The 57671-nt window shown below is 67.5% G+C and carries 47 protein-coding genes (1 of these 47 running past the window's edge); 21 read left to right on the forward strand and 26 right to left on the reverse strand.

From position 1 onward, the window contains the following. The coding region (locus tag CV1CTNOD_RS05020; protein WP_207386193.1) for a hypothetical protein at positions 1–619 on the forward strand (619 nt) is incomplete at its 5' end. A gap of 3 nt (positions 620–622) precedes the next feature. On the opposite strand, the gene deoC is transcribed toward CV1CTNOD_RS05020, so the two are convergent. Further along, positions 623–1417, reverse strand: a complete 795-nt coding sequence (deoC, locus tag CV1CTNOD_RS05025) for a deoxyribose-phosphate aldolase (protein ID WP_131784978.1) — start codon at positions 1415–1417, stop codon at positions 623–625. Positions 1418–1487: 70 nt separating this feature from the next. Between deoC and upp the strand changes: the two genes are divergently transcribed. Next, positions 1488–2111 (forward strand): uracil phosphoribosyltransferase, encoded by a 624-nt coding sequence (gene upp / locus CV1CTNOD_RS05030; RefSeq protein ID WP_131784979.1) that lies wholly within the window; start codon positions 1488–1490, stop codon positions 2109–2111. A 134-nt stretch (positions 2112–2245) separates the two neighbouring features. Here the strand turns inward: upp and CV1CTNOD_RS05035 are convergent, their stop codons facing one another. Genes CV1CTNOD_RS05035 through CV1CTNOD_RS05045 form a run of 3 tightly spaced genes read right to left on the reverse strand, consistent with a single transcriptional unit; the run spans position 2246 to position 6295 of the window. After that, positions 2246–4249: a phospho-sugar mutase gene (locus tag CV1CTNOD_RS05035; RefSeq protein WP_131784980.1), complete on the reverse strand. Its 2004-nt coding sequence runs from the start codon at positions 4247–4249 to the stop codon at positions 2246–2248. Between the two features lie 9 nt (positions 4250–4258). After that, positions 4259–5083, reverse strand: a complete 825-nt coding sequence (locus CV1CTNOD_RS05040) for a purine-nucleoside phosphorylase (RefSeq protein WP_131784981.1) — start codon at positions 5081–5083, stop codon at positions 4259–4261. Between the two features lie 9 nt (positions 5084–5092). Beyond that, complete coding sequence (locus CV1CTNOD_RS05045; RefSeq protein WP_131784982.1) at positions 5093–6295, reverse strand: hypothetical protein; 1203 nt, start codon at positions 6293–6295, stop codon at positions 5093–5095. 432 nt (positions 6296–6727) lie between these two features. Between CV1CTNOD_RS05045 and CV1CTNOD_RS05050 the strand changes: the two genes are divergently transcribed. From CV1CTNOD_RS05050 to CV1CTNOD_RS05070, 5 genes are all read left to right on the forward strand, one after another. Further along, positions 6728–8308 (forward strand): acyl-CoA mutase large subunit family protein, encoded by a 1581-nt coding sequence (locus CV1CTNOD_RS05050; protein WP_131784983.1) that lies wholly within the window; start codon positions 6728–6730, stop codon positions 8306–8308. A 294-nt stretch (positions 8309–8602) separates the two neighbouring features. Further along, positions 8603–8998: a hypothetical protein gene (locus CV1CTNOD_RS05055; RefSeq protein ID WP_242606371.1), complete on the forward strand. Its 396-nt coding sequence runs from the start codon at positions 8603–8605 to the stop codon at positions 8996–8998. Positions 8999–9213: 215 nt separating this feature from the next. Then, positions 9214–10953 (forward strand): aspartate--tRNA ligase, encoded by a 1740-nt coding sequence (gene aspS, locus CV1CTNOD_RS05060; protein ID WP_131784985.1) that lies wholly within the window; start codon positions 9214–9216, stop codon positions 10951–10953. A gap of 238 nt (positions 10954–11191) precedes the next feature. Further along, positions 11192–12331, forward strand: coding sequence for a glutamate--cysteine ligase (locus CV1CTNOD_RS05065; RefSeq protein WP_131784986.1), 1140 nt, complete (start codon positions 11192–11194; stop codon positions 12329–12331). Positions 12332–12989: 658 nt separating this feature from the next. Continuing rightward, positions 12990–14195, forward strand: coding sequence for an amidohydrolase (locus CV1CTNOD_RS05070; protein WP_131784987.1), 1206 nt, complete (start codon positions 12990–12992; stop codon positions 14193–14195). 109 nt (positions 14196–14304) lie between these two features. Here CV1CTNOD_RS05070 and CV1CTNOD_RS05075 read toward each other — a convergent pair whose 3' ends face one another. Next, positions 14305–16467 (reverse strand): MMPL family transporter, encoded by a 2163-nt coding sequence (locus CV1CTNOD_RS05075; RefSeq protein WP_131784988.1) that lies wholly within the window; start codon positions 16465–16467, stop codon positions 14305–14307. Between the two features lie 213 nt (positions 16468–16680). Between CV1CTNOD_RS05075 and CV1CTNOD_RS05080 the strand changes: the two genes are divergently transcribed. Next, a complete protein-coding gene (locus CV1CTNOD_RS05080) occupies positions 16681–17091 on the forward strand; it encodes a MarR family winged helix-turn-helix transcriptional regulator (protein WP_165485316.1) in 411 nt (136 codons plus the stop codon). A gap of 167 nt (positions 17092–17258) precedes the next feature. On the opposite strand, the gene CV1CTNOD_RS05085 is transcribed toward CV1CTNOD_RS05080, so the two are convergent. Further along, on the reverse strand, positions 17259–17702 hold the full coding sequence (locus CV1CTNOD_RS05085) for a gamma-glutamylcyclotransferase (RefSeq protein ID WP_131784990.1): 444 nt from the start codon (positions 17700–17702) through the stop codon (positions 17259–17261). 519 nt (positions 17703–18221) lie between these two features. Between CV1CTNOD_RS05085 and CV1CTNOD_RS05090 the strand changes: the two genes are divergently transcribed. Next, positions 18222–19664, forward strand: coding sequence for an NAD(P)H-quinone dehydrogenase (locus tag CV1CTNOD_RS05090; RefSeq protein ID WP_131784991.1), 1443 nt, complete (start codon positions 18222–18224; stop codon positions 19662–19664). Between the two features lie 64 nt (positions 19665–19728). On the opposite strand, the gene CV1CTNOD_RS05095 is transcribed toward CV1CTNOD_RS05090, so the two are convergent. From CV1CTNOD_RS05095 to CV1CTNOD_RS05110, 4 genes are all read right to left on the reverse strand, one after another. Next, complete coding sequence (locus CV1CTNOD_RS05095; protein ID WP_165485317.1) at positions 19729–20214, reverse strand: DUF5313 family protein; 486 nt, start codon at positions 20212–20214, stop codon at positions 19729–19731. Between the two features lie 50 nt (positions 20215–20264). Further along, positions 20265–22031: an acetyl/propionyl/methylcrotonyl-CoA carboxylase subunit alpha gene (locus CV1CTNOD_RS05100; protein WP_131784992.1), complete on the reverse strand. Its 1767-nt coding sequence runs from the start codon at positions 22029–22031 to the stop codon at positions 20265–20267. Between the two features lie 350 nt (positions 22032–22381). After that, positions 22382–22627, reverse strand: coding sequence for an acyl-CoA carboxylase subunit epsilon (locus tag CV1CTNOD_RS05105; protein ID WP_131784993.1), 246 nt, complete (start codon positions 22625–22627; stop codon positions 22382–22384). 111 nt (positions 22628–22738) lie between these two features. Beyond that, positions 22739–24346 carry an acyl-CoA carboxylase subunit beta gene (locus CV1CTNOD_RS05110; protein WP_131784994.1) on the reverse strand — a complete coding sequence of 536 codons (1608 nt, stop codon included), beginning with the start codon at positions 24344–24346 and terminating at the stop codon, positions 22739–22741. Positions 24347–24631: 285 nt separating this feature from the next. Between CV1CTNOD_RS05110 and CV1CTNOD_RS05115 the strand changes: the two genes are divergently transcribed. Further along, complete coding sequence (locus CV1CTNOD_RS05115) at positions 24632–25417, forward strand: biotin--[acetyl-CoA-carboxylase] ligase (RefSeq protein WP_131784995.1); 786 nt, start codon at positions 24632–24634, stop codon at positions 25415–25417. Positions 25418–25558: 141 nt separating this feature from the next. Next, positions 25559–26089: a PH domain-containing protein gene (locus CV1CTNOD_RS05120; protein ID WP_131784996.1), complete on the forward strand. Its 531-nt coding sequence runs from the start codon at positions 25559–25561 to the stop codon at positions 26087–26089. A 126-nt stretch (positions 26090–26215) separates the two neighbouring features. Here the strand turns inward: CV1CTNOD_RS05120 and CV1CTNOD_RS05125 are convergent, their stop codons facing one another. Beyond that, a complete protein-coding gene (locus CV1CTNOD_RS05125) occupies positions 26216–28357 on the reverse strand; it encodes an Hsp70 family protein (RefSeq protein WP_165485318.1) in 2142 nt (713 codons plus the stop codon). A gap of 448 nt (positions 28358–28805) precedes the next feature. Continuing rightward, positions 28806–29315 carry a GtrA family protein gene (locus tag CV1CTNOD_RS05130; protein WP_131785032.1) on the reverse strand — a complete coding sequence of 170 codons (510 nt, stop codon included), beginning with the start codon at positions 29313–29315 and terminating at the stop codon, positions 28806–28808. Between the two features lie 550 nt (positions 29316–29865). On the opposite strand from CV1CTNOD_RS05130, the gene CV1CTNOD_RS05135 reads away from it, so the two are divergent. Then, complete coding sequence (locus CV1CTNOD_RS05135; RefSeq protein WP_131784998.1) at positions 29866–30423, forward strand: beta-class carbonic anhydrase; 558 nt, start codon at positions 29866–29868, stop codon at positions 30421–30423. Between the two features lie 9 nt (positions 30424–30432). Here the strand turns inward: CV1CTNOD_RS05135 and CV1CTNOD_RS05140 are convergent, their stop codons facing one another. The 3 genes from CV1CTNOD_RS05140 to CV1CTNOD_RS05150 all read right to left on the reverse strand — a co-directional run bounded on the left by CV1CTNOD_RS05140 (position 30433) and on the right by CV1CTNOD_RS05150 (position 35397). Next, positions 30433–31443 carry a TIGR03089 family protein gene (locus CV1CTNOD_RS05140; RefSeq protein WP_131784999.1) on the reverse strand — a complete coding sequence of 337 codons (1011 nt, stop codon included), beginning with the start codon at positions 31441–31443 and terminating at the stop codon, positions 30433–30435. Between the two features lie 124 nt (positions 31444–31567). Continuing rightward, a complete protein-coding gene (locus CV1CTNOD_RS05145; RefSeq protein ID WP_242606372.1) occupies positions 31568–33178 on the reverse strand; it encodes an LCP family protein in 1611 nt (536 codons plus the stop codon). 437 nt (positions 33179–33615) lie between these two features. Next, on the reverse strand, positions 33616–35397 hold the full coding sequence (locus CV1CTNOD_RS05150) for an LCP family protein (RefSeq protein WP_131785000.1): 1782 nt from the start codon (positions 35395–35397) through the stop codon (positions 33616–33618). 549 nt (positions 35398–35946) lie between these two features. On the opposite strand from CV1CTNOD_RS05150, the gene CV1CTNOD_RS05155 reads away from it, so the two are divergent. Further along, positions 35947–37020 (forward strand): glucose-1-phosphate thymidylyltransferase, encoded by a 1074-nt coding sequence (locus CV1CTNOD_RS05155; protein ID WP_131785001.1) that lies wholly within the window; start codon positions 35947–35949, stop codon positions 37018–37020. Here CV1CTNOD_RS05155 and CV1CTNOD_RS05160 read toward each other — a convergent pair. Continuing rightward, positions 36913–38931 (reverse strand): glycosyltransferase family 39 protein, encoded by a 2019-nt coding sequence (locus tag CV1CTNOD_RS05160; protein WP_131785002.1) that lies wholly within the window; start codon positions 38929–38931, stop codon positions 36913–36915. The two genes, CV1CTNOD_RS05155 and CV1CTNOD_RS05160, sit on opposite strands and share 108 nt — an antisense overlap. A gap of 179 nt (positions 38932–39110) precedes the next feature. Between CV1CTNOD_RS05160 and rfbD the strand changes: the two genes are divergently transcribed. The 4 genes from rfbD to CV1CTNOD_RS05175 all read left to right on the forward strand — a co-directional run bounded on the left by rfbD (position 39111) and on the right by CV1CTNOD_RS05175 (position 43841). Continuing rightward, the gene (gene rfbD / locus CV1CTNOD_RS05165; RefSeq protein ID WP_207386194.1) at positions 39111–39992 is read left to right on the forward strand and encodes a dTDP-4-dehydrorhamnose reductase; all 882 of its coding nucleotides are present in this window, start codon (positions 39111–39113) and stop codon (positions 39990–39992) included. Positions 39993–40222: 230 nt separating this feature from the next. After that, positions 40223–41830, forward strand: coding sequence for a methionine--tRNA ligase (gene metG, locus CV1CTNOD_RS05170; protein ID WP_242606384.1), 1608 nt, complete (start codon positions 40223–40225; stop codon positions 41828–41830). Next, the gene (locus CV1CTNOD_RS25420; protein WP_207386195.1) at positions 41830–42033 is read left to right on the forward strand and encodes a hypothetical protein; all 204 of its coding nucleotides are present in this window, start codon (positions 41830–41832) and stop codon (positions 42031–42033) included. Before metG ends, CV1CTNOD_RS25420 begins: the two co-directional genes overlap by 1 nt. Next, complete coding sequence (locus tag CV1CTNOD_RS05175; RefSeq protein ID WP_347402894.1) at positions 42033–43841, forward strand: hypothetical protein; 1809 nt, start codon at positions 42033–42035, stop codon at positions 43839–43841. Before CV1CTNOD_RS25420 ends, CV1CTNOD_RS05175 begins: the two co-directional genes overlap by 1 nt. 2103 nt (positions 43842–45944) lie before the next feature. Here the strand turns inward: CV1CTNOD_RS05175 and CV1CTNOD_RS05185 are convergent. From CV1CTNOD_RS05185 to CV1CTNOD_RS05195, 3 genes are all read right to left on the reverse strand, one after another. Next, positions 45945–46154: a hypothetical protein gene (locus tag CV1CTNOD_RS05185; RefSeq protein WP_131785005.1), complete on the reverse strand. Its 210-nt coding sequence runs from the start codon at positions 46152–46154 to the stop codon at positions 45945–45947. Between the two features lie 114 nt (positions 46155–46268). Next, positions 46269–46970, reverse strand: a complete 702-nt coding sequence (locus tag CV1CTNOD_RS05190) for a hypothetical protein (protein ID WP_131785006.1) — start codon at positions 46968–46970, stop codon at positions 46269–46271. Further along, positions 46967–47392, reverse strand: a complete 426-nt coding sequence (locus tag CV1CTNOD_RS05195) for a hypothetical protein (RefSeq protein WP_131785007.1) — start codon at positions 47390–47392, stop codon at positions 46967–46969. The genes CV1CTNOD_RS05190 and CV1CTNOD_RS05195 overlap by 4 nt, the downstream gene beginning before the upstream one ends. A 310-nt stretch (positions 47393–47702) precedes the next feature. On the opposite strand from CV1CTNOD_RS05195, the gene CV1CTNOD_RS05200 reads away from it, so the two are divergent. The 3 genes from CV1CTNOD_RS05200 to CV1CTNOD_RS05210 all read left to right on the forward strand — a co-directional run bounded on the left by CV1CTNOD_RS05200 (position 47703) and on the right by CV1CTNOD_RS05210 (position 49782). Beyond that, positions 47703–48590, forward strand: coding sequence for a helix-turn-helix domain-containing protein (locus CV1CTNOD_RS05200; protein ID WP_131785008.1), 888 nt, complete (start codon positions 47703–47705; stop codon positions 48588–48590). Beyond that, entirely contained in the window at positions 48587–48796 is a 210-nt protein-coding gene (locus CV1CTNOD_RS05205) for a DUF397 domain-containing protein (RefSeq protein ID WP_131785009.1), read from the forward strand. Before CV1CTNOD_RS05200 ends, CV1CTNOD_RS05205 begins: the two co-directional genes overlap by 4 nt. A gap of 191 nt (positions 48797–48987) precedes the next feature. Next, a complete protein-coding gene (locus CV1CTNOD_RS05210) occupies positions 48988–49782 on the forward strand; it encodes a hypothetical protein (protein ID WP_242606374.1) in 795 nt (264 codons plus the stop codon). A 325-nt stretch (positions 49783–50107) separates the two neighbouring features. Here the strand turns inward: CV1CTNOD_RS05210 and CV1CTNOD_RS28110 are convergent, their stop codons facing one another. Together CV1CTNOD_RS28110 and CV1CTNOD_RS05220 are read right to left on the reverse strand one after the other, a co-directional pair. Continuing rightward, positions 50108–50641 carry an aldo/keto reductase gene (locus tag CV1CTNOD_RS28110; protein WP_131785011.1) on the reverse strand — a complete coding sequence of 178 codons (534 nt, stop codon included), beginning with the start codon at positions 50639–50641 and terminating at the stop codon, positions 50108–50110. Continuing rightward, entirely contained in the window at positions 50575–51786 is a 1212-nt protein-coding gene (locus CV1CTNOD_RS05220; protein WP_131785012.1) for a JmjC domain-containing protein, read from the reverse strand. The genes CV1CTNOD_RS28110 and CV1CTNOD_RS05220 overlap by 67 nt, the downstream gene beginning before the upstream one ends. A gap of 616 nt (positions 51787–52402) precedes the next feature. Between CV1CTNOD_RS05220 and CV1CTNOD_RS05230 the strand changes: the two genes are divergently transcribed. After that, the gene (locus tag CV1CTNOD_RS05230) at positions 52403–52639 is read left to right on the forward strand and encodes a hypothetical protein (RefSeq protein ID WP_131785014.1); all 237 of its coding nucleotides are present in this window, start codon (positions 52403–52405) and stop codon (positions 52637–52639) included. Positions 52640–54150: 1511 nt separating this feature from the next. On the opposite strand, the gene CV1CTNOD_RS05235 is transcribed toward CV1CTNOD_RS05230, so the two are convergent. From CV1CTNOD_RS05235 to CV1CTNOD_RS05250, 5 genes are all read right to left on the reverse strand, one after another. After that, positions 54151–54366: a hypothetical protein gene (locus CV1CTNOD_RS05235; RefSeq protein ID WP_131785015.1), complete on the reverse strand. Its 216-nt coding sequence runs from the start codon at positions 54364–54366 to the stop codon at positions 54151–54153. A gap of 207 nt (positions 54367–54573) precedes the next feature. Continuing rightward, complete coding sequence (locus CV1CTNOD_RS24425) at positions 54574–54735, reverse strand: hypothetical protein (RefSeq protein WP_165485319.1); 162 nt, start codon at positions 54733–54735, stop codon at positions 54574–54576. 206 nt (positions 54736–54941) lie between these two features. Further along, positions 54942–56165, reverse strand: coding sequence for a helix-turn-helix domain-containing protein (locus CV1CTNOD_RS05240; protein WP_131785016.1), 1224 nt, complete (start codon positions 56163–56165; stop codon positions 54942–54944). Continuing rightward, a complete protein-coding gene (locus tag CV1CTNOD_RS05245; protein WP_131785017.1) occupies positions 56162–56479 on the reverse strand; it encodes a putative quinol monooxygenase in 318 nt (105 codons plus the stop codon). Before CV1CTNOD_RS05245 ends, CV1CTNOD_RS05240 begins: the two co-directional genes overlap by 4 nt. Before the next feature lie 346 nt (positions 56480–56825). After that, positions 56826–57671, reverse strand: the 3' portion of a protein-coding gene (locus tag CV1CTNOD_RS05250; RefSeq protein ID WP_131785018.1) for an MFS transporter. The gene runs 426 nt beyond the window's last position; the window shows 846 of its 1272 coding nt (coding positions 427–1272); its start codon lies off the right edge, out of view — the gene reads right to left on this strand; the stop codon is at positions 56826–56828.

A 57671-nucleotide genomic window follows, 5' to 3' on the forward strand; every position in this document is an offset into this window, starting at 1 on the left:
GGGCGGGAGCGCCGCCCGTGTCAATGGTGCCGGCGACGCCGCCGACCGCCCGGCCGCGCCTCGCGCGAGGCGGACGGAGCAGGCCGGTCCGCTACCATGGTTGATCATGTCGGACGTGATGGTACTTGCGATTGTCAGCGTTGTCGTCACCGGCATCGGCGCGCCGGGAATCACCGCGTTTTCCGGCCGTATGGAAGCACGACGATCACATCGTCTCGCCATCCAGAAGGAATGTCGTGACGCGCTGGACTTCGCCGCCGAGCATCTGGCGCGATCCCAACGGGCCACGGCCTACTGCATGTCATTGTGGTCCCGAGGGATCATGGACGGCGACGACGAGGCAAAAGAATATCTGAAGCGCCGGAACCAGGCGAACGAATCGGCCCGGACCGCCTATGGACGGCTGTGCGTCAGGTTCGGCCCGGCCGCACCGGTCGCGCGTCACTACGACGACACCATCGAGTGCATGCGCCGGCTGACGGACGTACTACGGGGCTATCGTGCCGGCGACACCTATGACGCCTGGGAACACCAGGCCGGCGCCGAGTCCGCGGAACTGACCGCCGCCGGCGACAGATTCCTCAACGCCGCGAAGAAGGCCGTGTCGGCCCAGGGATAGGTTTCACTCCGGGACGGCAGTGAGGACGTCCCGGGTGGCGGACATTCCCAGTCTGGTCGCACCGGCACTGACGAAGGCAAAGGCCTGCTCGGCGGTACGGATACCCCCGCTGGCCTTGATGCCGAGCCGACCGCCGATCGTCGCCGCCATCGCCCGTACCGCCCGCAGGCTCGCCCCGCCCGCGGGGTGGAAGCCCGTCGACGTCTTCACGAACTCGGCGCCGCCCGCCTCCGCGGCCCGGCAGGCCGCCGCGATGCCGGCGTCCGGCAGCAGCGCGCTTTCGATGATCACTTTGAGGATCACGTGCGGTGGGACGGCCAGCCGCACTTCGGCTATCTCGGCCTCGATCGACCGCCAGTTCTCCTCCATCGCGCAGGCCAGGTCGATCACCAGATCGATCTCGTCCGCCCCGTCGGCCACGGCCCGGCGGGCCTCCTGCGCCTTGACCACGGTCAGATGGGTGCCGTGGGGGAATCCGATCACCGAGGCCACCGCGAACGCCGGATCGTCCGGCTGGTCTTGCGTGTCCTTCGGACGCTCCCGGCGGGCCGCGGCGGCCGCCAGGTAGACGTGGGTGGGCGCGACGCACACCGTGCCGACGCCCAGTTCCGTGGCTTCGGTGCACAGCGCGAGGATCTCCTCCACGGTGGCTTCGGGACGCAGTAGGGTGTGGTCGATCATTCGGGCGAGTTCGGACCGGCGTGGCGGAGCAGGGAGACCCGGCACCGCTCCACCCGCTCCACCCGCTCCGGCGGGACGGTCCGCTCCGGCGGGGACGCTCGTCATAGCCTCCATCATTGCGGGCCATCATGGCGGGTGGGAGCAGCGGTCGGAGTTCCACCGGGCAGGGCCCTGGCAGGAGGCAGTCGTGCGGGTCGACGTCGTCGAACATCCTCTGGCGGCCGCACGGCTGACCGTGCTGCGCGACAAGGCGACGCAACCGCCGGTGTTCCGCGCGGCGCTGCGTGAACTGTCGACGATGCTGATCTACGAGGCCACCCGGGAGCTGCCGACGGTCCGGTACCCGGTCACCACCCCGCTCACCCCGACCGCAGGCAGCAGGCTGGCCACGGCACCGATCGTCGTGCCGGTGTTGCGGGCGGGTCTGGGGATGCTGGAAGCGGCTTTGAGCCTGCTGCCCGAGGCCCGGACCGGCTTCGTCGGCCTGGCCCGGGACGAGCGGACCTTCCAGCCCCATGTCTACCTGGAGTCGCTGCCGGCAAGCCTTGCCGGCTATCCCGTGCTGCTCCTCGACCCGATGCTCGCCACCGGCGGATCAGCGGCACACTGTCTGAACCTGCTGGCCGAGCATGGGGCCACGGGCATGGTCCTGGTCTGCGTGCTCGCCGCGCCCGAAGGGATCGCCGCGCTGGACGCGGGCGGCTTCGACATACGGGTCGTGACCGCCGGCATCGACGAGCGGCTCGACGACAACGCCTTCATCGTTCCCGGTCTCGGGGACGCCGGCGACCGGCAGTTCGGCGCGGTCTGAGGCGCGTTCTGAAGGGCCAAGGGCGACAGGATCATGTTCCTTTCGCTGCCGGGGCCCCAAGCCCCCGGTTCACAGCGGGTTGTGCTCCTGAGGACTGCCGCGGCATACGGCATGCGCGGGTACCTCCCGCGGCTTCAGAGATCGAGGAGGAGCCGGCGGACGGCGTCGCGGAGGGTGGCCATGCGGCTGTCCGCCTGCTGGCGGGCAGCCGCGAGAGCCTCCGCGTCGGCTCCGGGGCCGACCGGGGCGATCACTTCCAGATATGACTTGATCTTTGGTTCGGTGCCGCTGGGGCGGACGACCACCCGTCCGCCGTCCGTGAGAAGAAAAACGACCACGTCGGCCGGTGGCACGCTGCCAGCCGTCCGACCGTGCGCGGATAGTGCGGCGAGGTCGTGGACGCCGACGACCGCCGTGTCCCCGAACCGGCTGGGAGGATCGGCCCGCAGCGCGGTCATGATGGCGGAGATCCGCTCGGTACCCGTGGGGCCTCCGAGGGTCCCCATGCAGCTTCCGACGGAATCCCGGGAGCGAACAGGGTCATGATTGTTTCGTTTCTGGCCGGTTGAGCCGGCTGAGGCGGCCGACTCAACCGAGGCAGCCGATCCGGTCAGCCGGATCGACACCTGGGCGGTGACGTACAGCCCATACCGGCGGGCGAGGTCGTCCAGCCGGTCGAGCAGGGTCCGCCCGCGGCGCTTGTCCGCCGCGGCGATCCCGGCGACGGCCAGGGCCGCGGTGATCCCGTCCTTGTCGCGGACGAGATCGGGGGCGACCGCGTAGCCGAGCGCCTCCTCGTAACCGAACGCCAGGTCGGGATGCGCCCGCATGATCCACTTGAAGCCGGTGAGGGTTTCGAAGAACCGTATGTTGTGCGCGGTCGCGAGCGTGGCCAGCGCGCGGGAGCTGACGATCGTCGTCGCAACCGGCCCGGGCCGGGTGCGCAGTGTCTCCTCGGCGAGGAGCATGCCCACCTCGTCTCCGGTGAGGATCCGGTCATTTACCGCGACCGCGCAGCGGTCCGCGTCCGGATCGTTGGCAATGACGACATCGGCACCCACCGCACGGCCGAGCGCGAGCACCCGGTCCATCACGCCGGGTTCCTCGGGGTTCGGGAACGGGACCGTCGGGAAGTCCGGGTCGGGACGGACCTGCTCGGCAACCATGAACGGCGCGGCGAGGCCCGCGCGGGTGAACACGGCTTCGAAGGTGTCCGCGCCCACACCGTGCAATGGGGTGTACGCCACCCGGACGTCGGCGAGGTCGCCTGCGCCGTCCGTCCGCAGCGTGTCCGCGGCCGCCGCCACATAGCTGGAACGGATCTCCTCACCAAGGCGCGTCCAGCCGTCGCCGAGAGGGAGGGACGCCGCCGGCCCGACAGCGTCGATTGCGGCTTCGATCTCGCTGTCGACGGGAGCGACGATCTGCGCTCCGTTCGCCGGATCGCCGGACGGTGCGCCCAGGTACACCTTGTAACCGTTGTCGGTCGCCGGATTATGACTTGCGGTGACCATGATGCCGGCGTCCGCACCGAGATGGCGGACGGCGAACGCCAGCACCGGCGTGGGCACCGGGACCGGTAGCAGGGCCGCCCGCAACCCCGCGCCGGCCAGCACACGAACACTGTCGAAGGCGAACCGTTCACTGCCATGCCGGGCGTCCGCGCCCACGACGACCAGCGGGGGCGGACGATCGTCACGCGGCGGCAGCCCCGAAGCGGTCGGCGTGGCTGACGTGGCTGACGTGGCTGACATGGTGGGTGTGGTGGGTGTGGTTGACGGTGACGCCGTTGGAGCTGGGGTCACCGGAGCTGATCCGGTTGGAGCTGACGTGGTTGAAGCGGCCGTACCGGCCTGCCGGGCGAGCAGCCAGACGGCCAGACCCGCCGCCGTCCGCCGGACGACCGCGGTGTTCATCCCGGTCGGGCCGGCGCGAAGCGGTCCGCGAAGCCCGGCCGTGCCGAAGCGCAGACCGCCGGAGAACCGCTCCCGTAGGGCTTCGAGGTCACCGGTGTCGAACGCGGCGTCGAACACGGCGGTGAGTTCGGCCCGGTCGGCCGGCTCCGGGTCGTCGGCGATCCACTGCCGGGCCCGGGCGAGCAGGTCCAGGTCCGGGTCATCCCCGACGGACGCGTCCACCCCGACCGCTCACAGTCTGGTGACGACCGAGGCGAGCAGTGCGCCCATGCGTTCGGCCGCGCCGGCACCGGCGGCCAGCACCTCGGTGTGGTCGATCGGCTCGCCGGTCATGCCGGCGGCGAGGTTGGTCACCAGGGACAGCGCCAGCACCTCGGCGCCCTCCGCCCGCGCCGCGATCGTCTCGTGCACGGTCGACATGCCGACCAGGTCCGCACCGAGCGTCCGCAGCATCCGGATCTCGGCCGGGGTCTCGAAGTGCGGTCCGGGCAGTGCCGCGTAGACCCCTTCGGTGAGGGTCGGGTCGGCAGTACGCGCCAGTGCGCGCAGGCGCGGAGCATAGGCGTCGGTGAGGTCGACGAACCGCGGTCCGACCAGGGGACTGCGACCGGTGAGATTCAGATGATCGGAGATGAGCACGGCCTGGCCGACCGTATGGTCCTCGCGCAGCCCGCCCGCGGCGTTGGTGAGTACCACGGTGGACACGCCCGCGGCGCAGGCCGTGCGGACACCGTGGGCGACGACGCGGGGGTGATGGCCCTCGTAGGCATGGACCCGGCCGAGAAACAGCAGGAGATGACGGCCACCGAGGAAGATCGAGCGCACCGTCCCGGCGTGACCGGGGGCGCTCGACGGCGGGAAGCCACCGAGTTCGGTGACGGCCACCTCACCCGTCACGGTTCCGGCCATGGCCAGCACGTCCGCGGCGGGCAGCCATCCGGTGCCGAGCACGATGGCGATGTCGTGACCTCCGACACCGGTGATCTCGGCCAGGCGGGCCGCGGAGGCCGTCGTGTCCGGGACAGCCGTCGTGTCCGGGACAATGGTGTGCCGCATGCAGTGACTTTAGGCGCCTGGGCCTCCGAGCGCGCAGAAAGATCCATGATCGCGCGCTCTTTGGCCGGCTGGTGCGGCCCGGCAGAAGCTCTGCGGGGCCGCACCAAGAGCGTCAACGTCTCGGGGGCCCGCGGCGGCGCGAAAATCATGGTCCGGCCGTCCCTGGGCGGCTGGTCCGAGCGAGTCCTGGGGCCAGTCCCACGCCACCCCGTAGTGAAGCCTGCGGGAAAGCTCGACGAAGTCCTTGCGGACGTATCCGAGGCTGCTCGGCTCAAGCCAGTGGTCCTCGTTGTCCGGATGCAGGCGCGTCTCCGGGCCGAGCACCCCGTTGAAATACCACACGCGCACCGGCGGTGCTGTCGGGTCGAACTGGAGCTGAAATATGTACCGGCTGTTCTGCTGTGCTTTCGGCGAGTAGTTCAGGACCGGTGTCATCTCGCGGTCGGTGTGTATCAGCAGCCGGTATGCGAAGGAAATACGGTGGCCGGGCTGAAGCGCTGTGGAAAATCCGAGTTCGGTCATCTCGTACCCGTTTGGGGTGAATGCGGAACGCCGGACCGCGCAGTTTGCCAGCGGTTCGACGGAGACCACCCCGGGGCGCGGGTCGCTGTGATATCGGGCAGTAGCGACGTAACGGTCGATCCCGTCGTCGAGCGCGACCAGGGAGCGGAATATCAGCACCTCCGCCGGGATCCGGCCGGAAAGCCGCACCAGCAGTTCGGTCCGGTCGAGGAGGAACCGTGGCCGATCGGCGTCGAGGAGGTCCGGCGGACTGTTCCCCGGCAGGTAGTCCTGCCAGCCGGCACGACCGTTCAGCTCCGTCACCCGCTGCCTGAGCAGGAGCGCCGCCTCGACGGTCCCCCGGTAGAACCATTCTCGTACCGTCCGCTCGTGCCGGCCTCGCCGGTGCGCGAGCGCATCGATCCGGGCCGTCAGGGATGACTCGTCCGGATTCTCTCCGTCGATATTGAAACCGATCTGCGCGCCGGTCCGCAGCTTTTCCTGAGTAATTGCATGACAGCACTCGACTATGATCTTCTGTAATGCCGCGGCGCGTTGGTTGTCCGACCATTCCTCAGGTGTTTCCGGCAGCAGTTTCACCAGCGACGATCTCTCGAGTTTCTCGACGTTCACACCCGATCCGGCCGAGAGCGCGACGAGCTCCGTCCTGATCGTCTCGACGGTCAACTGGGTTATGGTGTCGCCGGTCATGGGCAGCCCCGTTCCCGTCCTGGAGATAACCGACCGGACTCCCGGCGGGCCACGTCGGCCGGGCAGTATGAACCCACGCGACCGCACGTCGGTTCTGTCGGTGGCGTGCGCCGTGGAGCCTTTCCGTCAACGGTAGACGTAACGGCAGTCACATGTGCGCTTTTCCAACGGAAGCCGACGAGAATAACCGCTTTTGCCTGCTTTGTGGTCGGATCCGGGCAAGGGCTCCGGCCACCGGCTCGGCTCGGCTCGGCTTGGTGCCGGGACGGACGGTGCTGGCTGGTGGGGCCGGTAGGCCTGCGGGCCGGCGCATGGCGGCACCGGGCACCGACTCGCTTGCCCCCGCCACCGATCTGCGGCGCCGCTGTACGTGACGGTGAACCCGGCGCGGGAATCGCGCATGAGTAGGCAGGGTTTCCCTACGATCTGGCCATGAGCGAGCGTCTGTCGGAGTCCGGCCAGCCGATCAAGCCAGTTTACAGTGCGTCCGATCTTCCTGAGGGTTCGGCGGAGCGCCTGGGTTCGCCCGGTGAGTACCCGTTCACCCGGGGCGTCTACCCGACCATGTACACCGGCAAGCCGTGGACAATGCGGCAGTACGCCGGCTTCGGCACCGCCAGGGAGTCCAACGAGCGATACCACTCGCTCGTTGCCGCGGGCACCGGAGGGCTTTCGGTCGCGTTCGACCTGCCCACCCAGATGGGCTACGACTCCGACGAACCGATCGCTCACGGCGAGATCGGGAAGGTCGGGGTGGCGATCGACTCGATCGAGGACATGCGGGTGCTCTTCGCCGGTATCCCGCTGGACAAGGTCTCCACGTCGATGACCATCAACGCGCCGGCGTCGGTCCTGCTGCTGCTGTACCAACTGGTTGCCGAGGAACAGAGCGTCCCCGGCGCGAAGATCACTGGAACCATCCAGAACGACGTTCTCAAGGAATACATCGCCCGCGGTACCTACATCTATCCGCCCGCACCGTCCCTGCGGCTGGTTTCGGACACGTTTGCATACTGCCGCAACGAGATCCCCCGATGGAACACGATCTCGATTTCCGGCTACCACATGGCAGAGGCCGGGGCCACACCCGCGCAGGAGATCGCCTTCACCCTCGCGAACGGCATCGCCTACGTCCGGGCCGCCGTCGAAGCGGGACTCGCCGTGGACGAATTCGCCCCCCGGCTTTCCTTCTTCTTCGTCTCCCGCACGACCCTGCTGGAGGAGGTGGCGAAATTCCGCGCCGCCCGCCGGATCTGGGCGGACGTGATGAAGAACACCTTCGGCGCGACGAATCCCAAGTCGATGATGCTGCGCTTCCACACCCAGACCGCGGGCGTGCAGCTCACCGCTCAGCAGCCCGAGGTCAACCTTGTCCGGGTCGCCGTACAGGGCCTCGCCGCGGTGCTGGGAGGCACCCAGAGCCTGCACACGAACTCCTACGACGAGGCCATCGCCTTGCCGACGGTCAAGGCCGCGACGCTGGCACTGCGCACCCAGCAGGTTCTCGCCTACGAGACGGACATCACCGCCACGGTCGATCCGTTCGCCGGTTCCTACGCGGTCGAGGCCCTCACCGACGACGTCGAGCAGGCCGCCCGTGAGCTCATGGAACAGGTCGAGAAGCGTGGGGGAGCCGTCGCCGCGATCGAGCAGGGCTACCAGAAGAGCGAGATCGAGAACTCCGCCTACGCGGTCATGAAGGGAATCGAGGACGGCTCACGCACCGTGGTCGGCGTCAACCGATTCCGTGCTGCGCAGGAGGAGATCTACGAGCCGCTGCGGGTCGACCCGGCGATCGAGGCCGATCAGTCGGTCCGGCTGGCCACCCTGCGAGCCGACCGCGACAACACCGAGGTGACCCGCCATCTGGACGCGGTGAAGGCAGCCGCGCAGGGAACCGACAACGTCCTCTACCCGCTCAAGGAGGCGCTGCGCGCCCGGGCCACGGTCGGCGAGGTCTGCCACGCCCTGCGTGCGGTCTGGGGGATCTACCACCCCGCCGACGCCTTCTGACCGCCGGGCGCGGGGCACACCCCTGGCGGCGTTTCTCGTCGCTTTGCGCACCCTCCGGGTACGCGACAGCTCCTCGACCTTGCCAGGCCCGCGCCCGCATCGGCGGCATCGTCCCGGCGGCCTTGTGATACCTACAGGGCTGTTTGGTATCACAAGGCTTCGCCAGCGGTCGGTAAGTATCACAACGCCGAGCCGTGCCGGAGGCGGTGGCCGGCTCGTCCGAGGCCGGTGTGGCCCTGCCAGAGGTGGGCGTAGCCCTGCGCGGACGGCACCCACGGTGGAAGGCTGGACGGTGTGCGCGTACAACCAGCACGGAAGGTCAGCCCGCCGGAGGTTCCGCTGGAGCCGGGGGAGTTCACCGAGGTCGTGCTCCGGGGCCGGCTCACCGGCCCCTCCGGCCCGGGTGCGCTCACCGCGCGTGCCGAGCGGTTCATCGGGCACCGGCTCGGGACGTCACGCTGGATCCTGCTCACCACCCGTCGGCTGCTGGTCGTCGCGCCGTTCCCGCGGGCGGGTGACTACTTCGACGTCGCGTTCGACCGGCGGGTGGTGTCGGCGTCCCAGGGGCGTAAGCACGGTGATCTGATCACCGTCGACCTGATGACCCCGGCCGGACGCCAGGTGCTGCGGGTACCGGCAGCCCTCCGCAGCGAGGTCGCCCGCTTCATCCGCGCACTGCGCTCCCGTTAGCGTTTGTCTGACCAGGACCGATGGTGATCCGGCCTTATGATCAGCGGGCATCTGGTCACTCGGTGGGATGGTTGTCCAGGGCCCGGGCGCGCTCTCGGAAGCCCCGGGGCATCAATTTGATCGGTCACCGTGGTTCGGGCCGGTAAGGTCGGTCGCGATACAGGCGTCGTGATACGGGCGTGCTCAGGAACTACAGCGAACGGGCGGAACGGTCGATGAAGACGGCGATGCGGTCACACCTGTGCGGTGCGCTGCGCACGGAGCACATCGGTGAGACGGTTACGGTATGCGGCTGGGTGGCTCGCCGCCGCCAGCACGGCCAGTCGCTGATGTTCGTCGACCTGCGGGACCACTCCGGCCAGGTGCAGTGCGTGGTGGACGGATCCGTGGACGTCCGGTCCGAGTACGTCGTCGTCGTCACCGCAACGGTGGCGGCCCGACCCGAGGGGACGAGGAACCCCAGCCTGGCCACCGGAGAGGTCGAACTGCACGACTGCACGGTGACGGTCCTCTCCCCGGCGGTCCCGCCGCCGTTCCCGATCGACGAGCGGGCGGACTCGGTCGACGAGGCGACCCGGCTCACCTACCGGTACCTGGACCTGCGCCGCGAGCGCATGCAGCGCAACCTGCGTACCCGTTCGGCGGTCCTGGCCGCGCTGCGCTCCGTCCTGGTGCCCCGGGATTTCGTCGAGGTCGAGACTCCGCTGCTCATGCCGTCCACACCGGAGGGGGCGCGGGAGTTCGTCGTGCCGTCCCGGCAGTTCCCGGGCAGCTTCTATGCGCTGCCGCAGTCCCCGCAGCTGTTCAAGCAGCTGTTGATGGTGGGTGGTACCGACCGTTACTTCCAGTTCGCCCGCTGCCTGCGCGATGAGGACCTGCGCGCCGACCGGCAGTACGAGTTCACCCAGCTGGACGTCGAGATGAGTTTCGTCGACCAGGACGACGTTCTGGAAGTGATCTCTGCTGCCGTGCTGACTGCCGCGCGGGCCGTGACCGGCGGGCCGGTTCCGCCGATCGAGCGCATCACCTGGCACGAGGCCATGGACCGCTTCGGTGTGGACAAGCCCGACCTGCGCTTCGGCATGGAGCTCGTCGAGCTGACCGGGGTCTTCACGGGCAGCGCCTTCCAGGCATTCGCCGGGGCGCCGTCGGTGAAGGGTATCCGCGTGCCGGACGGTTCGGCCGCGCACAACCGCAAGGCCCTGGACGCGCTGACCGAGCGGGCCAAGCAGCTCGGCGCGAAGGGCCTGGTGTGGATGCGGGTCGGCGCCGGCGGATCGCTGGAGTCGCCGGTGGCGAAGTTCCTCTCCGCTGCCGAGCTGGCCGCGATCGTGAAGGCGACCGGGGGTGAGGACGGCGACCTGCTGCTGCTCGTCGCCGACGAGTGGACGACGGTCTGTGAGGTGCTCGGCCAGCTCCGTAACGGCATCGGCCGCCCGCCCGCCGGTGAGGGCGGGTTCCGTTTTGTCTGGATCACTGACTTCCCGCTGTTCGTGGGGGTCGACACGCAGACCGGACGTCCCAAGCCCGGCCATCACCCCTTCACCCGGCCGCATCCCGACGATCTCGACAAGCTCGAGACCGAGCCGCTGGCCGTCCGCAGCCGCGCCTACGACCTGGTGCTCAACGGCTGGGAGCTTGGCTCGGGTTCGATCCGGATCCACGAGCCCGACCTGCAACAGCGTATCTTCACCGCGCTGGGGATCTCGGCGGAGGATGCCGACCGCCGGTTCGGTTTCTTCCTGACGCCGTTCTCCTACGGCGCCCCGCCTCACGGTGGTTTCGCCGTCGGCATCGACCGGCTGGTGGCGATCCTGGCCGGCGAGGACAACATCCGCGAGGTCATCGCCTTCCCGAAAACCCAGTCCGGACTTGACCCGATGACCGGCGCACCGACCCCGATCGATGCCCGCCAGCTACGTGAGCTGGGCATCCGCGTACTCCCGACAGCGTAAAGCTCGCCGCCTTCACCCGCAGCCCTCGCGTATTCCGCCCGCGGCCGGCAGGTGCGGCAGGTGAAATTGCCTCCGGACGTCCCCCGGCCGTTTTACGGTTACCTGGCCGCATCGCACGCCGTGTTGTGGGTATGACCGGTGAATCCGCATCCGGACGGACAGCCGGATCGGATGGATGGTTCGGCTCCGGACGGCGTCGGTGGTGGATCACACGCCGGATACGACAGGAGGCCCGGGAATGCAGATACCTTTCTCGCCGTCGCCGACGTCCAGTCTCGGCATCGAGTGGGAGCTGGCATTGGTTGATCGTCGTACTCGTCAACTTCGCGGGGCGGCGAGCGCCATTCTCGACGAGTACCAGGCCAAGATCGGTGAACATGCCGAACAGCGGGCCAAACACGAGCTGTTCGAATCGATCATCGAGGTTGTCACCGGTGTCTGTGACACGGTTGCCGACGCCAAGGCCGACCTGTCCGTGACCGTCGGTCTCATCGAGGATCTGGCCGCATCACGCGGGCTTGCCCTGATGTGCAGCGGTACCCACCCGCTCACCAGCTATGCCACGCAACAGGTCAGCCCGGACCCGCGCTACCGCTCGATCCTGGAACGGATGCAGTGGGTCGCCCGGCGCCTGCTGGTTTTCGGCGTGCACGTGCATGTCGGTGTCCCCGCGCGGGACAGGGCGATTCCCGTTGTGAACGCGCTTGCCGCCTACATCCCGCATTTCCTTGCGCTGTCGGCCTCCTCGCCGTTCTGGCTGGGTCTGGACACAGGGCTTGCGTCATCACGCTCGAAGGTGTTCGAGAGCATGCCCACCGCCGGCCTGCCGTACCTTCTTTCGGACTGGGGACAGTTCGAGCAGTTCGTGGCGACGCTGGTGTCATCCGGAACGGTGGAGACCATCCGTGAGGTGTGGTGGGACGTCCGGCCCCACCCGGACTTCGGCACGGTGGAACTGCGCATCTGTGACGGGTTGCCGACCCTGCTGGAGATCGGGGCGATCGCCGCTTTGACACAGTGCCTGGTCGACCGGATGAACACCTGGCTCGACGAGGGTTACCGGCTGCCGACACCACAGCGCTGGGTCGTGCAGGAGAACAAGTGGCGGGCCGCGCGGTACGGCCTGGACGCCGAGATCCTGCTCGACGAGCAGGGCACGACCCGAGGAGTCCGGGACGAGATCGCCGGTCTCGTGAACGATCTGCTGCCCGTCGCGCGGCGGCTGGAATGTGTCGACGAGCTCACCGACGTCCTGCACATTCTGGAGGTTGGCTCGAGCTGCGACCGTCAGCGTGCGGCGGCGCAACGGGCCGACGGGGATCTTGCTGCGGTGGTCGACGCCCTTCTTCGGGAGATGAAGTCTGGCCGGCCGCTTTAGCAGCGCAAAGGCGGTATGGTCAACAGTTCTTGTGTTCTGGTTGGCCACACGGTGTATGCTCATGGCTCTTTTCCCATGTCTGCGGATCTTGAGTGAGAACCCGAGGATCCTGCAGTTGCTCCCGCGCCGCGGGCTGAGGCGGGCAGACCGCGGGGCGCGGTCGGGGCTAAGTAGTCGGGGGTAAGCAGTCGGGGGTAAGCAGTCGGGGGTAAGAGGCCGTGGCGGCCAGGGGGTACGTGTTCGGCCAACCCATGGAATCTTGACTCCCACACCCCGGCTGAGCTGCACAAACGTCCTGGCACCCCACGGGTTGACCGAATATTTACGCCAGGGGTAACGGGGGCGGGTACCGTGGTTGACAGGTGGCGAGCGATGGTGCTCCTGCCCGCGGCGGTGCGACTTTGCGCTGCGACTCTCGGCGTTCCTCGTGGGCTGTGAGCCGATCTGCCCGGAATCCGGCGATGGCATGTCGGCGTCTGCTGCGCCCCGGTTGCCGCGTCGTTCCGGTTGCCGTGTCGCCGCGGGCGTCTCGGCACGCAGTAACATTCAGTAGTTCTCTGACGCCAGGAGAGTGGGGGTTTGACTTGCAGGGGGCCATGGCTTTTCGGTGTCGAGGGCTCGTGAGTCAAGGTAGGGGCGCGGGGCAGGTGGCTGCGCGGTGAAGGTTGAGAACTTCGTCGCATCCTGGCTGGAAGACAATGAAAAAGATCTTGTGGATGTCCGTCGTGACATCCACGCGCATCCCGAGCTGTCCTGGCAGGAGTTGAGGACGACCGAACTGATCGCGGAGTCGCTCAACGGTTCTGGTCTGAAGCCACGGGTCATGTCCTCGGGTACCGGCCTGTGGTGCGATGTCGGTACAGGTTCCGGCCCCGTTGTCATGGTCCGCGCGGACATCGACGCGCTACCGATCCGGGACGAAAAAGATCTCCCTTACTCCTCCTGTGTGTCAGGAGTGAGCCATGCTTGCGGGCACGACGTCCACACCGCGATCGTGCTCGGGGTCGGCATGGCACTTGCGGCGTTCGACGAGCGCCATTCGTTGCCCGGCACCGTCCGACTGGTGTTCCAGCCGGCCGAGGAGGTCATGCCCGGTGGCGCACTCGATCTGATTCGTGAGGGTGTGCTGGATTCGGTGACCGCGGCGACAGCCGTCCACTGTGACCCGGCGCTCGAGGTCGGGCGCGTCGGCATCCGCAGCGGTCCGATCACGGCCGCGACGGACTACATCGAAGTCCGGCTGCAGGGTCCTGGTGGACATACCTCGCGTCCACAGAACACCGTGGATCTGGTGTACGCGTTGGCGCAGGTCGTGACCGGGCTGCCCGCGGCGCTGTCGCGAACGGTCGATCCCCGTGCGGCGGCATGCCTGGTCTGGGGACAGATCGAGGCGGGAAGCGTCCCGAACGCAATTCCCCGCAGCGGTCTCCTACGGGGCACGTTGCGGCTGCTCGACGAAGAACTGTGGAAACAGGCACCGGCTATGGTCGAACGGCTGGTCTCGCAGATCGTGGCGCCGTTCGGCGCTACTGCGACGATTGAGCACCGCCAGGACGTACCTCCGGTGCTCAACTCCGTGAGCGCTACGGAGGCGCTTCGCCGGGCGACCGTGACGGCGATCGGTGAGGATGCCGTCGCCCCCACGGGCCAGTCCCTGGGCGGTGAGGACTTCGCCTGGTACCTCCAGCGGGTGCCGGGAGCGCTCGCGAGGTTGGGCACCCGCAGTCCTGGCGGCCCCATTTATGATCTTCATCAGGGTCGGTTCGACGTGGACGAGCGGGCTATCGGTCTTGGTGTCCGGCTGCTGGCGACCACCGCGGTCGATCTGGTGTCGGCGGCCGGTGAGGCCGAGGCCGGCGAATGACTTTTCACAGTCGCCGAAAAAGCTGAGCAATAGGCCCAGAGTATAAGTGAAGCCGGCGGCCGACGGGTGTTCCCGTCGGCCGCCGGCTTCACTCCTTTGACAGGCGGTTCTATCTGGAGCTGGTGGGGACCTGGATGCTCGGCTCGGGCCGGGAGCGGGGTTCCGGGACAGCTGGCTGCGGGTGCGACTTCTCGATCCGCAGCAGCTTCGCGACCCAGTCCGGCAGATACCAGTTCCAGCTGCCGAACAGGGAGACCAGGGCTGGCACCAGGAGCATCCGGACGACCGTCGCGTCCAGCAGGATGCCGAAGCCGAGCGCGGTCGCGAACAGCTTGATGTCGGTCTGCGGCCCGGTCGACAGCGACAGGAACGACAGGAACAGGATCAGGGCGGCCGACGTGACCAGCCGCCCGGTGCGGCCGACTCCTTCGATGACAGCGGCGTTGGTGTCGCCGCGGGTGTCGTACTCCTCGCGGATGCGGGCGAGGATGAACACCTCGTAGTCCATGGACAGACCGAACAGGAACGCGAAGACCATCAGCGGCAACCAGAAGGTGATGGCACCCGTGGCTTCGATGCCGTAGATCTGCTCGGAGCCATAACCATGCTGCCAGAACAGCACTGTGGCCCCGAACGTCGCCCCCAGCGAGACGAGGTTGAGCAACACTGCCTTCAGCGGCAGCAGCAGCGAGCGGAAGGCCCGCACCAGCAGGACGTAGGTGACGATGACGATCAGAGCCAGGGCCCAGGGAAACACCCCGTAGACACCGTGCAGGTAGTCCAGCTGCAATGCGCCGATCCCGGTCAGGCCGATGACTCCGGGCACGTCGTGCAGCGCGGATCGCATTCTGCGGATCGGGTCGGTGCTGCTTCCGCCCGCGGTCTCCTTGTCCGGCACGGCAATGATCAGTGACGTGCCGGCCTGGTTCGACTCGGGGCCGGTCGGGGCGGTCACGGTGACCACGCCGTCCACAGCTCGGGCGCGCTGCACCACGTCGCCTGCCACAGGTGACTGGACCAGAATCTCGGCCGGGGTGAGGATGCCCTTCGGGGCACCGCCGTCCTCCAGGACTTTCAGCGCCTCGTAGGCGGGACCGGTCTTCGCCAGCGATCCGGACTGCGCCGTACCGATCTGGACCCCGAAGAACGGAATGATCAAAGCGGTGAGGATGGCGATACCGACACCGGCGCCGATCCAGCGGTGACGCACCAGCAGCGACGCCCATCTCGTCCAGAACCGGCTCGCGGTGTTCTCGTGCCGGATACGCGGCCAGTCGACCCGGGGGCCGATGCCACCCAGCAGCGCGGGCAGCAGGGTGGTCGTGACCGCCACGCTGATCAGTGGGATGAGCATTCCGCCGTAGCCGACGGAGCGCAGGAAGGGCACCGGGATGACGACCAGCGCGACCAGGCCGATCGCCACGGTGAGACCGCTGAACAGCACGGCGTGGCCTGCCGACTCCATCGAGGCCACGACGGCGTCGTGGTTGTCCCGACCGTGCGCACGTTCCTCGCGCCAACGGGTGACGATCAGCAGCGAGTAGTCGATGGCGACACCGAGGCCGATCAGGGAGACGAGGAACTGTACCAGGAACGACACGTCCGCGAAGACGGTCAGCCCCAGCAGGACCAGGAAGGTCGACAGGATTGCCACCGCGGCGACGAGCAGCGGCAGCAGCGCGAGCAGCGAGGCGAAGACGAAGGCGAGAATCGCCAGGGCGCCGAGTCCGGCGAGCAGGGTTTCGAGCAGTACCCCCGGTCCCGAGTCGTTGGCGCCGTTGGTTGCCAGCTCGTCCAGACCGGTGACGCTCCCGGTCAGCCCCGTCGGTGTGTGCTGGGCGAGCGATTTCTTCAGATCGTCGATGGTCTCGGACGTGAAGCTGGTCTGCGGTGGGTAGAAGGCGTATGCGAACTGGGCTCGTCCGTCGCCGGTGACGAAGATGTCGTCACCGGTTTCCGCTCTTCCGACGACCCGGACACCGTGTACGTCCCGCTCGACCGCGGCGAAGCTGTCCGTCGCCTGCTGGTCGGTGACCTTTTCACCGGGCTTCGTCGACAGCACCAGGATGATCGGCGCGCCCTGACTCTCCGTGTGGTAGGTCTCGAGTACTTTCTTGGCTGTCTCGTAGCCGGGCTGGCCGGGTAGAGAGAAGTCGAAGGTCAGCCGGCCGGCTGTGGTGCCGGCTGTGGCGCCTCCCGCCAGGAAGGCGACGATCCAGAAAGAGATCACAAGCCGGCGGTGCCGGAGGCACCAGCGCGCGAGCGCCGACATCGGCGTCTCCCTACTCGTTAAGATGATCTGTGCTCTTGCATACTGACCTTGGCAACGGTACCACTGCTGATTGTGAACCCAGTAAGGGTTTGTCCAATGGGTGACATGCCTGCGGTAAATGCTGATCGTGGGGTCGCGCACTCCTTGCGAGAGCAGGTTTTCTACGCATTTGCCCGTTTTGGTCCTGCCTGGGTTAGGTACCTGCACGCATCCGTGGGGCTGGGTGGTCTCAGTCCGGCCGGTGTCCGGTTGCTGTCGGCACTGCGGCACCACCCGCATCCGCCCATCATGCGTGATCTTGTTCAGGACCTCGGCACCACAGCCAGGGCCGTGACGGGGCTCGTGGACACTCTCGAGCACGAGGGCCTTGTACGCCGTACCCGGCATCCGCGTGACCGTCGGGCGATACTCATCACCTTGACCAGCAAGGGTGAACAGGTGGTGGACCGTGTCGGTCAGGAGCACGTCGAGCGGGCATCGGCGCTGTTCGACGTGCTGTCCGAGCAGGACCAGGCTGATCTCGTCCGGATTCTCGGGCTGTTGGGAGACGAGTTGGCTGCAAGGGGGCAGTCCGTCCAGCCCCGAGGGTTTGGCTGCTCACCCGCAGGTACCGAGAGTAGCTAAATTCTGCTCTGGAGCCTGCGCTTGATCCTGCTTGGGGTCTTACATTTGCCCGGCGGGCCGGCCGGTTGCGTCCACAGCTGTTCCCGTGACGGCAGCCCGGAGGCAGGCTGCGGTGTACCGCGTGTACCGCGTGTACCGCGTGTACCGCCGGGGCGCGGCGGCGGGAACTACGCGGTGGGACGGTTGCGCAGATCGGCCACGTAGTCGGCCGGGGCGCCGGCCCGTTCCGCCGCGTCGGCCATGATGGCGACGTACCGTTTGGACGGCAGCCCGCCCTCGTAGGCGTCCAGCACGTACGTCCAGGCAAGCGCCTCGCCGTCCAGAGTGGATATCCGTACGCGGATGCGGGTGTAGAGGCCGGCGTCCACCCCCTCCCAGACGTCGAGTTGCTTCAGGTCACGCCCGGCGACGTCGTAGAGCATCACGTACACGTGGGATCCGGGCGACGACTCGACGATGGTGGCCAGCGCGCCTTCCCAACCGACGTCCTCGCCGCCGAAGGTGAGCCGCCACCCGTGGATCCAACCGGTCCCGATGACCGGGGCGTGGGGCGCGCGTTCCTTCATCTGGGCCGGGTCGAGATTGCTGCCGTAGGCAGCGTACAAGGTCATCGTGTGTGCCCTTCACCGGCCTGTGTGCCGCGGTCGTCACGGCAGCGGCAAAGAACTGCCTGGAGGATCTTCACTGGCGCCTACCCGTACCCACTTCCTGCCCCGCCGCCGCGGATGCGCCGCACGGGGAACCCTCGACCGTTTCCGGCCGGCTCCGGACCGCGTACCTGCCCGCCCGTCCCATACGCCGCGGTCGATCCGACCGCGGTTGCACGGGCGGCTACGGACCCTGATCGCGACGTCCGTGGATCCGGCTTCGTGCGACGCTGCGCACCGCAACCGCGCCATAACAGCAAGAGGGTCTCCGGCGGGACTCCACAGATCCGATCGTCGGTGTTCGACAGCTACGCGAAAGACAGTCTAGACCCCGACCATCGGCATCCCGGCCCACCCGATGCCGGCCCGGGTGGGAGTGTGCTCGCGGACTGCGGCAGAGTGACTGTTCAGGCGATGGTTGCTTACACCTTGGACAAGGCAAGATAGCTGGTGAGAATCCCGGCCACCGGAGGGAGCGCGCAGGTGCCGCGAATCGTCATTCTCGGAGGAGGGCCCGGCGGGTATGAGGCGGCTCTTGTCGGGGCCGAGCTCGGGGCGTTCGTCACGCTCATCGATTCGGACGGGGTGGGCGGTGCATGCGTCCTCACCGACTGTGTCCCGTCCAAGACGTTGATCGCGACATCGGCCGCGATGACGGACCTCGCAGCAGCGCCGTCCCTCGGAGTCCGGCTGCGTGACGGCGAGTGCGTCCTGCCGGAGGAGGGCTGGAATGCCGGAGCAGTGCCTGGTCCGGGGCTACCTCCTGGTGTCGGCGTGGACATCGAGCGGGTCCACGCCCGGGTGCGTGGGCTCGCCGCGGCGCAGTCCCGCGACATCGAGACCCGGCTGGAGAAGGAGGCCGTCCGGGTCGTGCACGCCCGCGGCCGGCTGGTCGGTCCGCACGCTGTCGAGGTCGACTCCGGCGAGGCATTCTTCGGCGACATCATCCTGATCGCGACCGGGGCGTCACCGAGAATTCTGCCGACTGTCGTACCGGACGGCGAGAGAATTCTCACCTGGCGCCATCTCTACGACCTGAAGAAACTGCCCGAGCATCTGATTGTCGTCGGCTCCGGTGTCACCGGCGCCGAGTTCGCCAGCGCCTACCAGGCGCTCGGCGCGAACGTGACGCTTGTCTCCTCCCGGGACCGGGTGCTGCCCGGGGAGGACCTCGACGCCGCCCGGGTGCTCGAGGAGGTGTTCCAGCGCAGAGGAGTGACCGTGCTGGGCCGGGCCCGGGCCGAGGCCGCCCGCCGGGTCGGCGACGGCGTCGAGGTCGATCTCGCGGATGGCCGGACCATCACAGGCAGCCACGTCCTGATGGCGGTCGGGTCGGTGCCACGGACGTCGGACATCGGGCTCGCCGAGGTCGGGATACGGCGTAATGCCACCGGCCATATCGAGGTCGACCGGATGTCGAGAACATCGGTGCCGGGGGTGTACGCCGCCGGTGACTGCACCGGCGTGCTGCCGCTGGCGTCGGTCGCCGCCATGCAGGGCCGGATCGCCATGTGGCACGCGCTCGGCGAGGCGGTTACGCCGCTGCGGCTGGGCACCGTGTCGTCCAACATCTTCACCGAGCCGGAGATCGCGACGGTCGGCATCTCGCAGAAAATGATCGAGTCGGGTGTGGTGGCCGCTCAGACGACGATCCTTCCGCTGGCGCGCAACCCGCGCGCGAAGATGCAGGGCATCACCGACGGCTTCGTGAAGCTGTTCTGCCGACCCGGTAGCGGCAGCGTCCTCGGCGGGGTGGTCGTGGCACCGAGAGCATCAGAGATGATCTTCCCGGTTTCGCTGGCCGTGGCCAACGGTCTCACCGTCGACCAGGTTGCCCACACCTTCACGATCTACCCGTCGGTGTCCGGCTCGTTGACCGAAGCTGCTCGGATCGCCATGCCCCGGGACCTGTTCGCGAGCTTCTGACCAGGGTGGCGGGCGTGGCTGGCAGGTGTCGTTGGAAGGTGCCGTGGTACGGCAATGGCACCTGTCAGCGGTCGTCCGTCCCCGTGTGGTCGCGATCGACCCCTGCGCGGCTGTGATCGACAGCCTCGTGGTCGACGGTGCCGTGGTCGGTGTCTTGCTCCTCCTCGGGAGGAAATATCGGGGGGAACCCGTGCTGGACGAGGCGGCGGTTGCGGAAGTAACCGCCGGTGGCGAACCCCAGACCCACCGCGGCTACCAGAAGAAAGATCGAGAGGGTGAGCCGGACGTCCAGCCGGCCGGGCAGCAGCGCGAACATGATGGCGAACGGCAACATGAGCAGCGGTGGCCGGGACGCCTGTCGGATGCGCCACCGCGGACCGGTCAGATCGTGGGCGATCCACCGGTTGTACCGCGGAGGCAGCGTCCCGCCCACCAAGTAGTACACCCGGCCGGTCAGTGGAGGACGCTCGGGCGGTACCGGCGCCGCGCCGCCCGACTCCACCGACCTCTCCGAGGAAGCCCCGTCCTTACCCGTGCTGTCAGCGCCCATGGCCTCAAGCCTACGAACGAACAGGACCGAACCGGTCGGGCTGGTCCTTGCTAATCCTTGATCTCGCAGAGGACTGCGCCGCTGGAAACGACCCCACCGACGGTTGCGGTGAGCCCCGTCACGGTGCCCGCCCGGTGCGCGGTGATCGGCTGTTCCATCTTCATGGCTTCCAGGACGACGACAAGGTCACCGGCCTCGACCGTGTCCCCGTCACTGACCGCAATCTTGACGATGGTCCCCTGCATCGGGCTGGTCAGCTCGTTCCCGGTGGCCGCGCGGGCGGCCTTCGTGCCCGACCGCCGCCGTGGCCGGGCCGTTCCCCCGGCAGCGGGGCCGCCCGCGGCGGCCGTCCCGAAGCCCGCGGGCAGGACGACCTCGAGGCGCCGACCGCCGACCTCCACGACGACCGACTCCCGTGCCGCCGGTTCGGTGTCGGCGTCCACCCCGCCGGTGAAGACGGGGATGATGTTGTCGAACTCGGTCTCGATCCAGCGGTTGTGCACCCGGAACGGTTCGGTGGCGTCGACCGGTGCGAATGCCGGATCCCGCACGACGGCCTGGTGGAACGGCAGGACCGTGGCCATGCCGTCCACGGCCATCTCGTCCAGGGCGCGACGAGCGCGTTGCAGGGCTTCGGTACGGGTCGCGCCCGTGACGATCAGCTTGGCAAGCAGCGAGTCGAAGGCACCACCGATCACGTTGCCGGATTCGACGCCGGTGTCGACGCGCACGCCCGGCCCGGTGGGCGCGACGAACCGGGTGACCGTTCCCGGCGCCGGCAGGAAGCTGCGGCCTGGATCCTCACCGTTGATGCGGAACTCGATCGAGTGCCCCCGTGGGGTCGGGTCGACCGGGTCCAGCGCCTCACCTTCGGCGATCCGGAACTGCGCCCGGACGAGATCGATGCCGCTGGTCTCCTCGGTGACGGGATGCTCGACCTGCAGTCGGGTGTTGACCTCGAGAAAACTGATCATGCCGTCCCGGGCGACGAGGAACTCGACCGTCCCCGCTCCCACGTAGCCGGCCTCCCGGCAGATCGCGCGGGACGCCTCGTAGAGCGAGTCGTGCTGGGCCTCGGTGAGGAACGGTGCCGGCGCCTCCTCGACGAGCTTCTGGTAGCGCCGCTGCAAGGAGCAGTCCCGAGTGCCGACGACGACGACCGTGCCGTGGCTGTCCGCGAGGATCTGGGTCTCGACGTGGCGTGGCTGGTCGAGGTAGCGCTCCACGAAGCACTCACCGCGGCCGAAGGCGGCGGTGGCCTCACGCACCGCGCTTTCGAACAGCTCGGGTAGCTCCTCGGCGTTCCAAGCGACCTTGAGCCCGCGGCCACCGCCCCCGAACGCGGCCTTGATCGCGACCGGCAGTCCGTACTGGTCGGCGAAGGCCACGACCTCGTCCACGCCCCCGACCGGGTCGGCGGTGCCCGGTGCCAGCGGTGCGCCTACGGCGAGGGCGATGTGGCGGGCCGCGGTCTTGTCACCGAGGCGCCGGATCGCTTCGGGTGGCGGTCCGATCCAGGTCAGCCCGGCGTCGATGACGGCCTCGGCGAAGTCGGCGTTTTCCGACAGGAAGCCGTATCCGGGATGGACGGCGTCGGCGCCGCTGGTGCGACACGCGTCGAGAATCTTGTCGATCCGCAGGTACGAATCACCCGGCGTGCTGCCGGAGAGGACGTACGCTTCGTCCGCGATGCGTACGTGCAGAGCGTCGATGTCGGGCTCCGCGTACACGGCGACGCTGGCATACCCGGCGTCGCGGCATGCCCGGGCAACCCGGACAGCGATCTCTCCCCGGTTGGCAATGAGGATCTTACGCACGTTTCTCCCGTCCTCGTTCAGCGTGGCTGAGTCTAGGCGAGTTCGGCGGTGCAGGCTGTTGTTCTGGCGCTGTCAAAAGGAATCGTCGGGCAGGTCGTGTACTGCCGGGGCAGTGGTCCCTCCGGCGGACCTGATCACCGACATTGATCGGGCGGGTCTGTTGGTCGGATCTGCGCTTGCCGGAGTCGCGTTAATGGTGTATCGCCATGATCCCATACATGATCGTAGGAGGCGCCGGGGAATGCGCTTCCCCAACGCCTCTCAAACCTGTCATTCACGTCGTTTCGCGATGCCGGACCGGATGCCGGGCCTTGCGCACTGGTCGGCGATATCGGGTTGTGATCACAAAATTACCAGTCGGCGCGTGTTCGGATACCTTGAGTGAACCCTGTCCGGCGCCACACGTCCGGTCCGGAATGCACGCTCTGCCGAAATGCCGTGGACCGGTCCGTCCAACCCGAGGGAGGCGGCTGCGGGGCCCTCGGTGCTGCCTCCCGTAGGCAGAGCACCGCTACCAGGGCGGCTATTTCCTCGGCGGACGCGTTCGTCGGCACCACCCGAAGGTGCGGGGCGCGACCATCACCACCGCTGTCCATCTGATCATCCTTTCGTGGGTCTCGGTCCGTTCGCCGACCCCCCCGCCACCGGTGGGACGGCAAGGATCGGCAGGAGTGGCCGGGACGTCCCGCATGAGCGTTACGGCAGGATCACAGCGGGATGTTTCCATGCTTTTTGGGAGGGAGGGACTCCCGCTTGGTCCGCAACAGCCGAAGAGCCCGGATCACTTCACGCCGGGTCGCCGACGGAGGAATGACCGCGTCGACGTATCCGCGTTCGGCGGCTATGTACGGGGTGGCGAAGTGCGCGGTGTAGTCGGCGATCAGCTCCGCGCGGCGGGCGTCGGGATTCTCGGTGGAGGCGAGCTCGCGGCGGTAGATGATGTTCACGGCGCCCTGGGCGCCCATCACCGCGATTTCCGCGGTCGGCCAGGCCAGGTTGATATCGGCGCGCAGGTGCTTCGAACCCATGACGTCATAGGCGCCGCCGTATGCTTTACGTGTGATAACGGTCACTTTTGGAACCGTCGCCTCGGCATAGGCGTATATAAGCTTCGCGCCCCGGCGGATGATGCCGTTCCATTCCTGCGAGGTTCCGGGCAGGAAGCCCGGCACGTCGACCAACGTGAGAATCGGGATGTTGAAGGCGTCACACGTCCGGACGAAGCGGGCCGCCTTCTCGCTGGCGTCGATGTCGAGGGTGCCAGCGAAATGCATCGGCTGGTTGGCGACGACGCCGACGGAACGCCCGTCCACCCGCCCGAACCCGCAGATCATGTTCTGCGCGAACTGGGCGTGGACCTCGAGGAAGTCACCGTCGTCGAGAAGGTAGCCGATCACCGTGTGCATGTCATACGGCGTGTTGGGGGAATCCGGGACGAACACGTCCAGCTCCGGACTGACCTCCGCCTCCACGTCGGCCACCTCGGCGAAGGCGGGGGCGTCTGTCAGGTTGTTCGACGGCAGGAACGCCAGCAGCGCCTTGGCGGTCTCCAGGCAGTCGAGCTCATCCGCGGCCTGGAAGTGGGCGACCCCGCTGCGGGAGTTGTGTGTGTGGGCGCCGCCGAGCTCCTCCATGCCGACGTCCTCGCCGGTCACGGTCTTGATGACGTCCGGACCGGTGATGAACATGTGGCTGGTCTGGTCGACCATCAGCGTGAAGTCGGTGATGGCGGGGGAGTACACGGCACCGCCGGCGCACGGACCCATGATCAGCGAAAGCTGCGGGACGACTCCCGACGCCATCACGTTGCGATAGAAGATCTCGCCGTACAACCCGAGCGCGACGACGCCCTCCTGGATGCGCGCGCCGCCCGAGTCGTTGATGCCCACCACCGGGCAGCCGGTCTTCAGAGCCAGATCCATGATCTTTATGATCTTCTCGCCGAGAACCTCGCCGAGGCTGCCGCCGAAGACGGTGAAGTCCTGGCTGAACACGCACACCTGACGGCCGTCGACCGTGCCGTAGCCGGTCACTACACCGTCACCATAAGGGCGGTTTCGGGCCAGGTCGAAGTCGTGCGCACGGTGCCGGGCGAAGGCATCCGTCTCGACGAAGGAGCCGGGGTCGAGGAGCGCCTCAATGCGCTCACGGGCTGTCATCTTGCCTTTGGCGTGCTGCGCGTCGACGGCCCGTTGGGAACCGGCATGCACCGCTTCGTCGGTCACTCGCTTCAACTCGGCGATTTTGCCGGCGGCCGTGAGAGGATCGGGTGCCAGATCCTGCGAGGGGTTCTGAGCGGGAACGGGAAGCGCCATGCCGGGCAGCGTACGGCCGGCGCGGCCTCACGTGCTCGATTCGCCGGCAACAGCCGCTGCGCCCCAGGCGCGCCGCCGCATCCGGGCCGCCGCATCCGGGCCGCGCCCGGCAGGGATCTGGCAGAGACATGACAATTCGGTATCCGCCGCATGAGCCCGCCGGCGCATGCCGGCGCGGTTGCGGCCGGCGCTGGGATACCGTGGATGTGCAACTACGCTGCGATATAGTTTTTCATACGTCTGCGGTGAGGATGCGGTGGCACTCTGGCTGACATGTGGACATCGATGACGCGACACCGGCGGTTTCCTCTGGACGGCGGCCTGCTGCCGGCCGCTCTTGCCGGAGACGGCCTGGATGTCCGGGTCGTCCAGGAGACCGGTTCGACCAATGCAGATCTTGTCGCTGCCGCGAAGGCCGGTGCTGGCGAGGGCCAGGTGCTCGTCGCCGAGCTCCAGTGGGCCGGTCGTGGGCGTCTCGACCGGTCGTGGGCGTCGCCGTTGGGTGCGGGTCTGACTTTCTCCGTACTGCTGCGGCCTGCCGTGCCGGCGGGGGTTCTGGGCTGGCTCCCGTTGGTCACAGGCCTGTCACTGGTCTCGACGCTGCGTGAGTTCGCGGGGATACCGGCGACCCTCAAATGGCCGAACGACGTGCTCGTGGATGGCGCGAAGCTGGCGGGGATCCTGGCCGAGGCCGTTCCCAGCCAGTCCGGGACGGCCGCGGTGGTTATCGGTGTGGGCCTCAACGTCGACACCGACATCGACGAGCTGCCACCGGGAGCCACCAGCGTCGTGTTGTGCCAGCAGCGGGCGTCGCGACCGGCCGTCGGCCGTGGCGAGTTGCTCATCGAGCTGTTGCGGGGGCTGGTCAGGGTGCATCGGCGGTGGCTCGCCGAGCCCGCCACCGCCGGGGATGCCTACCGGTCGGTGTGCGACACGCTCGGCCAGCAGGTGCGGGTCGAGCTGCCCGACGGGTCGGCCGTCACAGGAACCGCGACCGATGTGGACGATCACGGCCGGCTGGTCGTCGACGGGCGGGCGTTCGCCGCGGGGGATGTTGTCCACCTCCGCTGACTAAGGCGGCCTTCACCGCGCAGTGACGCCGCCGCGCGACGCTGACCGGGGCGGCCTTGCCGCCGGATGGCGCCGTGGCCGGATGGCGCGTCCGCCAACCCCTCGGCCCGGCCGCTGCCCCGATGGTGAGACGATCGCCGGGTGGGATTCCCGGACAACATTCTGACCAGCGACGAAGAGGTCGTGCTGCACCTCCATCCACACTGGATCAGGCTGGCCGGACCGGCGGCGGCCTTCGTCGTGCTTCTCGGCCTGACCCTGTTCGGTGTACTGGCTGTTCCGGCGGGTTCGTTCCAGCACGCGGCCCAGTGGCTTGCCATCACAGCCGCGGCTGTCCTGCTCTTTTTCGCGAGCCTGCGGCCGTGGCTGCGGTGGATCACGACGAACTACGTCGTCACGACGGAGCGGGTCGTCATCCGCGAGGGAATTCTCTCCCGCCACGGCCGTGACATCCCGTTGCTCCGGCTCAACGACATCTCGTTCGACCACTCGTTCTGGGAACGCCTGGTGGGATCCGGCACGTTGACGATCGAAAGCGGGGGAGAACGCGGTCGAATCGTGCTGGCGAACCTGCCCCACGTCGAAGAGGTGTACGGCACGCTCTATCGGCTGGCCGAGGAGAACGCGATACGGCTGCGCGGTCCCGCCGACGACGGCGGTTATTCACGTTAGTTTCCTCGGGCCTGCAAGCGCACAAAAAACAAAGGCTGCGTGTTCTTCGGTCGACAGTTTCCTCGGGTCTCCGAGCACATAAAAAACAATAGTCGCGCGCTGTTCAGCCCGGTCACCACAGCCCCGTCAGGTCAGCGGATCGAATCCCTTCCACCACTCGAAGAGCGCTGCCGCGTCGGTGCTCCCGGCGACGAAGGCGACGAGATCGTCGTCGTAGCTCCAGAATATGACGTAGTAGCCGTTGTCGTAGTAACACAACAGCGATCCGACGTCGACATTCGGGTCGCTGCGCAGATGCCAGGTCTCGACACTGTTCCTGCCGTTCCGGCAGGCACCGTCCTCGGTGATCTGGTCCGACCGGTACTTGATGTCGCCGTGCAGCGAGCCGCTGTCGTAGTAGTGGAAAGCGCGTACCGTCGTCCCGTTGTTCGACCTGCATTTCAGGGACGCGTCTATGTCGGAGTCCTCGTCGTCCGAGTTTTCCACACAGTCGGTCATTTCGGCGGGGTCCAGCATCGCTTCCAGGTCGTTTTCGGCCGCGGTAAGGCCGCCTGTGGAGCTGGTGGTCGATGGTGTCGTGGAGGGGGTTGACGGCCGGGCGGGCGTCGTGGCGCTCGTCGGCCCCGCGGGGATCACCGGCAGGGTCGGGCCGGCGGATGGTCCGGTCTTCGGGTTGTCCGAACTAGCCGCGGTCAGCGCGATCACCGGGACGGCGACGGCGATGAGCACCGCCGCGGCGATCCCGGCGATCAGTCCTGTCCGTCTCGACGCCGGTCGTCCCGATGGCCCGCCTGCCGGGTACGGGCCTGCCGGGTACGCACCCGGTGGCGGGTATCCAGTAGGCGGAGGGTATCCGCCTACTGGCGTAAGGTTACCCTGAGGGCTGGTCTGCGGCGTATAGGGGCTGTGGGGGCCGGAGGGGAACTGACCGAACGGATACCGGGCGGTGGGTACGTACTGGTCCTGTGCTCCGGACGGGTACTGCCCTCGCGCTCCGGACGGGTGCTGCTCCTGTCCGTGGCGCGGATCCGCGTCAGGGCCAACCGCCGCCGCGCTCGTGGCGGATTCCGGGAGAATGCGGGTCGCGTTGGGGTCCGAACCGGAGTGCGCAGCAGCGGCCCCGCCGGCTGTTGCAACCCCGCCGGTTGCCGTGGCCGCGTATCCCGCTCCATACCCTGGCGCCGTGGGGCTGCCCACCGCGCCGACGGTGAGCAGCGCGCCCAACGGGATCGCGTATTGAGGATCGTGTGGGGGTCGGGGCCGAACGCCGCTCATCTCCAGCAACAGTGCTGATATCCGGGGTATCTGGGCTGATCCGCCGACGAGAAATATCTCGGCGAGCTCGCCCGGCCGCACACCCGCGTTCTCGGCCGTCCGGATCAGCTCCGTCACGGTGGCGCGCAACTCGCCGTCGATCGAGGCTTCCAGATCCGCTCGGGTGATCTCGACGTCTCCCACGGATCCGCCGACCCGGACGGTATGGCTGGTCGTGGTCGACAGCGCTTCCTTCGCCGCGACGACCTGCTGGCGTATCCGGGTGTGCAGCTGCTGACCGGACGGGCTCGGGTCGGCCCACAACGCGTTCCAGGCGCGTGAATCGGTCTTGCCGGCACGGTCCGCGACTCTGCGCAGCAGGATATCGTCGATCTTGTTGCCCCCGAAGTCGGGGTTGCCACCGGGCTCGCCGCGGATCTCGAACCCGCCGGGTGTCGCGGTGAGAATGGTTGCTGCGAAGGTTGCGGCGCCGAGATCATAGACGGCGATGGTCGACCCCGGCCGGAGGCCGGCCGGGTCGGCCTGCCAGCGGGCTGCCGCAATCGGTTCCGGGAGCAGGGTGACGTTGGTCAGGCCCGCCCTGAATGCGGCAGCCCGGAGCCGGTCGACCTCGGCGCCACTCCACCGGACGGGTGCCGTGAGGACCACCTGTGCCGGCGGCGGGCCTGCGCTGTGACGCGTTGCCTCGTGTACGACCTGCCGCAGGACGGCCGCGATCAGCTCGATCGTGGGGATGACCGTGCTGCCGAGCTGCACCTGGTCGGTGTTCTCCAGAGCCTGCAGGGGGCAGGGTTGCGCGCGGTCAGGATGCGTTGCCGCGATGTCGGCGGCGGCCGAGCCGGTCAACAGCCGGCCGTCGTGGCTCAGGCTGACAACAGCACGCATCGGTCCGTCCGGAGCAAGCCGTAACGGTTCCAGCCGGCCGTCGACGGCAACCGCGGCGGTGGTGAAGCCGGTGCCGATGTCGACGGCGAGTGTCAGTCCGGTTGCCACGTCTCCCCCCGGTAGGTAATTATGCGGATCTTCTGATCCGGTTTGCCCGAATATGACAGCCTTCATCCAGTACGGTGGCCGTGGTCCGGGTCATGGGGGCAGGCATGATGGTGGCGGCGCCCGAGGCGGAGCGAAGTCGCCCGGTGCGCCTGCGAACGTTGCCGATACTACGCACGGTCGCCATCTGGCGGATTCCCGGCTCGACGGCGTGTGGGCGCCGGTACGGGACGGCGAGATCATCGACCTCTCCGCATGTGACCGGCGCATTGTGTGACTGCTGTCCAAAATGTTGTGTGACTGTTGTCCGGGACCTGGCCCGGCGCCGGCCGGGCCGCCGCGAAAAGTGTTGCGCAGCGCAAGCCGCGACGGGAAAGAATCGTGTTGAAAACCCGGGAGTATCTGTTTCGATACCGCCTGTTCCCTGCGGTTACCGGCGGCTTTTCCGCAGTTACAGACGGCCTACCGGCTCGGGCAGGCTCTGACTACGCTGAGCATCGGCTGCGGCATATAGCGCGGCCTTCGGATCGTCGGGATGCAGGAAGACCCACCGCTTGTACGCCCAGAACCTGAAGATGGTCCCGAGGCCGGTACCGACCACGTTTCCGGCTAGATTGAAGGCCAGCACGCTGTCCAGGCCCAGCACGTAGCGGGCGATCCCGAGGCACCCTAGGGCGATCCCGAGCCCGATGCCGTTGAGGATCACGAAAAGAGTGTATTCACGCCGTAGGCCAGTACGTGCCCGGTGCGTGAAGGACCAGTGCCGGTTACCGATATAGGCACAGGTTGCGGCCACGATGGTGGAGACGGTTTTCGCACTGAGCCAACCCATGCCGAAAAGGCCGTGGCCCAGGTTGGAGATGAGGACGTCGACGAAGTAGCAGAAGCCGCCGACGACACCGAACTTCGCCATTTCATGAACAAGTAGCTGCCAGCGCGACCGTTTGGAACCGCCGTCCATCGTTGCCACGCTCACCTCATATGACCTTGACCGGTTTGTGTCACCGGCTGAGCGTACAGACAGCTTCCATAGGCTCATCCGACCCCCCCAGGTTCCCAGCGATCTCCAACGGCGTAGGCAAAGTCGTGATCGCGGTCGCCGTTGGCCTGCTGGTTGCGCAACCCGCCGACACCATGTCCTCGGGTTGCTCAGTGGACTGATCCCCTCGCGGTAAGTATGACCCGTGCCCCGTGGGGCGATGCATTGTGGGCCTGGCCCGGCTTGGCGCCGGGTCGGCATCATGACGATGCGGGACGCGGTGAACCGCTGGCGGAATCGGCGTGGCCGCGTCATGCTGGTTGAGGCCAGTTGTAGTGACGGCCCGACGCCCGGTGTCCCGGAGAAGTGCCCGCCGGGTCGCGACGAAGCGTCACGCACTGTCGGTGGGTTCCACAGCGACCTTCACGGCGACGTTGCCGTGTGCCTCATGGGTCGGCATCCGCTGCGCGTCCACCGTCCCCATGTGTCCATTGTCTCGTGTGTCCACCGCGCCGATGGAGGTTGTACAACCATGACCACGGTCGACGCCCGCGATGATCCATCGCGGCTGGAACGCTCTCGCAGCGCCACCGACATGCTGGCGGGGCGCGCCGCGGAGTTCGCGGCCGCCCGGCGGACCGGTGGCGAGCCGATGCGGGCCCGTCCGGCCCGCCCGACTACCGGAGTTGCGGTTCTGGCCTGCATGGATGCGCGCCTGGACGTGCACGCCCTGCTGGGCCTCGGCGAAGGTGACGCGCACGTCCTGCGTAACGCGGGCGGAGTGGTCACCGACGACATGATTCGTTCGCTGGCGGTCAGCCAGCACGAGCTGGGCACCACTGAGATCATCCTGTTGCGCCACACCCAGTGCGGGATGGTCACGATCACCGACGAGGGATTCCGGAACAAACTGCTCGAACGCACGGGGTCCCGACCGGACTGGCCCGTCCACGCATTTGATGATCTTGAAGCGAGCGTGCGGTTGTCCATTTCGCTGCTCCGCTCCAACCCCTTCCTGGCCGCCACGACGTCGGTCCGGGGCTTCATCTACGACGTGGCGAGTGGTGCCCTGCGGGAGGTCTCGGCCTGACCGGTGTCGTCACCGTGACACGGTCCCGAGGCGTCGGACGCCGGTTGGTGCCTGTCCCAAGCCGGGTCCCGGCTCTGCCGGTCCTGACGCTGCCGGTTCTGACGCGGCCAGCCCGCACACCGCCGTGACGCGCTCGACGGCGATCCGCCGGTCGAGCAGCCCCCGGTCAAGGTGGCGGCACAGGACCACCGACGCTCCGGCGGCCAGGGGAGACAGTAGCCCGCCGAGCAGCCCGTCGGGCGTGTCGTAGCCGGCCGTGGTCAGGATACGGTCCTGTTCGGTCAGGTCCCAGGCCTGCGCGTAGTAGGTGGCCAGACGCGTCAAGGTCCGCTGATTTGCCGGCGGCACCGGCGCGGTGAAGCGGTCGCCGTGGCTGAGGACCTCGCCCGCGAAGTCGAGTACTCCCGGCACCGGCTGGGCCAGCCGTCCGCCCATCGGGCGCAACGACAGAGCGACGATCTCGGCTCCGTCGCCGACCACGATCGGATCATCCACGGCGTCCTCGGTCACGAACACCGCCACCGGCGGATCGTCGTGGTCGTCCGTCCCGGACACGGCATCCGGACCGGTGTCGACGTCGGGCCGTTGGACGGCCACCCGGGCGCCCGCCGACCATGCGGCGAGCAGCACCACCGCGGTTTGCCAGTGCGGTGGTAGGACTATCCGGACGGTGTCACCCGCAGCGATTCCGAGCGTGTCGACGAGCAGGTTCGCGGTCTTGGAGACCCAGTTGTCGACGGTGGCGGCGGACAGTTCGCTCCGCTCGCCGGTGGCGTCGTCGTAGAAGGTCAGCAGCGGGCGTACCGCGTCCGCGCGCACCCTGCGGGCCAGCAGCGCGGCGACGCCGCTCACGTCGGCCGCGCCGGCCGGGGGAGCCGCGCCGGCCACCCCGGCCACCCCGGCTGCGAGGCGGCCGGAGGAGCCGAGGGCGTCAGCGGGCACGGCGGCCACAGCGATGTCCAGGACACCGTTGATGACCCCGTCAAGAAGGCGTCCGGTCGGGAAGGTCGATGAACTCATTGGATGCTCACGGTAGTGCACTGCCAGCCTGGTTGGTTACTTGGTGACGGGGGACAGCACTGTGGTGTGTCGGTTACGGGTATGTCGGTTACGGGTATGTCGGTTACGGCGTAGGTATGCCCGTTCACGGGGTGCAGGACGTGTTCGCCGGGGCGACAGGCGGTGCCGCTGAGGCGGGCGTGCCCGGCGCCGTCGCGGATCCTGGGACGGCTGATTCCGTGGCTCTCGTGGCAGTGGTCCCGCCGCCGCCGGCGGAGCCGGCCGCCGTCCCCCGCAACGCGGTGAGGGGCTGGGTCGGCAGGTCCGGCGCGTCGGTCACACCGGTGAACGAGGTGCCAAGTACCAGGACCAGCCCCCGGCTGATGGTCGGATCCTCGATGGTCTGCGAGCCGGTGATCATACTACTGAGCGTTTGCGCGGCCTTTTCCTGCCCGGCCGGATAGCGGATCTCCGTCATGACCTGTCCGGCCGGGCCGGTAGTGGTCTTCATCGAACCGGCGAATCCCAGGGCGTTGAGGGCGCCGGTCGTCTGCGCGGCCAGACCGGAGCGGCCGGTCTTGTTGCGGACTTCGGCAATGGTCACCTGGCCCGGCGGGAGCAACGGCTGGCTGGTCGTCCCGTCGCCGCTCCCGCCGCCACTGGCCGGGATGTCGTCTGCCGCCGGTCGCAGCGGGGCCAGGAGGGCGGCCAGGCCGGCGCGATCATAGAACAGCACTTGGCCGTGCGGGAGTATCTCACCCTTGTCGTTGATGGCACCGTCGGACTTCGTCGGCACAAAGGTAGGTATGGTGACAAAAGTTACCTTTCCGCCGCCGACCGCGCTGAGCCGCTGCGCGAGTTTGATCATCGCTCCGTTCTCGGTGAGGCCGTTGTCGACCTTGAGCGAGCCGCCGACGGCGCCGATCAGCTGTGTGATCTTGACAGGGTTGGTGAGGACGCCCGCGCTGGTCGCCTTGTCCAGCAGCTTCGACAGGAACTGCTGCTGGCGGGCGACGCGGTAGGTCTCGTCCGGCAGCGCGTGGCGGGTGCGGACGAATGCCAGCGCCTGGTCGCCGTTGAGATGGTTGACGCCGAGCTTTCCTCGCCACTGCGAATAGTTGTCGTGCAGGTTGGACGTGCCACCACCTGGCAGCGGCGCAACGCACACGTCCACCCCGCCGACCGCGTCGGTCATGGTCTTGAAACCGGCGAGGTCGATCGAGATGAAATGATCGATCTTGAGGCTGGTCAGGCTCTCCAATGTGCGGGTGAGCCCTTCCACGCCGCCGTAGGAGAGGATGTTGGTGAGTTTGTCCTTGCCGTCCCGGGGCGCCTTCGGGATGCCGGGGGCCACCCTCACGAGGGTGTCCCGGGGAAACGACACCAGGGTAACGGCGCTGTCCGCCCCGAAGTGGGCAACGATCGTGGTGTCGGAGCGGACCCCGTCGACCTGGCCGTACTCACCGTTGGTACCCGCACGGCTGTCATCCCCGAGCAGGAGGATGTTCATCTCGCCGGGCCGTTCGGCCGGCCGCTCGCCGCCGGGCGACCATGCGACTCCGGTGACCGAGCTGTTGAAGTAGCGGTATGCCGCCCATCCGATGGAGCTGACCGCGAGGACCAGCACTGACAGGGCGGTGGCCGCCCCGACTGACAGCATCCGTAGCGGCGAGCGCACGTGACGGCGTGCCCTCAGGGGGAGCCGTGGGTTGAGCTCGGCGGGCAATGCCAGCCGGCGCGCAGGTCTGCGACTCACCGGCTTCCTCAATCCTCCTCGGCCGGGGCGACTGGTGTGGTGGTGTTGGCGTCCACGAGGCAGCGTGGCCCTGTCTGATTGGGACGCTTTAGGCTGCTCTGACGTTGCCATGAGGCGAACGACACCTCACCACCGGGTACTGGGAAGAACCACAAGTAACATCATTGTTACTCAAGCTGCGGTTCGCGGATCATGAGCCCGGGGCGGACGGGTCCGCCGCAGGCCCATACGCGGGCGCCGGCACCGTACACGGCGGAAGGCAGACGGCATCGGCTGCGCTGACGATCCGGGAGACCGGCTACGCCCGGTTCGCAGTGATTCTAGCCGGCTCATAGACGGTGACTTGGTGTGCCCGAACGAGAGAAACCAGACACTGGACGCCCGTTCAAGGGATGGCCGGACACCTGCCCGGGAGACCTGGAACCTGCCTGATAGACCTAAAACGTACAGCTGGCGGTGAGCTCGGCTGCGGTGACGGCCGGAGCCGGAGCCGGGGGTGAGGGCATCGGGTTCGGCCGGGCGTGCTGCGAGCCGAGCCGGCCCGTCGTCGTGTCGTCCGCCGTCGTCCCCTCCCTGCCTCCCGCGCCTGCTGACGTGCCGGTCGTGTCTGTTGTGCCGGTCGTGTCTGTCGTGCCGGCTGTGCCGGTAGCGCCCCCTGCGCCTGTCGTGCCGCTGCTCGGCCCCGAGCCGGCCACCAGTGTCTTCGCGTTCACCCCTTTGAAGCCCGCACCGACCACCAGCGTGATGTGAGCCGACAGTGACGGGTCCTCGCGTAGCTGCGCTCCAGGGACCGCGGCAGCCACGGTGCGCGCCGCGGCGAGCCCGTCCGGGCCGTAGCGCACCAGCGAGGTGGCCGCGTGCCGGTCGTCGGCACTGCTGACGTGGGCGACCCGGAATCCGGCCGCGGCCAGTTCCTTTGCCGCGCTGGTCGCGAGGCCACCCGTGGTGGTGCCGTTGAGGACGTCCAGCGTGATCGATGACGGCCGGACCAGCGTCGTCCTGTCGGCAGGGTCCGTCGGTGTCGCCGTCGGTGTTGGACTCCCGGGTCTGTCGGACGGCTGCGCCGCCGAGCTCCCATGTCCGCGCAGCGGCGCCAGAAACGCCTCCAGCTGGTCGACGTCGTAGACCTGGACCGAACCGAATCGCTCAAGCTCTCCGGCTACGTTCGCGCCTTCGGCCCTGGTCGGTGGGCGGACCGGGATGGTCTCGAACCTGATCGCGTTCGCGGACATTCCCCGCAGGCGTGTCGCGAGGTTGCGCAGGTCGTCGGCGGTGGTGTCGGCGTCCACGGTCAACGCGTCGGTGGCGGACGCGAGCAGGCTCTCCAACCTGGCCGGATTGGTGAGCACACCGCTGCTGGTGGCCTTCTGGAACACCGTGCTGATGAACTGCTGCTGGCGCCTGATCCGGTCGAAGTCCCCGTCGGGCAGGCCGTAGCGCTGCCGGACGAAGGACAGTGCCTGCTCGCCGTTGAGATGGTTCTTACCCACGACGCCATGCCACTGTGAGTAGTTGTCATGCAGGTTGGACGTACCGCCGTCCGGCAGCGGCTTGACGCATACCGTCACCCCGCCGATGGCGTCCGTCATGGCCTTGAAACCGGCGAGATCGATCGACACGAAATGATCAATCTTGATCTCGGTGAGGTTCTCGATCGTTTTGATCAGCAGGGACGGGCCACCGATCGTGATCGCCGAGTTGAGCTTGTTACGGCCATGGCCGGGGATGCGCACAAGGGTGTCCCGGGGGAACGACACCAGCGTGGTCGTTCCGTCCGCATCCAGGTGGGCGAGCATGGTCGTGTCCGCGCGTTCCCCGGGGACGACTTCCTGGCTCTGGTACATGTTGCCGGTGCCTGCCCGGCTGTCCGACCCGACCAGCAGGAAGTTCGCGGTCCCGGGCGGGGCCGCGGCCGGCCGCTCACGGTCGTCGCCGAGCGCGAGGGCAACTCTGTTGATCTGAGCGTCGAAATAGCGATAGATGACGTAGCCGCCCGTGCTCGCCACGACGACTGCCATCGACAGCACGCCGGCGAGGGCGAGGAGCAGCTTCTGGCTCAGGCGGCGTTGCCGCCGGGTCTCCCCCCGGGCGCGAAAGAACCATGATCGCGTAGTTGTTGGCCCGCTGATCCGAGAATCCGGGTCTGCGGAGGAGTCCTGGCCCGGGTGTACCGCGGTGCTGGTGGACTGGTCCACGGGAACCCTGGCCGTAGCGGTCACCGTGCCGTACCTCCCACCCCCACCATGGCCTGGTACCGGTTCACAAGCATGTACGCCGTCCGATGTGTCCCACGCCCCCGATATGGTCCTGTGTACCACTATGTCCCAGTACCACTATGTCCCAAGTGGCGGCCTCAAGTGGCGCCGCGTCCGGCGTATCGCCGGGTTGTCCGGGCCTCCGGCGCCATGGTCACGTCGCCTTCGGTCGGTATGCCGGTAGCCTTGCCGCTGTTCGCGGGTCGGGTTCCGGATTCATCGCGGCATTACCCCTCTACCGCCGATGTCATGACTGATGCCATGGCCACGGTGGACAACTGTGGTCCTGATTGTTGAAGGTACCCGTCGTAGGCGCGACGCACCCGTTGCGGGGATGCCGCGGGACGCGGCGAGTCCCGCGTTCCCGCGGCCTCCAGCCGGCACCGGGGCGCGTCGCAACAGCACAGCCGTTGCCGAAACAATGCCGTTCGGCGCGTATGGGTTCGTCTCGTACGGGCTCGTCTCGTACGGGCTCGCATGGTCGCCGTCCAGTCGCACGATAGGGTTCGGATCATGAAGGCTCTTGTGCTTGCCGGTGGTTCCGGAACACGGTTGCGCCCGATCACCCACACCTCGGCCAAGCAACTTGTGCCCGTGGCGAACAAGCCGGTGCTTTTCTACGGGCTGGAAGCAATAGCCGACGCGGGTATCACGGATGTCGGGATCATTGTCGGGGAGACCGCCGCGGAGATCGAGGCCGCCGTCGGCGACGGTGCCGGCCTGGGGATCGAGGTCACCTACATCCGTCAGGAGGCACCGCTGGGCCTCGCCCACGCCGTGCTCGTCGCTCGTGATTTTCTCGGTGACGAACCGTTCGTGATGTACCTCGGCGACAACCTGATCATCGGTGGGATCTCGGGGCTGGTGGAGGAGTTCCGCCGGAGCAGGCCGGACGCCCTCATCTTGTTGACGAAGGTCTCCAACCCGTCCGCGTTCGGTGTGGCGGAGCTGGGACCCGGCGGGCAGATCGTGCGTCTCGTCGAGAAGCCGCAGCAGCCACTCAGCGACCTCGCCCTTGTCGGGGTGTACCTGTTCGGCTCGGTGGTCCATGACGCCGTGCGGGCGATCAAACCGTCCGCGCGCGGCGAACTGGAGATCACCGAGGCGATCCAGTGGCTCGTGGACGGTGATTACGAGGTTGCGCCGCACATGGTCGAGGGCTATTGGAAGGACACCGGGCGGCTCGACGACATGCTGGAGACCAACCGGCACCTGCTGGAGTCGCTGGAGCCGGACGTACGCGGTGTGATCGACGAGGACAGCACGGTCGTCGGCCGAGTCGTGGTCGAGGAGGGCGCGTCGTTGGTGCGGTCCACCGTACGCGGTCCGGCGATCATCGGTCGGGACACGAAGATCGTCGACTCCTATGTCGGCCCGTTCACCTCGATCTACTACTCGTGCACGATCGAGAACACCGAGATCGAGTACTCGATCGTGTTGGAGCGGGCGACCATCCGGGGGATCGGGCGCATCGAGGACTCACTGATCGGCCGGGATGTCGAGGTCGTCTCGTCGGGGGCCCGTCCGCGGGCGCACCGGCTGATGCTCGGCGACCACTCCCGCGTCTCGGTCGCTCCCACGTCCTGACCGGTCGGCCGGGTACGGGCGGAGCTGGGACATCCCGGCCGGATGGATGCCGGACAGTGGCCCGGGAGCATCTGGTCGGCCCCGGGGACGCAGACGAGCTTCGCGGACCATCTCGGCGACGGTCACGCAGGCGATCACCAGGCAGAGGACGAACGTGGCGATCGTCACTCCCGCGGGGAACGGCGCCCAGCGTCCGATCACGGTGACGACCTCGGCGACGTGCAGCGGGGGAACCGACTCGCCGCGAGGCAGCCAGTAGTACGCGCACACGGCCCACAGCGCTGCAGCCTGCATGACCAGTGCGCCGACCAGGACGATCAGGCTGGCGGCCCGTTCGTGCACGCGCAGCAGCCGGCCGAGACCGACAGCGGTGACGACGGCGAGGCCCACCACGCCCATGTACAGGTAGCGGCCCTGGATGGCGATGGCCTGGGTGTATTTCAGGTAGTCCGAATAGCTACGCTGGCCCACCAGCAGATAGGCCAACAGGATCGGCATGAGCAGTACCAGTGGACGTCCGGACGCAGACGCGCGTAGACGGGCGAACCCGTGCCCCTGGGCTCCGCCGGTGATCGGCGGACGAACGACCGCCGCTATGACGCATCCCAGCACGGCTGTGGTTGCGATGGCGATCGCGACCGGGGACAACTGAGGCGGTTCGAACATCCCGAGACCGCCCCAGAACCGGCTGATGATGGTCCGCCAGAAGTACTCGTACCACGTGTAGAAGGACTTCGGCAGCAGGATCGGCTCACGCCGTGGGGGTTCCGTTGCCCATCCGTTGGGCTGTACCGCGTCGTAGAGGACGTAGTTGCGGGCCCACCACCATCCGCCGGTGGCGCAGGCGATCCCGATCGCGAGCAGCGCCGGGCACACCGGCGGTGCCCGCAACACCCGGGTGGGAACAATCCGGTTGTAGTGACGACGCGGGCTGTGGCGGCAGGAGCGGCGGGACCGGCGGGGGCGGGCCCAGCCGGCGAGATAGGCGGCGGCAACCACGACCACCAGGGGCAGGGCGAGTGCCTTGGTGAGGAAGGCGAGCCCGAGCAGCAGGCCGACGCCCACCGCCGTCCGCCGTCGCATGTCGCCGGTGAGCACGCCGGCGAGCAGTACCGTCAGCCCGCCCACCGACAGCATCAGCAGACCGTCGTTGTTGAACGTGGCACCGACCCGGGTGAGCCCGGGGACGGCCAGTGGCATCACGGCGGTGGCCTGGGCCAGCGGCGCGCGCAGCCCGAACCGCCGGGCGGCTTCCCAGGCGAGCAACGGCAGCGGGGCCACGACGATGATGTTCAACAGGCGCAGGATCCAGACCTGCTGGTCGTAGGCCCAGTGCGAGGAGCCGGGCAGCGCCGACAGCAGGGCGGCCCCGACCACGTAGATCAGCGGCGGGTGCTGGACCATCTGGTTGGACAGCCGGCCGTCGGTGACCGGACCGGGCCCACCCAGCGCGTCGAATGACAGGCGCTGGTCGCGGGGGGTCGGATCGATCTCGGCGAACGGGGGTTCGCCACTGTTCCTGCCGCCCGACTGGAACATCTGGGCGTAACGGCCGCGGTCGAAGTCGTCCGAGGTCGCGGCGACTCCCGCGGAGATGATCCGTTCACCGGGTGCCGGCCAGCCGGAACCGTGCTGCAGGCCGTAGACCATGTCGACGTGCTGGGCCTCGTCATAGCCCATCCAGGTGGTGAAGGTGAACGAGTAGGTCAGCAGCAGCGCGAAATGAAGCACGGTCACCAGCACGACTGCCCGCGGCGGCCGGGGCCGGCGGGCACGTGGACATGGCACACCGGTGGCAGGGGGGTCGGCGCTGGGCTGCCTGCGGCGGGCGCCGGCGTCCGGGCCCGGTTGCCGTGGGATCTCGGCCGTCGGCCATGCGATCTTGATCTCTGCGTAATCGACGATCGTCATCTCTCCAGGACGACGGCAGCCGGCCGCCGTTGGTCAGCTGCGCCCGCGGTCAGCAGGCCGCTCTTAGCTTAGCCATACAATTGCCGTTGGCAATTGTATGGCTACTACATGTGATTTCATAGGTCGTAGGTGCGAATCCGGCCGGGTATTGGGTCTGCGACACTTGCCGGGTGCGCGTGATGGTGACGGGAGCCGGTGGCCAGCTCGGGGTGGACCTGTGCCGGCTGCTGGAGTCGGATGAACGGGTCCGTACCTGGGCGGGGTTCACCCGTGCCGAGCTGGACATCACCGATCCGGCGCGGGTACGGGCCGTCGTCCGCGACCAGGCCCGGCCGGCGAAGATCCAGGGTGGTCTCGTGGTCGTGAACACCGCGGCCTGGACCGATGTGGACGGTGCCGAGTCCGACGAGACGGGGGCCTACGCCGTCAACGTCACCGCGCCGGCACATCTGGCCGCCGCATGCGCGGAGGTCGGCGCGACCCTGGTGCATGTCTCCACCGACTACGTCTTCGACGGGACCGCCGACAAACCGTACGAAACACACCACCCGACCGCGCCGCGCTCGGCATACGGGCGGACCAAGCTCGCCGGTGAACAGGCCGTGCTCGCGTTGTGCCCGTCGTCCTATGTGGTGCGGACCGCGTGGGTGTACGGCGCGTCCGGGCGCAACTTCGTCCGGACGATCGCGCGGCTCGCCCGTGAGCGCGACACGCTTGCCGTCGTCGACGACCAGCGCGGCTCCCCGACCTGGTCGGTGGATCTTGCTGCCGGGATGATCGATCTTGTAGCCGCAGGTGCCGGGAGCGGTCTCTACCATTGCACCGGTGGTGGCGACACGACCTGGTTCGGGTTCGCCCGCGCGATCGTCTCCGAACTCGGGATGGACCCGGAGAAGGTCAGGCCGACGACGACGGACGCGTTCCCGCGCCCCGCGCCACGCCCGGCCTACTCGGTGTTGTCGTCCCGGTCGTGGACGGACGCGGGGCTGCGACCGCTGCGCCCCTGGCGGGACGCGCTGGCCGCGGCCTTCGCGGAGTCCGGCGACGTCCTGCGGGCCTGACGTTCCGCGTGCCTGACGCCGTGGGCGCCTGGCGCGTCGCGGGCCAGGCCGGCGGGACCGCTTGCGGCCTGGAGCCTACCGTTGTTGGGAAACCCTGTCGAGAAGCATCGGTGGCGAGCGCTACCGTTGGGAGCGTGACGACCAAGACCGGTGCTTCGCCCGCTTCGCAGGCGACCGAGACCAGTGGTTCGACCGTTTCGCGGGGGCAGGGCAGGCATGTCCTGGTTGCGGTGGCATGGCCGTATGCTAACGGCATGCCCCATCTGGGGCACATCGCCGGCGCCTACCTACCGGCCGACATCTTCGCCCGCTACCAGCGGATGGCGGGCAGCCGGGTGCTCATGGTGTCGGGCAGTGACGCCCACGGCACGCCTATCACTGTGCGTGCCGACATCGATGGCGTATCGCCGGCTGAGATCGTCAACCGTTACCACCCGGAGTTCCTGCGTATCTGGGACGATCTCGGGATCAGCTTCGACCTGTTCACCTCGACGATGACCGACAACCATCGCGAGGTCGCGCAGGACGTCTTCACCCGGCTGCGGGAGGCCGGTTACATCACCTCCGAGGAGACCGTCCAGTTCTTCGATCCGCAGGCCGGTCGCTTCCTGCCCGACAGGTACGTGGTCGGAACCTGCCCGTTCTGTGCGTACGGCGAGGCCCGCGGCGACCAGTGCGAGAACTGCGGCCGCACCCTCGATCCGGACATCCTGCTCGACCCGCGCAGCAAGCTCACCGGCGCGGTTCCGGAGAAACGGGCCACCACCCATTTCTTCCTGCGGCTGTCCGCGCTCGCCGACGACCTGCTGGCGTGGTTGGAAACCCGCAGCGGCTGGCGCCGGCACGTCATGAACTGGTCCCTGCAGTTCGTCAAGGACGGCCTGCACGACCGGGCCATCACCCGCGACCTGGACTGGGGCGTCCCGCTGCCCACCGACGAGCTCGGTCCGGGCAAGCGGATCTACGTCTGGTTCGAGGCCGTGATCGGCTACCTGTCGGCGAGCAAGGAATGGGCGATCCGGGCCGGCGATCCGGACGCATGGCGTGACTGGTGGCAGAACCCGGACGCGTCCAGCTACTACTTCGTCGGCAAGGACAACATCCCGTTCCACACGGTGATCTGGCCGGCGATGCTGATCGGCTACGGCGGGTTGGAGCTGCCGACGGACGTCCCGGCCAACCAGTACGTGACGTTCGGTGGGGCAAAGGCGTCGAAGTCCGCGGGGATCGGGCGCGGGGTCCGGGAGTACCTCGACCGGCTCCAGCCGGATGCGTTGCGTTATGCCCTCGCGACAGTGCTGCCGGAACAGAACGACACCGAAATCACCGACGCGGACATCATCCGGCGGATCAACGACGAGCTGATCGCGAACTGGGGCAACCTGGTCAACCGGGTGATGGCCCAGATCGGCAAGCGTTTCGACGGGCGCCTGCCCGACACCGGGGAGCTCGACGGCGTGCACGCCAAACTGATCGAGTCGGTGGACGCGGGTCTGGTACGGGTGGGCGAACTGATCGAGCGGGTGGAGCTGCGGGCGGCGCTGCGGGCCGCCATGGAGATCTCCGCCGAGGTGAACGCCTACCTCTACCGCGAGGAACCGTGGAAGACGGTCAAGGCCGACCCCGACCGGGCCGGGCGCAGCCTGGCCGTGTCGATCCAGGCGATCTCGGGCATCACGACCGCGCTCGCGCCGTTCCTGCCGTTCACCTCGGCCCAGCTGGCCGACGTCCTCGGCATCAGCCTGGACGTCTGGGAGCGCCAGCCCGTGCCGGCCGGTCACACCCTGACCTGGTCGGGGGCGTTGTTCACCAAGCTCGATCCAGACGCTCTGGGGTGATGCCCGCGGCGCCACCGGGGGGCCGGGCGGTGGGCGGTCGGATGCCGAGCGCCCGGCCATTGGGCACCCAGGCGGCCGGTGGTCGACTGGCCGGTCGACTGGCTGGCGGCCGGCTGCTGGGCACCCGGATGGCTGGCGGTCGACTGGCGGATAGTCGGGCGTTGGCCGGCCGGGCATCGGCTGGCTGGCGGGCGGTCGGCTGATGGGCGGTCGGGCGCTGGGAGCCGCGATGCGGCGGCATGCCGTCTTCGTCGGGATCGCCGCGTCAGGGGGCGTCCTGCGCGCGCTGGTCACCGTCGCGTACCCGCCTTCGATCATGTACCTCGGGGACTCGGCCGCCTACCTCGACCAGGCATGGACGGGCCTGTGGCCGGGGGACTGGAGGCCGTCCGGCTACCCGATGTTCCTCTTGCTGATCGACGGCCACGCCCATCTCACCAGGCTCGTGATCGTCCAGCATCTGCTGACGTTCATGGCCGGGGTGGGCCTGTACGCCGTCGCGCTTCGCGCCGTACGCGCTCCCTGGCTCGCCGCCTGTGCCGCCGCGCCCGTCCTGCTGTGGCCGTGGGTGCTCGACCTCGGCCAGTTCGTCCTCGCGGACAGCCTGTTCGGGGCGCTGGCCGCCGGCGGGGTGATCATGCTTGCCCGTCCCGGCCGGCCCGCCGTGCGGGCATGCGCCGCCGCGGGGCTGTTACTCGGAACGTCCGTGACGATCCGCCCGGTCGGTTACGGCCCACTTGCCGTGGGCGCCGTCGCGCTGGTCGCCGTGGCCGTCCGGGCACGCGGTCGCCGCGGTCGCCGCGGTCGCCGCGGTCGCGGCGGTGGCGGCGGTGGCGGCGGTGGCGGTGGTGGCGGTGGGTTGGTGCGCCTGTCGGTGTTCGCGCTCGCCGCCGCCGTGCCGATCCTCGGCTACTCGACCTGGAGTGTGGCGAACGGGGGTGCCTTCTCCGTCTCGGCGCACGCCGGCTTCTTCCTGTACGGACGGGTGGCGCCGTTCGCCGACTGTGACGTCCTGTCCCGGCAGGACCTCCGGACGCTCTGCGACCCGCGGCCGGTGGCGCAGCGCCCACAACCCGACATGTACCTGTGGCCCCACGACTCGCTGCTGCGCCAGGGCAACCGCGGCATCCCCGCCGGGCGCGAGGAGCTCGCCGGGCAGTTCGCCGCCGAGGTCGTCCGGGCCCAACCGGCAATGGTGGCCACCACCACGGCTACCTATCTGATCGGCTACTTCTCGCCCGTCCGGCACGAGAACGCGCGGACCTCGCGGGCGGCGACCTGGGAGATGCCCGCGGAGCTGACCAACGTCCTGCCTGCTGAGAACCCGCATGCCGCCGACGGCCACTATGTCCTCACCGGGATCTCCCGGCCGCTCGCCGGGGTCCTCTCGACGTACAGCCGTCTGAGCTACCTGCCCATGCCCCTGGTGGGAACCGGTCTGCTCGCCGGCATCGTGGCGGCGGTGGCCGGCACCCGGCGAGGCCGCGCCAGGCCGGGTGCCGCCGAATCGGATCCGGCAGGGCCCGGTTCGGCCGGGCGAGGATGCCCCGGGTCGGATCCCGCCGGGTCGGATCCCGCCGGATCGGGTTCGGTCGGGCCAGGGTGCCTCGCGTCGGGTTTGTCCGGATCGGATCCCGCCGGGCTCGCTTCGACCGGATCGGGTTTGGCCGGGCCGGGTCGGATGTTCTGGCTGGCGTCCGGCGCGGGCATGTCCGTGCTCGTGCCCGCGGCGCTGACCGCCGGCTTCGACTACCGCTACCTGGGATCGGTCGTCGGCCTTCTCGGCGCCGCAGCGGTACTCGGCTGGACGGCCCTGGCGCGGGTGCTTCATGCCGCTGCCTCGGCTGGTGCCGCCGGTGCCGGCCGGGGCGCCGCAGGCGTGCAGCGGGTGAACGGGGTGATCTGGCCGGTCAGCGGCCAGGACCGCCGGGCCGGCTCGTCCGGGCACCAGCCGAGCTGGCCGAGCAGGGCGTCGAGGTTGCGGACAGCGTCGGGGAACACCAGGTTGTAGGTGACCAGGTACAGCGTGCCGGCCCGCGGCCGCGCGGCGAGGAACGATGGGATCGAGGCATCCCAGCCCAGCGGAGGCAGGACGAGCGTGTCCGCTTCGGCGACCGGCGTTCCCGACGTGTCCGTCGTTGGATAGTCGGCGTAGTACTGCACGTAGTACTGCTGGGCCTTGTGCCACTGCCGTTCGTCCCACCGCCCGGGGATCACGATCTGGACGTCGCCCGGCCTGGACGTCCGCCGCTGGACGGCGACCAGCTCCCGCATGTCGCCGAGTAACAGTGGGCCGGCCGCGCTCGCTCGGATCTGCCTGGTCCGCTGGGCACTGACCGCCCCGACCGCCAGGACGAAGACCAGGACCGTACCCATCGCCAACACGGCGATTGCCCGGATCAGCCCCGGCTGGCCCGGCCATGGTTGCTCCGGTCGCTCCGGTTGGCCTGACCGCGGCCGCTCCGGCCGGATCAGTGTTGATCGGACCAGTGTTGATCGGAGCAGTGTCGACCCACCGATACCGGCGAGCACATAAAGTAACGGCAGGAGGAACAGGTTCGCCCGGACGAATCCGACCGGCCACTGTCCCGTGGCTGAGGCGAGTGTGATCAACGCCAGCGCTCCGCCGAGCGCCAGCAACAACACCTGGCCCGCCCGGTGCCGCGCCGCCGCGACCAGGCCGACCGTCCAGCACAGCAGCGCGCCGGCGATCACGCACACGTGCAGCCGGTGGTCCGGGTCGGCGAGCAGCGGTGAGCCGGTGAACGGTGAACCGAACTGCGCGTCCGGACGGGTCATCGCTGCTGTGAACGCGTTGCGGGGCAGCTCCCAGAGGGCTGTCCGTAACTGGCCGGCGGCGTTGTCCCGGGTGATGAAGAAGTTCCGCCAGTATGGATTCGTGGTCAGGTAGCTCTGCGGCAGGACGAACAGCACGAGGTGGGCGAGCCCGCAGCCGCCCACCAGAACGGAGCCAGCCAGCCCAGCCAGAATCGGACGTTGCCATGAACCCTGCCGGGGACGCTGCCGCGGACCCGCCTGAGGGTGCTGCTGTGGACCTTGCCGGGGGTGCTGTCGCGGATCTTGTCGTGGGCGGGCCGCGCCCGGCGCCGCGACAGGCGTTTCGGTCGGCGCTGTGGTCGGCGCTCCGGTCGGCGTTTCGGTCGGCACCGCGGTCGGCGCTGCAACCGGCGTTTCGGTCGGGGCGGTCCGGGGCGGGCGCGGGCGGCGCGCACGCCAGGACCGAGCGGCGTCCAGGCCGTCCAGTATCAGCAGAGGGGCCAGTACGAACAGCGACGTTACGGTCATGACCGCGCACAACGCCATGCCCGCCTGCGCCGGCCACGGACGCCGGCCGGCGTCGGCGCGGCGGCGTGCGCACAGCCACAGATGCGTGACGGCCGCCGCGCAGGCGGCCTCCGGCAGGTACGACTTCAGCTGCATCCCGTAGACGAGCAGTCCGCCGTTGACCGTCAGCAGCCCGGCGACCACCGTGGCGTCCGGCCGTGGCAGCCACCACCGGCACAGCAGGTAGGTGACCAGTGACAGCGCGACCAGCGCGATGATCTGGGGCAGCCGCAGGACGAGCTCGGTGTCGCCGCCCAGGGCGACCGCCAGTTTCTCGACCGCGAACCAGCCCCCTGAAAGCGGCGCGTTCGCCGTTTCCAGGCTCTCGAACCAGCCCGCGCCGACGCTGATGTGGTACGCCCGCCATGCCTCGTCGTACCAGAGCGGACGGATCAACGTCGGCCACAGCGCGGCGACCACCGCAGCATCCAGCCCGACGAGCACGGCGACGCCGGCGGCTGACCTCAAACGACCGGCCCGTCCCACCTTCGTCCTGCTGTCGTTCGTCCCGTCGCCGTTCCCGTTCGCCTTGTCGCCGTTGGCCCGGCCCGGCTGCGTCCCGCTGGCGGACACCGGTCCGCCGAGTGTGCCCACCACGCCTGGAGGCTACGAGAGGGCAGCAGGAGACATTGAAACCTGTAGCTAGAAACCGCTGCTATCACGATGGTTTCCACCTACAGCTGGGTGTACCCCGGCGACGGCCGTAGGTAGGTTCCGTCGCCACAACGCCCCCTCGCGTGGGTGTTCGCCGGGAGCGCACCACCACGACTCACGCCGCATCACGACCTGTGCCGTCGCCTTCGGGGACGTCTCTCCAGGTAGCCGCAACCGTACGCACCACCCGCTCCAGCATCACCGTCTGTCCCGCAAGGTATGCCGCAACCTCACGGGCGGCATGACACCCCGCCACCTCGGCCGGATGATCCACCCGCAACGCCACCACAGCCAGCAACGCCGCCCCGCACCGATCAGCCCCCATAACGCGATCATTGCTACTGGCCGCGCCCCTGGCACCAACCGCGCGTTCCACCATCGCGGCGACACGACGATGGACAACGGCGAAACCCGCCCGATCCCGGTCCATCCGATCGCGCTACCGATCCATCGGTGCTATCAACGGGCAAGCTGAAGCACCATCGCTCCGCCATTCCGGCGTCCACAGCGTGCGCGTGCACGAGTCGACATCGATCTGCCAGGTCTGCCGGTTACGATGATCTTCGATACACACCGGCCGCCGCGTCAACGGCTCCGCCACCCGGGCATGCACCCAGGCATGCGCCGTCTCCCACGCCGCCCCGTCGAACTCCGCCACCACCACCCCGTCCCCGTCCACAACCACCAGCCGTCCCCCAGCACACGCGGCAGCCACACCCGCAGCCACCGGCGCACCCGGTACCCGCGGACCGTCCAGGAACGGAAAATGCCGTTCCCGCACCCGCGTGACCACCGCCCACGCCTTGTCATCCACGCGCACACCCACCGGCCCCGACCGGTCACCCCCACGGCCAGCGTTCGCGGCACGGTCATCCCCGGTATCCGCCAGCCCACCCCGGCCTACCGGCCTGTCCGCACCCCACGCGCGGGCCAACGCGGTATGTACCGCATCCAACGCCGCCCGCTGCCCGGCGACAAACGCCAACGCCTCCGCTTCCGTCACCCTCTCCCCGGCCCGCAACAACGATTCCGGCGTCACCGCCAACACCGCCAACAGACCCCGCACGATCCGGCCACCAGCATCCGACGTCCCCGACACGGACCGGCCGTGCCCCGAAGAAAACGAGCCGCCCCCGCTCACCGGGAATCCCGATGCCAGCGCACCGCCGGAGCCGCCACACTCTCGGTGAACCGCACCGGTCCCACCGCGTAGTCACTCATCCCGGCCGACCGTGCATGCTGATCGGCAGCGGTCACGCTCTCAAAGGCCATCACCACCCCCGAGACCGCCCACCTCTCCTCCCCGCCGTACTCGATCAGCGCATACAACGTGCCCGAACCGTCCATTGCTCTGTTTCCCTCCCACATCAACCGGCCCGCATAACCGGCCCCGGATAGATGAACGCGGCTGACCTTCGCCACACGGTCATCGAGAGTCAGGGGCAGACTGGTTCGCGCCTGTCGCATGCGTACGTGCGCCCGCTGGTGAGCGGTATCGAAGTCGGGGAACGCGTCGAGCGGTCGTCCATCTGCGTCCCACACCACGAACCGGCGTTCGTCCATGGCCCCTCTCCCTTCGGCTGAAGACAGGAGGCCCCTCGCCGTGCCTCCGTCCCCGTGCAGTGCCGCTGTCACGGACAGCAGCATGCGGCGGCCATCGCTGAGAAGTGCGCTACGGCCACGCACTGGGGTGTGCGCGGCTCGGTGGCCACGCTCGGCATGTCTGCTGTCACAAAAAAGTCAAACACTGTGAGTACCCAAAATGCAAGACTCGTTCTGCAAGTCGAGAGAAGTTGATATTGTTGCGAAACAAGCGAGTAGAGTCTTTCATTTCGAGTGAAGGACTACCCTCAAACCGAAGGAGGGACGAGCGATGCCACCAGGCACCACGACGGGCTCGACCGTGCCGCGCCGTCAGCTTGGCCGGTACCTACGTGATCTTCGGAACCAGGCGAGGTTGACCGTGCGGGCAGCCGCGCGCCGCTTGGAGTGGTCCGAGGCCAAGATCTGGCGCATCGAATCAGGGCTGACCTCGCTCCGAAGCTTCGATGTAGAGATCATGTGTCGGATCTACGGTGCGCCCGCCGATCTAACCGAGGCACTGATGGGGCTCGCGAAGGAGACCAAGGCACGTGGCTGGTGGCACAGCTACGGCGACGTCATCCCGGCATGGCTCGATCTATACATCGGACTCGAAGAGGCGGCCTCTCGTCTCTGGTGCTACCAGTCCGAACTTGTTCCCGGCCTCCTACAAACCGAGGAGTACACACGGGCCCTCATTCGAGCGGATAACCCCGGCGTCGATGACGACGAAATAGACCGGCGAGTTCACATGCGCATGGCCCGACAATCGTTGCTGACCCGAGCGGCCGATCCCCCGTTGCTTGACATTGTTCTCAACGAAACGATCCTACATCGCCCCGTGGGCGGCCCGAAGGTGCTGGTAAAGCAACTCGAACGGATCGCGGACGTAAACACGCTGCCTAATGTCACGGTCAAAGTAATGCCGTTCAGTGCCGGCCTGCATGCGGGTGTGACGTCGGGACCGTTCGTCGTTCTTCGATTTCCCGAGAACGGAACCGGACGCCCGGGGGAACCGCCAACGGTTTATGTGGAGGGTCTTACCGGAGCATTGTATCTTGAGAAAGATCACGAGGTAGAACAATACGAAGAGTCTTTTAGCACGATGTGGGAATCAGCGGCAGAGCGGGACGCGAGCACCAAAATGCTCATTGATCGAGCGAGGAGTCTGGAACCATGAACAGCTACGATCTCTCCGGCGCGACGTGGCGCAAAAGCAGTTACAGCAATGCTAAGGGTGAATGTGTCGAGGTCGCGTTCCTTGACGGCGGTGTCGTCGCCCTGCGGGACAGTAAGGACAACGGAGACGGTCCGGCTCTGATTTTTACCGATGCCGAATGGGCGGCATTCGTTCGTGGCGTGACGAATGGAGAGTTCACCGTCTGACAGCAGAATACCGCGCTTGCAGCGCACCGAAGAAAGTACGTCATTTCCACCTCTGTTGCCCGTCCGTGTGGCTCAAAGAAAGCTACTGAATGGGCAGCCAATCCGACCGGACCTGCGAGAAAGATAGGGTTCTTACCTTGCCCAATGTCCGCCCGAAGATGGACCTTAGGTCCGGATCATATAACGATGTCTTGGAGCGTGTCGAGCGGTCACTAGACGTCCGCTTCGACCGAACCACGATGGTTCGGAAGCGACGCTCAATCGGCCTCCTCAGCAACAAAGATACCTGGGTCCGCGTTGAGGTTCGATCCCCGGAAAAGATCACTGGACAGGGATGGAATGGGACAGAAACCTCGTCGGTGCTCCATGGTGTGGCTAGGCCCAAATGGAGGCAAAGCGTCTCTTGGAACGATCCGGAGCAGGATCTGATATGGAGAGCCGACGAGACAGATTTTGTCACTGATCGTCCGGTCAAGCCCGGTGGTATCCTTACCACCGATCCCGACCTTTCTGAGGAGTGGTGGGCGACGCTGAGATTGTCACTAACCGCGCTTTCCGAGCATTCGACGACCCGACTCGCTACTCCTCACACCGAACGAATCACGCAAGCACGAATAGATCTGACTATCAGTCGCGTCTTTGGCGACAAGATCGACACAACGGTCGACCAGTGGACGGCCGCGCACGCTGATCTAAATTGGGCGAACCTTACTGCACCGGCATGCATGCTGCTTGACTGGGAAGACTGGGGAATGGCGCCACGCGGTTTGGACGCAGCTAACCTATGGGTCAACTCTCTGGCGATTCCAGATCTTGCGAGCCGCGTCTATCGGGAATACAGAGAGGAACTGGAAAGCAAGAGCGGAAAGATCATGATGCTATTTCTGTGTGCGGACATCGTCGGCGCGCCCCCATCGTATTCAGGACCGCTTCACGAGCCGGCGCTCCAGGCTGTCGGCACGCTAGTAAAAGATCTTCAGTTTTGAGACCTTTTCTCACGGAGGAGCTGCCGATAACGAGCGATCTGATCCAAATTAACCCGCAGTGTTCCGATCGACACGAGTTCTCTCATATGATCGATGTTGCTGGAGCTTACGGCTATTCGCGCTACTCTGGGCAGCTCATATGATACACGAAAGATGGCTTGGAGGTCTGAGCATTCTTCGTCCGGATGAAGAAAGGCGGCCGTTTTAATTCTCCTCCAAACGTTGCGTGTGGCATCCCCACCAAAAGGGCTCATGCCCCACAGGCGATCGGGCGGGACGCCCAGACGCTCCGCCGTCCGCTCGCTTGCGTCGAGCTGGTCGGACGTTACGGGGTTAGTCCCGCACGTACCATGAGCACGTCTGGCGTGGGGGTCTTCGCGAAGGAATCACCATTGAGCGCCTCGATCAGCGGCCTCGTATCCCAGGACGATATTCCCCATGACGCGCACAGTCCCACAGCTACCGCTTCATCCAGCGCGGCGCATGCCGCGTCTAAGCGTTCCCGGGCGTGCGTGGGACTCATTCCCACAAGGGACTTCTCAGGATTGTGTAGAAAAACAACATCCGGGGCGCGTCCAAGATCGGACGCCGATTCCTCCACTGCGCGGCGCAGCCGGCCGGGAGCGAGGGAGTGCGCTACCCGTCCGGACTCTTGAAAGAAACCGACTTTTGTGGAGATGGAGAACGCGGACAGTAGGTCGCTTGCCGTGCTTGAGAGGATGCGATGGGAGTCGAATCCTCGGTAGTTGTAACTGGTATCCAAGGATCGAATGCCAACTACCAGGGCGTCCTCTAAAGTTTGTCGTCGGTGGTCAGACCGATATAGCCCGAGAATAACTCCGGAGTCAGTTCTGCGCATATACCCTCCCGGACCAAGACCTCCCCAAGTCGTTCGCCATCGATCCCCGCTGTGGTCGAAACGTAGTCGAGGCGGACAGGGTTACCCGATAGCAGCAGCTCAAGCGCCGGCAGCGCTTTCCCTGCGAAGACGATCCTCTTTTCTGCTGTTGTGACCGTTGCCGTATCTCCTTGCGTCTCAATTCGAGGCGGAAAATCAGTCACGCAGACTACCGCGGATGGCGAGCCAAAAACTCCAGCAGTAGAGACAAATCGGCCTGTGGAGGTGGCATGCGCGACGGCCGCTAAGTAATGAGTCGGCGGATGTGACGTGATAAGACACGACGCGGCATCGATAAGCGCCTTGCCTTCGGTTTGCAGCTCTTCCGGGTCTCCCCACCGCTTCAGATCGTCCCGAAAGATGCCTTCGCGGCGTGACTGGTCGGCAAGCCAACCTAACCAGTCTACGCCAGTTCGCTTGGCGAATCCGAACGTGGCATGAAGACTAAACCCGCTCACTCGGCCGGTACGGTTCGCCCGGTGCCAATGGCCCCGAGGAATATGCAACACGTCGCCGGTCTTTACGGTACCGGACCACACGACGTCTTCCGGAGGGTCAAGATTGGGTGCGGCGTCGCGATACATAGGAGCACGTCGGGACGGACCCCGCACCTCCCAGTCTTTGTCACCAGCCAACTGTACAGCGAGGACATCGTGATCGTCCCAATGCAAGGAGAAGCCCGAGGCGTCACCCGTTGTAAGGTATACATTCACCTGCACAGGCGCATGCGACCACCATTGAAACGCACGGCACGCAACCTCTAAGGTTGGATCAAAGTGATTTGCCGCATCCAAGATCAGGGTACAGCCAGATTGAAGGTGCTGCGTCAATCGGCGCATATCGACCATCGGAATTACTTGACCTCGCCTCGTCGTGTTCATCTGAAGCAACGAGCTGGGATGTAGTTCCGATCCGTCCTGAAAGCACCGAACTTGGGGTGAGACGAGACTTCGCCTCATTATCAGATCAAGGAATCGGGTCGGTGTAAGCAGCCTGGAACATATGCCAGGATCGGGGAGACTTCCTCGCTGGAAGCGGGAGGGTGTCGAGCTGGGTCCGGACCATGCCAACGCGGCCTCTATATCGCGGATAAGAAGATGATCCATCAGCAACCTTTACCTGGCTCTTTCGTCCTGCAACCCAGCTCACTACGAGACCCCGAACAGGGACAGATGAAAGACGGGCGTGCCGTACGGCGACCGCTCGTACGGAGCTTACCCGTCCCTGTTCTCGCCACTGTCGCCGACGGGTCCGTCAGAGTTCTGGAAGTCGCCGCGGTCCTGGATCGCGGCCAACTCCTCTACCGCGATAACGAGATCATCCTGTGGCGTCATTGCGCTGGTGTCCTTCCGTGTGCAGCATGCTGTCTCTCGCGCCCCCGCGACGATAACCAGAATCCGATGTACATCGTGGGTCCGAGTTCTGGTTGACTGCGGGCAGCGACAGAAAGATTACCGGACCGTCCCCAGTTTCGCGACCGTTTTCACGAACCCCTTCGGAGTTCGCACGCGGAGGGGATTACACCGCGTGCCGGCAGGGATGGCGCGTGGCGCGAGCAGCGTGACGCTGGCAACGCTCATGACCTGCGACGCTGTGAGCTGGCTGGCTGCCAGCGCGACGCTGCCGGCCAAGACTTCGGCCTCCCGGTAGGCGTGGGTGGGGGACCTACCCCACACGGACGCGCAAACACGCGCGACCGGGCCGACAACCATGGTTGTCGTCATGGCAGACGATCCGCTTACGGCAACACTCCGCGCGCTCGCCGAAGCCGGCGAGCAGGCACGTTCCGTCGAAGTGGAGATCCGAACGCTGGCAGCACGGGCAGCAGCCGAAGGAGCAAGCTACAGCGACATCGGGCGCGCACTTGGGATCACGCGCCAAGGAGCACGCAAACGGTTCTCACAACCGGCCGACACCAGCCAGAAGGCGACAACCATAGTTACCGCGCCCGGAGCGTAGGCAGAGGCCCACGACGACGGCCCAACATATGACACCGGCCCGAACCCGACTGGCGAGGATCATGGACAAACCTGAACGACGGAGGCGGCGCCACGCCGGGCGGAGACGGCACACACCGTCGATACGACAACCATGGTTGCCGCAGCACGTAAACCCGCCGCTTCAGCCGCCCCGACCAGTCGGAGAGCACGGCCGCACCTGCACTCCTCCGTCCCCCGGTAGCGCGGCCACGCAAGCAGGAACGCGGCCTGTCGTCGGTGCTGGACGACGGGGTGGTCACCGTTGTGAGCATGGCCGAGGATGCCGGCTACGAGCTACAGCGGACCGAGACGGGTTACCGCGTCGTGGTCAACGGGGTGTGGTGTAAGGGATGCTGCATCCCGACTGTAGGGGGGGTCAGCCAAGCGGATGGCTGCCGATGACACCAGGACCGACATCGGTCTTCCCGGCGGGGCGTAGGTACCGGACACGGCATCCAGGCGCCAGCCCTCGTGCGCGTGCCCGACTGAGCAGCACCGGAGATCATCGCTAAGTTTCTCTACGGTTTCAAGGGCGGCCCTCCGGGCCGCCGCGGGGTCCGCGCCACGCACGCCGCGCCCGGGGACGGGACCCGGCGGGACCGCCGCGCGACGCCTGCGCGCGGCGCTAGCGCGCCGTGCTCGGCGGCGCGTCGGCCCCGCCACCCGCCCTGGCGCGTCAGCGCGTCGCATCTCCCGCTGCCTGTGCGGACCGCCCTTGTACCCGTAGTCATCATGCCGTTATCGGTTGAATCCGACTCGGATTTTGCCCGCGCGGGGACTCGAGGCGACCGTCGCGTGCGCCGAGGCTCCGGCGTTTCAATCCGACTCGGATTTTGCCCGCGCGGGGACCAGAAGATCGAGCGCATCGAAGACTACGGCGGGGTTTCAATCCGACTCGGATTTTGCCCGCGCGGGGACAGTACCACAGTTTCCACCCCCGCTGACCTGCGACGATACAAGATCGTCCCACAACCTCCGCCGAGGCCCTGTGGACAACGACGCCAAAATCCATGATCGATAATGTTGGTGCAGGTCAGCAAGATGTCGATGTTTCCCACAACCTCCTCCGATTATCGGCGTGTCGGAGGTTGTGGGCGACGATCAAGGTTTCGTCGTTTGACAGACAGCCGCGCCATGTGCTGGTCGGCCGTGTGCGCGGTGACGGTATGCCTGTGGGTTTTTCCGGGGTTCCGCCCCAGACCCCGGCCCTCCCGTCCGGAGGGGAAGGGGAGGGGCGCACGTCCGCTGATCGCCTCCGCCGGACGGACACCCCAAGGGACTACCCCGGAACCTCCCAGCCGGGCAAGGGTCGCACGGCCATGCTCGGACGAGGGTTGGACCGGCGGCCCTTGCCCGGCCGGGAGAACCCGGGGTAGGGCGCAGCCTGCCCGACCGACGGAGGAGATCAGCTCAGGGGAAGCTGTGACCGTGGGTCACATAAACGGCTAACGGCTGGCTACTATGACACGGTCGGTGACCGAAATGTTTCGATCACCGACCGTTGTTCCGGTTCGTTGCCGTCCGGTCCGGTAGGGGATTCCAGGACCGGCGCGCGGCATCGACCAGCCATGTTGGTGAGACGTCGCTGGCCGTAGAAGCCTGCACAAGTTGCTGGTACTTGTCTCGCGGAATCTTCAACGCCTGGGGACTTCCCGTACGAAGCACAAGATAATCATCCAGAAAAGGGCTGACGATCAGTTCATGCACGGTTATCTCCTCCTGGCTCGAGAGATCGGGCGGGGACCCTATTCCCTCGCTGCTGGCATCACTGTCCGGCGATCGTAGGGCGCGCCCTTCTCCTGCAAGATCCGGCCGGATCCGTGGCATGCGGGAATATGCTGACATTCAGTCGGCGCCTATTTGTGCCGACTCTCCCCGGATGAGGCGGCACGGTACAACCAGGGAGAGCCGAGCTCAGGTCCCCGATCTGGGGTAGACCGGAAAAACTATGGGAACCACATGTCCGTCGATATCGTGGCTTGTCGCGTGGTGGTCGGCGGCGGCAACCGAGGGAAACGGCAGACGGACCTCCACCGGCAGTTCGTCCGGCCCGTAGACCACCAGGGCGTACAGCATCGCGTCCGTTGGAGCCGCGGATTGGGCGGACGTTTGGACGGCGCAGGTTCCTGTCCGCTGCCGGTAGCGGACAGGGGTCACCCCAGGTAACAGCTTCCCTGACACGGCATCCCCGTTCACATCGGGCCTGAAGCACGGTCGATCACTAGGATGAACAGTACCTGGAACGAGAAGTACTGTCTAGTACTTTCTGTACTAGTCTTGCGTCAGGTGAGGACGCCTACGCGATGCGCGAACGCCTTGAGTTCTGCGGAGGCCCGGCGCCCCTCGCTGTGCTGAAGATCGGCGACCAGCTCACGGACGCGGGGATGCTCCCATACCTGCTCGGGAGTCAGCGCTTCGGCTTCGAGGAGACTCGCCACCGCGTCGGCCGTCCTGCGGCGTTGGCCGTAGGCACGGGCAAGGTCGATGAGGAACCGCGCACGCCGTTCGGGCGAAAGCCCGGACCTGTCGATCCCCGCGGCCCGATCGAGTGCATCGCCGGCGTCGCCCAGCTCGACTGCAACCGACACTTCGTGCAGACGGACGTTGGTCGGGCCGAACTCCGTATCGAAGTCGTTGCGCCCCTCACCAACGCGTGCCGCTGCTTCCGCAGCCTTGTTCAGATGCTCCCGCGCCGTACCGCGGTTCCCCTCCCGTGCGGCAATAATCGCAAGCGTCAGATGGAGCCCGCCCCACAAGGAGATCGCTTCCGGTCGGGCCTCGAGAAGACGATCTTCGAGGGCGTCTGCCGCGGCCTGTGCGGTGTAGCGGGCATGCGCCAGCCGTGCCGGGCCCATGAGGGCGTGCGCCATCCGGTACTGCGCGGCGATCACAAGCAACGGCTCTTCAGCCTGCTCCGCGGCCGTCAGCGCCCGATCGGAGGCGATCCAGCCCGACTCGACGTCCCCGAGCTTGGCCAGTAACGCCGCCGCGGCCTGATACACCGTCGCCCCAGTCCGGAACACGTTCGCCCGCTGCTCGCCGGGCGGCAGGCTGCGGCCCGCCACCTCCAACTCGGGGATCAACTCTGCGAGCAGCGGTGCTACTTCCGCGTAGCGGGACGCGTGTACGAGCGGCCAGACGGATCCGGCGCGCTCCGCTAGCCGCTCCACATCCGTTGCCGACGGAGCGGACAGGCTGTCCGCGCCGAGCACGGCCGCCAACGCTGGATGCCCGGTCAACACCCGTCGGAGCTCGGCGATGTACGGGCTGTACTCGGCTGGGAGCGCATCCTGTGGGACGTCGGGTGCCAACTCCGAGACGGGTATGTTCAGTGCGTCGGCGACCTGCGCCAGCACCGATAGCCGATCCACCGTCCGGGTACCGCGTTCAACCTGCGACACCCAGCTCTCCGAACGGCCGATCAGCTTCCCCAGCGCCACCTGGGACAGGCCTCGCCGCTTGCGGTGGAACGCCAGCCGCTCACCAACAGTGGAAGGCTCGGTCATCGCGCACCGGCCGGAAGGCCCTTCGCCGGCCCGGGTACGACGAACTCGACCCGCGCCGGGGCGGACAGATACTGTTCACGCTCGGCAAGAAACCGCTTCACGTGGGCCTGCTCCTCGTGCGCGTCGAACGCCGTACGGTCGGCGTACACCTCGTAGAAGATCCTCGCCAGCGGCGCGCCCTCCACGGTGTGTGTCACGTAGAGTAAGGTCCCGGGCTCGCGGACCAAGATCAGCGGCACCGTCGCGGCAACCAGGCGATCAAAGCCGTCGGCTCCGTCCGAGGTCAGGTCAAACCGCACGACAAGCGCGAACATGCACGGACCCTCCACCTCTACACTCAGAGATCACGGGTGCAACTCTAACGCCTGCCGCACTTCTCAGACGATCCCGTACTTTTTGTGCGGCTAGCTTAGCCAAAGGTGGAGTTTTCGCCAATTTTCTCTACGGTGTCAAGGGCGGCCCTCCGGGCCGCCGCGTGGTCCGCGCCGCACACGCCGCGCTCTGGGACGGGACCCGGCGGGACCGCCGCGCAACGCCTGCGCGCCGTGCTCGGCGGCGCGTCGGTCCCGCCACCCGCCCTGGCGCGTCGGCGCGTCGCGTCCCCCGCTGCCTGTGCGAGGCCGTCCGTGTTCCCGTAGTTGTCATGACGCTGAAGCCGATTCAGTGGGCGTCGGCTCGCGAACTGACGCCCGGCCAACGGCGGGCGAAAACCAGGCCAGCGAGCGCGAGCAGCATCCAAGCTGCCAGGTAAAGAAACGCCACCTGAGCGGAGACGGCGGACCACAGAGCACCGGCAATAGCGCTGGCCGCTACATTGCCGGCAGCCTGAATGGCGGCCAGCAGCCCGAACGCCGATCCACGGATCTGCGACGGGGCGAGGCTAGCGACGGCGGTGTGCTGGGCGGTTTCGACACAGCCGATCGCCGTGCCGGCCGCGACGAACGGGAGCGCGAGGACGGCCAGGTGGGCACCGGTGACGGCAAAGCCGACGTAGGCGGCGGCGAACAACGCGACCCCGGCGGTGAGAACCCGGACCGCGCCGTGCTCCCCGAGCCGATCGGCGAGACGTCCGGCCGGCAGCGAAGCGGCGGTAGCAGCGACGTTGTAGAGGACGTAGAGCGCCAGCGCGAGGCTGGTAGCGGTGCGCTCGCCGTGGCCCGGCCGCAGCAGGTCGGTGGCGCGCAGGATGAGCAGGGTCGCGGCGACGTTGCCCAGTTCGAAGGCGGCGACCGCGCCCATCAGCGGGCCGAGACCGGCGCGCAGAACCGGGCGGACACGAATACGCAGCGGAACATGCTGACGGACCTCGGCTTTCGGGGCATGCCGGATGGCGTAGACGATCGCGGCGGCAGCGAGCAGGCCCGGTATGACAGACAGCCCGATCGCCCAGCGGACACCGAGCGCGGCGACCAGCCCGAGGGTGAGCAACGGGCCGAAGATCGCACCGAGGTTATCCATCATGCGCTCGAAGCCGTAGGCCCGGCCGTAGGCTGCCGGGGCGACCAC

The organism is Protofrankia symbiont of Coriaria ruscifolia (assembly GCF_900634745.1).
GTDB lineage: Bacteria > Actinomycetota > Actinomycetes > Frankiales > Frankiaceae > Protofrankia > Protofrankia californiensis.

Bases quoted from the DNA above. Each gene is read 5' to 3' on its own strand.
- CV1CTNOD_RS05160 (WP_131785002.1), bottom strand. From the start codon at position 38,931: ATGACGATCGTCGATTACGCAGAGATCAAGATCGCATGGCCGACGGCC.
- rfbD (WP_207386194.1), top strand. From the start codon at position 39,111: ATGGTGACGGGAGCCGGTGGCCAGCTCGGGGTGGACCTGTGCCGGCTG.
- deoC (WP_131784978.1), bottom strand. From the start codon at position 1,417: ATGATGGAGGCTATGACGAGCGTCCCCGCCGGAGCGGACCGTCCCGCC.
- CV1CTNOD_RS05185 (WP_131785005.1), bottom strand. From the start codon at position 46,154: ATGGGGGCTGATCGGTGCGGGGCGGCGTTGCTGGCTGTGGTGGCGTTG.
- CV1CTNOD_RS05200 (WP_131785008.1), top strand. From the start codon at position 47,703: ATGCCACCAGGCACCACGACGGGCTCGACCGTGCCGCGCCGTCAGCTT.
- CV1CTNOD_RS05040 (WP_131784981.1), bottom strand. From the start codon at position 5,083: ATGCGGCACACCATTGTCCCGGACACGACGGCTGTCCCGGACACGACG.
- CV1CTNOD_RS05240 (WP_131785016.1), bottom strand. From the start codon at position 56,165: ATGACCGAGCCTTCCACTGTTGGTGAGCGGCTGGCGTTCCACCGCAAG.
- CV1CTNOD_RS05110 (WP_131784994.1), bottom strand. From the start codon at position 24,346: ATGGCGCTTCCCGTTCCCGCTCAGAACCCCTCGCAGGATCTGGCACCC.
- CV1CTNOD_RS24425 (WP_165485319.1), bottom strand. From the start codon at position 54,735: ATGCTGTACGCCCTGGTGGTCTACGGGCCGGACGAACTGCCGGTGGAG.
- CV1CTNOD_RS05115 (WP_131784995.1), top strand. From the start codon at position 24,632: ATGACGCGACACCGGCGGTTTCCTCTGGACGGCGGCCTGCTGCCGGCC.
- CV1CTNOD_RS05135 (WP_131784998.1), top strand. From the start codon at position 29,866: ATGACCACGGTCGACGCCCGCGATGATCCATCGCGGCTGGAACGCTCT.
- CV1CTNOD_RS05155 (WP_131785001.1), top strand. From the start codon at position 35,947: ATGAAGGCTCTTGTGCTTGCCGGTGGTTCCGGAACACGGTTGCGCCCG.
- CV1CTNOD_RS05230 (WP_131785014.1), top strand. From the start codon at position 52,403: ATGGCAGACGATCCGCTTACGGCAACACTCCGCGCGCTCGCCGAAGCC.
- CV1CTNOD_RS05140 (WP_131784999.1), bottom strand. From the start codon at position 31,443: ATGAGTTCATCGACCTTCCCGACCGGACGCCTTCTTGACGGGGTCATC.
- CV1CTNOD_RS25420 (WP_207386195.1), top strand. From the start codon at position 41,830: ATGCCCGCGGCGCCACCGGGGGGCCGGGCGGTGGGCGGTCGGATGCCG.
- CV1CTNOD_RS05205 (WP_131785009.1), top strand. From the start codon at position 48,587: ATGAACAGCTACGATCTCTCCGGCGCGACGTGGCGCAAAAGCAGTTAC.
- CV1CTNOD_RS05050 (WP_131784983.1), top strand. From the start codon at position 6,728: ATGAGCGAGCGTCTGTCGGAGTCCGGCCAGCCGATCAAGCCAGTTTAC.
- CV1CTNOD_RS05095 (WP_165485317.1), bottom strand. From the start codon at position 20,214: ATGGGCGCTGACAGCACGGGTAAGGACGGGGCTTCCTCGGAGAGGTCG.
- CV1CTNOD_RS05085 (WP_131784990.1), bottom strand. From the start codon at position 17,702: ATGACCTTGTACGCTGCCTACGGCAGCAATCTCGACCCGGCCCAGATG.
- CV1CTNOD_RS05105 (WP_131784993.1), bottom strand. From the start codon at position 22,627: ATGGACAGCGGTGGTGATGGTCGCGCCCCGCACCTTCGGGTGGTGCCG.
- aspS (WP_131784985.1), top strand. From the start codon at position 9,214: ATGAAGACGGCGATGCGGTCACACCTGTGCGGTGCGCTGCGCACGGAG.
- CV1CTNOD_RS05245 (WP_131785017.1), bottom strand. From the start codon at position 56,479: ATGTTCGCGCTTGTCGTGCGGTTTGACCTGACCTCGGACGGAGCCGAC.
- CV1CTNOD_RS05195 (WP_131785007.1), bottom strand. From the start codon at position 47,392: ATGGACGAACGCCGGTTCGTGGTGTGGGACGCAGATGGACGACCGCTC.
- CV1CTNOD_RS05045 (WP_131784982.1), bottom strand. From the start codon at position 6,295: ATGACCGGCGACACCATAACCCAGTTGACCGTCGAGACGATCAGGACG.
- CV1CTNOD_RS05130 (WP_131785032.1), bottom strand. From the start codon at position 29,315: ATGGACGGCGGTTCCAAACGGTCGCGCTGGCAGCTACTTGTTCATGAA.
- CV1CTNOD_RS05075 (WP_131784988.1), bottom strand. From the start codon at position 16,467: ATGTCGGCGCTCGCGCGCTGGTGCCTCCGGCACCGCCGGCTTGTGATC.
- CV1CTNOD_RS05065 (WP_131784986.1), top strand. From the start codon at position 11,192: ATGCAGATACCTTTCTCGCCGTCGCCGACGTCCAGTCTCGGCATCGAG.
- CV1CTNOD_RS28110 (WP_131785011.1), bottom strand. From the start codon at position 50,641: ATGCGCAGAACTGACTCCGGAGTTATTCTCGGGCTATATCGGTCTGAC.
- CV1CTNOD_RS05220 (WP_131785012.1), bottom strand. From the start codon at position 51,786: ATGGATCATCTTCTTATCCGCGATATAGAGGCCGCGTTGGCATGGTCC.
- CV1CTNOD_RS05175 (WP_347402894.1), top strand. From the start codon at position 42,033: ATGGGCGGTCGGGCGCTGGGAGCCGCGATGCGGCGGCATGCCGTCTTC.